Origin of the sequence: Paeniglutamicibacter sulfureus, assembly GCF_039535115.1 — a bacterium.
GTDB lineage: Bacteria > Actinomycetota > Actinomycetes > Actinomycetales > Micrococcaceae > Paeniglutamicibacter > Paeniglutamicibacter sulfureus.
The window spans coordinates 4,343,846-4,401,238 of sequence record NZ_BAAAWO010000001.1 but is presented as its reverse complement, the minus strand read 5'-3'; the positions used below and the strand labels follow the sequence as shown (position 1 = coordinate 4,401,238).

The following is a 57,393-nucleotide window of genomic DNA, read 5'->3' as shown; positions in this document are numbered from 1 at the left end:
GGCATCGGAGGCATTGCAATGGCCCGAACCCCCGGCACGGCCAAGAACTACTTGCTGTGGGGCGGGGTGGTTTATCTCGTGTTGTGGATCTACGGGCTGCTCATCGACCACGACACGGAGGCCAATTTCGTGCCGGTGAACGATGCAGACAACTGGCTGCACCTGGTCTTGGGTCTGGGCATGGTTGCCCTCGCCCTGTTGCTGACCCGCACCGCGGATGCGGGCACCCGCAGGCCCGGACACGGAGATCCCCACAAGAACCTGTGAATGGAGGTGCCGCAATGAGCAGACACGAAGAACTCGAGCCACTGCGCATCGACGGACTCGAGGCAATCCCAACCGGGCGTTTCCAGTATTCCGTCCGCGTTGTCCGCAGCGGAAGGGAGCTGGGTGCAGTCCGCCTCTGCGACGACCACCGCTTCGAGGCCACGACCCGGACAGGAAGCTTCGCCGGGGTGCACAGGACATTGGTCGAGGCCATGGAGGCCTTGGCCTCGGGGGCGATGGACGACACCGCCCAGGTGCCCGAAGCACGCCCTGCCCCGGATCCTGCCTCGGTTCATCGGAATCCGACACCCTTGGGGCGCATCCGTCCGGTCCGCCGCGGCGTCTACATTGGTCTCATGGCCAGCCGCAGCGCTGCCCCGTGATCAGGCGCACTGCTCTCCCCGAACGCCGAGACCCGGATGGCACACCGGGTCTCGGCGCGGTGCCGGGTGGTCACCGGATGGACGTTCAGAGGTTTCCGGATCCCTCGATGAAGGCCTTGGCGTGGTCGACTGCCTTCTTGAAGGCGTCGTTGCGCAAGCTAATGCTTCGCAGGTTCTCCGATTCGATGTAATCAGGGATACCCGGGCGCAGCAGCCAAATGTCGCCGGCCGGTGGCAGGTAAAACATGGCGAACGACCTGCGATGCTCGTCGTCTGTCCATACGGGGACGACCGCCAGCGCGGCACCCGTGTCAATGTTGATCCACTGGGCCCGCGGCATGGGCTGTTCATGGACTTCCGGGTCCAAAAAAGGGGCGGTGCCCTCGCCCCAACGTTTCTCGAACCGTTCATGGAAGGCAGGCAGTAACGGCGAATCGTAGCGACGCCATGCGCTCATCTAAAAACACCTCCTGGCGGTGGTCCGACAACGGGACCGATGACCCTCGACTGGCCTTGCGCCCGCGCGAGCCAGGCGGCCCGCGGAACGGAAGAGACATCGTGTTCGACGGGAACGCTTCGGTTCCCCTCGAAGATGTCCTCCCCTTTGGGCTGTGTTTGAATGTGAGTTGGTCCCCGGCCGTGGACCGGGGACCAAGGAGCGGAAGGCAATTCCAACGGACAACCGTGGCCCTTGCTGCGCCGTGACGTGTCCTATGGCAACCGCCTATGCCCAGGCACGGCAGGCCGTCGGCGTGCCTTCCAACTGCGGAACGTGGAACCTTGGGTATCGCGGCCTAGCTTCTAATGGCCTGGCGCTCCCCGTCCTTGCTGGTGATGGCAATCTTGCGCGGCTTGGCCTGCTCGGCCACCGGGATGCGCAAGCTCAGCACGCCGGAGTCGTAACTGGCTTGGATGTTCTCCGTATCCAGGTTTTCTCCCAGGACCAGCTGGCGGCTGAACACGCCCCGAGGCCGCTCGGCGGCAAGCATCTCCACGTTCTCGTCCACATCCGGGCGTTCGGCCCTGATGGTCACCACATTGCGTTCCACGTCCAGGTTGATCGAGTCCGGGCTGACCCCGGGCAAGTCAAACTGAACCTCGAAGGTATCGCCGTCACGCCAAGCGTCCATGGTCATGGTGGTCGGTCGGGCTGAGGTCCCCAAAACCTGCTGGGCGAGCCGGTCGATTTCACGGAAAGGATCTGTTCGCATCAACATGGCTTTCTCTCCTTTGTGGTGTCATTTGATGCCGTTTTGGGTGGTGGATCCCCACCAAAACCTATATCGGTGGAGATAGATTTTTTATAGCATGCGTGACAGTCTGGTGCAAGAGGTTTTTTTGGAATTGAGTCTGGAAAGGGGATCGACCATGGTCATCGGGGATCCAGGGGCGCGCGGGGTCTATGCCATCTCGGTCGCGGCCGAGCTGGTGGGGATGGGGCAGCAAAACCTGCGACTGTACGAACGGGCGGGACTGTTGGAGCCGGGACGCACCGAAGGAGGAACCCGCCGCTATAGCGACAACGACATAGTGATCCTGCGAAGGATTGCCGAACTCCTTGCCCTCGGCCTCAACCTTTCCGGCATCCGTGTGGCCCTGGCCCTCGAGGCGGAAAACACGGCCTTGCGTCAGGAACTCTCACGGTACAGCGACGGTGCCGACGACGCGGAACCTGCAGCACAACCCTAGGGCCAGCCTCACCCACCACCACTCATCCAAAAGGCCAACGGCCGTTAACCAGGCATCGATGCCATGTGACACGGGCTGACCCCTCCCCCCAACATCGCGGCCCAACCCCAGCACAGAGCATGGACTACAGGAGCAGGCACGGCTACTGTTTTCCCGAAGAGGACCGGTCATGGGCAAGAAACGAGGGGCTGGCATGTCCACAATTGCTGCAACGAACGGCGGCAACCGGGAAACTGCGTCCAAGACATTCATCAAGACATTCATTGGGCCCGACATCGTTCCCGGTGTCCTCTTGGGTGTGGGTCTTGGCTTGGTCGTCGGCGGAATCTTGTTGCACCGACGGACGGACTCGGCGGTGCCCCGAGGGACTGGCCGCGGCCGTGGTCCGAGGTTCCATGTGGCGGGACGGCCCGGCACCCAGGTGCACGTGCATAGCGAGGGAACCGGCCCGGACACTTATGTCCTGATTCACGGCATCGGCGTCTCGTCGCGCTATTTTCGCCCGCTCGCCAAGGAATTGGCACGCACCGCCACGGTCCACAACATCGAATTGCCTGGCCACGGAAGCACGCCGAAACCACGTCGAACCTTGAGCGTGCCGGATTACGCACGCGCCGTGTGGGACGCCCTTGACGAATTGGGGGCAGATCGGCCCATCCTGGTCGGGCACTCCATGGGGTGCCAGATAGCAGTGGAGATGGTGAACATGCGCGCGACTGCGGCTCCCCGCCTCGTGCTGCTGGGGCCCACCAATTACCCACCCGAGCGCGGATTCTGGCTCCAGGCCCTCCGGCTGGGGCAGGACACCCTCCGCGAGCCATGGCGGATCAACGCCGTCGTACTGAGCGACTACATTTTCCGTTGCCGCCCGCCCTGGTACTTCAGGACAGTTCCAGCGATGCTTTCGAATCACATCGAAAACGGAATGGCCAATGTGCAGGTGCCCGTGGTGGTTGTCCGCGGGATAAAGGATCCAATCGTCCCGGCAGCATGGACCTCCGCCCTCGCGCACCTAGCGCCGCAGGGCTCGATGGCGCAGATCGACGACGAGAGCCACGTCATGATGTACCGTTCCGCAGCCGAGGTTGCAGCGCTGTGTCGCGCGCCGGCTTCGCACGGTAGCTCCCGACCCGGCGATGCACGGCGGAAATCGGGTGCCGCAATTTGAGTTTCCAGCTGTTTCCAGTGCTGCCCAAGGTCTCGTGCGCCTGAACGTCCAGAACCGTCCCATGAGTGTCGCCATTGCCCGATGTCTGGCGGCCCCACAGGCGCCCTACCCCTCCCCCGGACGAAGGGACAGAGACGACCAACTCGCGGATTGGCTTGTCAGGGGTAGTTCACCAATAGGGCATCAACTGAGGGTTGCAAAGGTACTGGTCTGTGCGTGTCGGGTTTTCGGCGGACAGCGAAAATTCAAAACCCGTAAGGTCTGGTCACGGTAAAAATATGGATAAGCGCTCCGGCGCCACACTTGCAGATGACTGTCCTGTTCATTTACAACGCCTTACCTGGACCAAGGCGATGAAACGTTCGTCTTGGGGCCTGGGATGGCAATGGAGGTGTAGTGGTGTGTTTGTGATCCAGAACAATACCGAGGCTCAGAGGTACGAATTTTTTGAGGCCGGAAGTCGTATTGGATTTGTGCAGTACGAAATGCACGAGAAGCAGATGTGGGTGCTCTACACCGAAATGCGGCGCAAGTTCAAGAGCGCTGCTCGGGCGAATAGGGCGATGGGTTTCATCTTGGAGGATGCCAGGCGCAGCCGAATCGAGGTGGTTCCGTTCTGTCCCGCCTTTCGGGTGTTCATGTGCCAGAACCCGGTCAATCCCGCGTTGGTGCCGGAGGAGTGGCACGAACGGGTCGACGGTGCGATCAATGGCGAGCAGGACGAGCCCGATCGGGCGGTATTGAAGTACATCCGCTTCACCGGGAGCCCTTGGCGAAAATCATCAGCTGCGCAAGCTGCAGCCCTCGCCTCCTAAACAGCGGATCGCATTTCCCTCCCCCTCGGTGTGTGCCGTTTCTGTCTGCGCAGGCGAAGCACGCCCGATACCTGCACGAGAAAGCGGCACAACGTCGAGGGGTGTGGGTTCGATCCCAACATGTATCCCGTCGAAGGCCAAGCCCGAGGATCCACATCGGTCCGCGCCGACGCGCTGCGCAATGCCCGCCGCGGCGCGCAGCGAGCCGCCGTGGATTTACGGGACAAAGACCTCCATCCTGGTGCCAGGTCGCGTACGTTTTGCTTCTCCCGTAGGTGCTGAGTTGGTAGTCTTCCAGCAATCGCAAAGACCGCAGAATGAGGGGGTGGTTTCCTTGAATGAAGGTGGGCTGACGGACGCTGTGCAGGAAGCGGGAGCGGTGGAGTTGCTCTTGATCCGGCACGGAGAGAGCGAAGGCAACGTTGCTGCCACCGCCGCGCGCCTGGCCGGCGCGGAGGTCATCGAGGTCCCCGCGCGGGATGCCGACGTGTATTTGTCCGGCACCGGGCAGGAACAGGCCACGGCGTTGGGAGCCGCACTGGCCCGGGTCGATGACGATGTCCGGCCCGATACGGTGGTGTCCTCGCCCTACACACGAGCCAAGCAAACAGCGGAAATCGCTGTGCAGACAGCCAATTGGCCGCTGACGGTGCGCACCGATGAACGGCTGCGGGACCGCGAGCTGGGCATCCTGGACCGGCTGACGAGGCTGGGTGTGGACAGGCGTTTCCCGGAGGAAGCCGAGCGGCGGCTCTGGTTGGGCAAGCTGTACTACCGGCCTCCAGGCGGGGAGTCGTGGGCCGATGTGGCGCTCCGGCTGAGATCCGTCCTGGAGGAGCTGAACAGGCTCGGAAGCGGACGAAGGGTGATGCTGGTATGCCATGACGCGGTGATCATGCTATTCCGATACATCCTGGAGGGCATGTCGGAGGAAGAGCTTCTGGACCTTGCCGCAAGTACGTCCATCCTCAATGCCTCGATCACACGTTACGTGCGTCCCTCGGGCTCCGGGCCGTGGACATTGGAGAGCTTCAACGTTACCGACCATCTCATCGAGCAGGGCGTGACGGTTACCGAGCACGCAGGAGACACCAATGTCCACCCGCATTGATCGCAAAGGCGGGGATCCCACGCCCGTGACACCGTCGCTGCTGCGCGACTGGCCGCTGCCGGCACCCGGGGAAGACAAGTACTCCCGCGGCACGGTCCTGGTCATCGGCGGCGGACGTACGACGCCCGGGGCCGCGGTGCTTGCCGGAACCGCGGCACTTCGTGCAGGTGCCGGAAAGCTCACGCTGGCAGTCGCCGAGTCCGTGGCAGTGCAGGTGGGAGTGGCGCTGCCGGAATGCGGGGCCATGGGCTTGCCGGAAAACGCCAACGGGTCCGTTACTGGAGAAGGGCTGGACCGGATTTCCTCGGCCCTGGATCGGGCCGACACCATCCTGGTCGGTCCCGGTTTGGACGATCTGGACCTGGCCGAGGAGTTGTTGCGCAGGCTGCTCGAGCGTGAGCATTCGGCCGATATGTCGGAAGTCGCGAGTCGGCCCGCCATCGTCGTCGACGCCTACGCGTTGGCCGGGCTGCCCAAACTCGAAGAGAGACTGGAGCCGTTGCGGGGCCGGCTCATCCTGACCCCCAATATGCATGAGGCGGAAATCCTGTTGGGCCGGGGACTGAAGGACCTGGAATCCGATGTGATGTCCATAGCCCGCCGTTTCGACGCGGTGGTGAGCTGTCAAGGCGTGATCGCAGGGTCCCCCGGAGACGGGTCCGGGAACGCCGAACTGTGGAGGATCACGACGGGATACGGGGGGCTGGGGACATCAGGAAGCGGAGACGTTTTGGCAGGTGCCATCGCCGGGGTCCGGGCACGCGGAACCAGCGGCCCCCAAGCCGCCTGCTGGGGAAGCCACCTTCACGCGGCCGCAGCCGACCGCTTGGCCAGCAAACTCGGGCCTCTTGGATTCCTGGCGCGTGAACTTGCCGATGAACTCCCCGCGCTGATGCTGGAACTAAACACCTGACACCGCCCCCGATGCGGACGAGACCCCCGGCTCACCTCGTGCTGCCGCACCCGGTTCCAGAAGATGCCAGGCATTCAGCCCGTTCGCCACCGGGCCCACCGGTCAGGAAAGGAACTTGTCCGGGGTCAGCGGCAACTCGCGAACCCGGATTCCGGTGGCATTGTAGGTGGCGTTGGCTATGGCCGCCGCCGCACCCACGATGCCTATTTCACCAATCCCCCGCGCCCCGAGGGGACCGGCGCGGTGGTCGGTTTCCTCGAGCCAGATGGCATCCACGTCCTCAATGTCCGCGTTGGCGGGTATGTGGTATTCGGCCAGGTCGTGGTTCATCACTTTCCCGAACCGGGCATCCATGACGCCGTCCTCGTGCAGCGCCATGCCGATTCCCATGGTCATGCCGCCGATGAACTGGGAGCGCGCCGTGCGGGGGTTGATGATCCGTCCGGCGGAGAACACCCCGAGCATCCTCGAGACCCGCACCTCCCCGGTGTCCGCGTGCACGCGGGCTTCGGCGAATTGCGCGCCAAAGGAATGCATCGCGTAGCGCTCGGTGTCCGGGTCCTTCATCCCCTGGGCCTGCGCCTGCGCCCCGGCCTCCGGCTTGTCGCCATGCTGGTTGCGGAAGGCCGCGGCTGCGGCGATGATCGCACCTCCCCAGCTCGCGGTGCCCGAGGACCCGCCGGCCACCGAGGCAACGGGCAGGGAGGTGTCGCCGATTTCAAGCCGTATTCGCTCTATCGGGCAATCCAGCGCGTCAGCCGCGATCTGGGTCAACGTGGTCCAGGTACCGGTGCCCAGATCCGCCGCACCGATTTGCACCGCATAGTTGCCGTCGACATTGAAGCGAATCCGCGCGGTGTTCTCGGGAACGCGGGAGAACGGGTAGGTCGAACTGGCCACGCCCAACCCCACGAGCCAACCGTCTTCTTCCCGGCTGCCCGGCCGGGCATTGCGCCGGTCCCAACCGAAGCGCTCGGCCCCCTTGGCCAGGCACTCCAGCAAATGGCGGCTGGAGAACGGCTTCCCGGAATCCGGATCGATCTGCGGTTCGTTGCGGACCCGCAGCTCGATGGGGTCCAGCCCGCAGGCCTCGGCCAATTCATCCATGGCAACTTCCGGACCGAACATGCCAGGACATTCCCCTGGCCCGCGCATCCACGACGGGACGGGGATATCCAACTTGGCCAGGCGGTGGGTGGTCTTGCGGTTCGGCGACGCGTACATCATCCGTGCCGGCACGCCCGTTTGCTCGGCGAACTCCTTGATCCGGGACGTCGGCTCCACCACGTCCTGGCAGATCGCGGTGAGACGGCCGTCCTCGGTGGCGCCCAGGCGCACATGCTGGATGGTGGGGGTCCGGTAGCCCGCGAGAGAAAACATCTGCTGGCGGGTCAGGGCGAACTTCACCGGCCGGCCATTGCTGCATTGGGCGGCCAGGGCTGCCAGAATCACGTGTGCGTGCGGCAGTCCCTTGGATCCGAAGCCGCCGCCCACATGGGGTGCAATGACACGGACGTTTTCGGGTTCCAATCCGAAGATCGGCGCAATGGTCTTCCGCACCGGATGCACACCCTGGGTCGAGTCGTACAGGGTCAGCGCACCGCCCTCCCACACCGCCACGGTGGCGTGCGGCTCCATGGGGTTGTTGTGCTCGGCCGGGGTCGTGTAGACGTGGTCAATGACCACTGCGGCCTCGGCGAGCGCTGCCTCGACGTCGCCTTCGGCGGTATCGGTGTCAAACCCTCCGTTGACCTCTTCGGGTGCATAGAGGCCCGGATGGTCGGATCTCAGCAGGGCGTCGTGCTCGTCCGCCTCGTATTCCACGGCCACCAATCCGGCCGCGTGACGCGCGGTTTCGAAGCTATCGGCAATCACCGCGCCCACGAACTGGCCGCGGAAACCCACCTCGGGGCCCTGCAGCACGGTGTATTCGGCATCGTCGGTCTGGGCCAGCTTCGGAGCGTTGAGATGGGTGATGACGGCGATCACGCCCTCAAGGGCCTCGGCATCACCCGTGTCGATCCGGCTGACCTTGCCCCGCGCGATGGTCGCCTGCACCGGGTAGAGGTAGGCAGGGTTCTCCACCTCTTGGTCAAAGGCGTAGGGCGCGGTGCCGCGCACCTTGGCAAGGCCGTCAAGGCGACGCAGGTCGGTGCTGATGGCCTTGGATTCGATCAATTCAGACATTGCTTATCCCTCCGGTGACCTCGCGCAGCACGGCCACCATGGTGTTGCGGGCCATGGGTATCTTGAAGGCGTTGTCCCCGAGCGCCGAGGCCGATTCAAGTTCCGCCTCGGCTGCCCGGCGAAAATTCTCCTCCGAGGCCTGCGCCCCGCGCAGGATCGCCTCGGCGCGTTCTGCCCGCCAGGGCTTGTGTGCCACTCCCCCCAGCGCCATGCGGACCTCGCGGATGGTTCCGTCCCCGTTCATGGAAACCACTGCAGCCACGGACACCAGGGCGAAGGCGTATGAGGCGCGGTCCCGCACCTTCCGGTATGCCGAGTGGCTCTGCGTGGCCGGCGGCAGCAGCACCGCGGTGACCAGCTCCCCATGTTCCAGGACGGTGTCGCGTTCCGGTTTGTCGCCGGGAAGCCGGTGGAACCCCGCCAGCGGAATGTTGCGTTCCCCGCTTGGTCCCCGGACCACGACCTCGGCATCCAGTGCCGCCATCGCGACCGCCATGTCCGAGGGGTGGACGGCCACGCAGGCTTCCGAGGCACCGAGGATGGCGTGGTTGCGGGTGTAACCCCCGATGGCCGAGCAGCCGGTACCGGGCTCGCGCTTGTTGCACGGGGTGGTCACGTCCTGGAAGTAGAGGCACCGGGTGCGCTGGAGCAGGTTCCCTCCGGTGGTGGCCATGTTGCGCAATTGGCCGGAGGCCCCGGCCAGCAGTGCCTGGGAAAGCACCCGGTAGCGTTCCCGGATGAGTGGATGGGCGGCAAGGTCGCTGTTGCGCACCGTCGCGCCGATCCGCACGCGGCCATCGGGCAGCTCTTCCACGCCATTCAGGGGGAGCCGGCTGATATCGACCAGCAGGTCCGGGTTGGCAATGCCGAGCTTCAGGTGGTCCACGAGGTTGGTGCCCCCTGCCAGGAACATGGCGTCGGGTTCTCCGGCCACCGCGGCCACCGCATCGGCCGGGTCCTCGGCACGCCGGTACTCGAAGGGCTTCATGATCCTGCACTTCCCTTCGGTGCCGGGGCTGCGACGCCGGTTGTGGACGCCGCTTCCTTCGCCGTCACGTCCCTGATGGCGGCAACGATGTTCACGTAGGCGCCGCAGCGGCAAAGGTTCCCGCTCATGCGTTCACGGATCTCTTCATCGGTGAGTTCCACCGGGGCGCCGGCATCTGCGGTGACGTGGCTTGGGTGGCCCTGGGCTGCTTCCCTCAGCATTCCCACGGCGGAACAAACCTGCCCGGGGGTGCAGAACCCGCACTGGAAACCATCCCTGTCCAGGAAGGCCTCTTGCATGGGATGCAGCTGCTCTCCCTCGCCCAGCCCCTGGGCCGTGGTCACGTCCGCGCCGTCCTGGGCCACGGCGAGCACCAGGCAGGAGGTCACGCGCCGTCCCTCGAGCAGCACCGTGCAGGAGCCGCACTGGCCGTGGTCGCAGCCCTTCTTGGGAGACGTGACCGCCAATCTGTCCCGCAGGGCGTCCAAGAGGGTCGTGCGGGTGTCAACGGTCAATGACCGCTCGGCACCGTCTACTATCAGGGTGATCTGAACGTCCATGGATGAGCAACTCCGTTGGTCCGAGCGGATTTTTCAGCCATTCGGACTCGCGCCGAATGCCAAACGTGCTTGTCCCGAACCTATCCCAGCGCTCCGGGGCGGACAACCCCTTTGTGCATGGACCCGGTTGGCCCCGACCGGGCGCCGGCAGTGCGGAGTGCGACGCGGAAAGCTCCTTGTTTCCCGGGTTCCAGGGTCGCTGCGCTCGCCGGTGGGTGTTCATGGGCAACGCGACAAAACCTGCCCACCGATCCTCCATGGGGGGGTCCGGTCGAAACCGAAGGGACGATCCTTAGTACATCCCGGCAGCCACCTTCACGTCCACGGGATTGGTGCGTGGACAGTGTGTCCACTGTCGATGACGCACCCCGCCCTTGTGTGACGGGCCCCGGTACGTATACTCCGAAAGGACAGCAGCGAAAAAGGGATGGTTCCGAGGGCCGTTCCGCGATTCGCCGGAGGGAACCTTGTCAGATCCCCGCCACCCGGGCGGGAAGTAGATGATGCATTGCTCTTTCAGTCCAGGAAGTGCGTGACCAAGCAAGGAGCCGCCGGTGTTCGAACCTCCCAGCATTGTCTTCGCCGCGGCGGGGGTCGCCGTCTTCGCCGCCGCTGTGCTGCCGCGGATACTGAGAAAAGTCCCGGTATCCATGCCGATGGTCTTCCTTGGTGCCGGGCTACTGGCCTTTACCGCGATCGGAACCCTGCCGGACCCCGATCCGGTCAAGTACGGGGAATTCACCACGCACTTGACCGAAATCTGCGTCATTGTCTCGCTGATGGGTGCTGGCCTGGCCCTTGACCGTCCCGTGGGCTGGCGGCGGTGGTCCACCACTTGGCGGATGCTGGGTGTGGCGATGCCGTTGTGCATCGCGGGCTTGGCATTGCTGGGGTTGTGGGTACTGGGGCTCGGGCTGGCGGCTGCCGTGCTGGTCGCCGCCGCTCTTGCGCCCACGGACCCGGTATTGGCGTCAGAAGTCCAGGTCGGGGAACCAGCGGATGACGATTCAGAAGCCGATCAGGAGGACGAAGTCCGTTTCGGGCTCACGTCCGAAGCCGGAATGAATGACGGACTGGCCTTCCCTTTCGTGTATTTGGCCATTGCACTCAGCATGGCCGGGGCTGCTTCCCCGGCGGAATGGATTCCGCAGTGGTTCGCCGTGGATGTGCTGTGGCGGATCGGCATCGGAATCCTGGCGGGCCTTGGAACCGGAAAGCTGCTGGGGCGGATCTTCTTCACGGCAAGGCATGGCAGTATCCGTCTGGCTGAGCATTCGGAGGGGTTCGTGGCCTTGGCGGCAACGTTCCTGGCCTATGGCGTGACCGAGATGGTCGAAGGTTATGGCTTCGTCGCCGTCTTCATCTGCGCGGTCACCATCCGGGCCGCCGAGCACACCCACGGCTACCACCGGGTGTTGCATAGCTACGTCGAGCAGTTGGAACGACTGATGACAGTCATCATCCTGGTCCTGCTCGGTGGTGCCATCGCGCGGGGGCTGTTGCACGGCATCGGGTGGGCGGAAGTGCTGGTGGCCCTCGCTTTTCTTCTTCTTATCCGGCCGGTGGCGGGCTGGATTGGTCTTGCCGGAGGCAGGACCGGTCCGCGGGACCGCATCGCGCTTTCGTTTTTCGGCGTTCGTGGCATCGGTTCGTTGTACTACCTGGGCTACGCGCTGGGGGAAGGGAACTTCGAGGGCCAGGCCGAGAGGCTGTGGGCGATCGTCGGTTTGGTTGTGACACTGTCCATTGTCCTGCACGGGGTTTCCGCCGGACCGGTCATGACCTCGCTGGACCGACTCCGCGAACGGCGTGCCCAGCAGCAGTTCGGGGACCAAGGACAGGCCCCGACCGTCTAGCGGCAGTCAATCGTCGGGGTGAATCAGCCTCTGGCTCATCCATCCACGGCGCAAAATGATGCGGCAGCCCATGCTTCTGGGCAAAATTGGTGTCATGGACACCAGCGACGAAGTTAACACCCAAGGATCAACGGTCGAGGACTGGACGCGGGCCTTGGCGCAATCCACCGGCTCCCCCGGCGGGGGCGCCGGGACGGGACTGATGCTCGCCATCGCCGCTTCGCTGACTTCCATGGTGGCCGGCTACACCGAAGCCGAAGACCACGAGCGCGGGGAGCTCGACAGCATTCGGGCACGGGCCCGGTCCCTCCGGAATGACGCTCTCGAATTGGCCGATCAGGATGCGTCTGCGTCCCGCGCCTTTGGAGCCGCATTTCGCTTGGAACCCGGACCGGAACGGGAAGCGGCCATATCCCGGGCATCCGTCGATGCTGCGAAGGCATCCGCCGTGCTCGGCAAACGAGCCATGGACGCCATCAACGATTTGGCGTGGCTCGCCGCCAACGGCAACCCGGCACTAGTTGCCGACGTCGTCGTCGCATTCGGCGCCCTCAGGGCAACGGTGGCCGGCGCGCGCACCAACGTCAGTTTCGACCTCGCTTCGCTCACCTCCGGCGGCAGCACCATGGAGCAGATCCGCGAGGAACATCCCGTCCTCTGGGCGATGGTCGGCGATCTCAACGACGCCATCGAACGGATCGACGCACTCACGGCCGAAATCGATCACCATGCCGCCCCAACTGACGCCGTCTAATCCGGGCCGCGTCTGCCGTATCCGGATATCCGTGGCCACCCTTGGATCCGTCCTGAACGCTTAACTGCTGTGTCGGATCGGAGTTGTCCCGACCACCGGCCGACAACCCCTGCGACCACCGCCCCAAACATCCCGGTAGGCTGGGAGGGCAGACCAACGATGGAAAGGCGGTACACATGGGCACCGGCAGAGCACCGCGCCGCCATCCCATTGCGGCTTTCCTCCCTTTACCTGCCCTTCTGGGAGTGGTCCTGCTCATCCTCGGTCTCATGGGGATGCACACCATCTCCGGCAGCCACGCCGAAACGTCCAAACCCACCTCTTCGGTGTCGGCTTCCACGGTTGGCGAGGGCCATCACCATTCCGGCCCCGCGGACCACACCCACGTTCCGTCGGCGACTTCCCCCGCGTCAGCAGGGGCGGACTTGCCTTGCCTCAGCTGCTGCGGCGACATGTCGCAGGCTTCGGCGTGCGATCTGGTGCCGGTGGCCAGTGGCCTGTCGTGGCTTTTCCTCCCGGTACTCATGGTCATGCCCGGCGGCCTGGGATTGCGCGGCCCGCCACTGGTCACCGGAGCCACAAATCATGTCCCACCTCCTCCTTCACTGATCGAACTGTCCATCAGCCGTACGTAAGACACCGGCCCCCCGCCACAGCGGACGGGCCAGCTTGCGCATGCCCGCACCGCCGCGGGCCGATAGACAGAATCCAATCGATTTTTGAAGGAAAACTCTCCCATGAAACGCCTTACCCTTATCTCAGCGACGGCCGTTGCAGCCACCTTGGCACTTGCCGGGTGTGCCTCGGAGACCGGATCGGAATCCACCATGCCGGGCATGGACCACGGCACCGCTTCCGCATCCCCGTCCGCCGAATCATCCGCAGCCGCAGAACACAACAGCGCCGATGCGATGTTCGCCCAAATGATGATCCCGCACCACGAGCAGGCCGTGGAAATGAGCGACATGGTGTTGGCCAAGGACGGCATCGACCCGTCGGTCACCGAGCTGGCCGAAGATATCAAGTCAGCCCAAGGCCCGGAAATCAAGACCATGACCGGCTGGCTCAACGCCTGGGGTGAACCGGTCACCATGTCCGGGGACCACCGGATGGAGGGCATGATGACCGAGGACGACATGGCCGCCCTTGAAGCAGCCCAGGGAACCGAGGCAGCCAGGCTCTTCCTGACGCAGATGGTCAAGCACCACGAGGGCGCCGTCAAGATGGCCCAGGAAGAAACCGCCAACGGGTCCAACCCGGACGCCGTCGCCCAGGCGGAAAAGATGGCCAAGGACCAGAGCGGGGAAATCGACAAGATGAAGGAACTGCTGGCCGGCCTCTAAGGCAGCATGCCGTTTGGTTGCGGGGCGCGATGCGCCCCGCAACACCCTCGTCATTTCTTTTTTCTGTTCTGGAGACTCCATTCATGATCCGCCCTGCCCTTTCCCCTGCCCGCACTAGGGGCCGTGCGGCTGCTGCCGCCGCCGCCCTTCTCCTCCTGCTGACCTCCTGCACCCCGGCGTCCCCCCAAGGCCCGCAACCCGAAGCGCCTGCCCAACCCTACGCCCACATCCATGGCATGGCTGTCGATTCCGAGACCGGAAAAGTCATGCTGGCCACTCATGACGGGCTCTTCGGCCTCGGCTCCGGATCCCCGGAAAAGATTGGCCCCGCCATCGACCTGATGGGCTTCGCACCCGCCGGCAATGACCACTACTACGCCTCCGGACACCCGGCACCGGACACCGGTCTGCCCGAACCGGCAGGACTGCTCCGCTCCCAGGATGGCGGGGAAACCTGGCAACAGGTCTCCTTGGGCGGCGTCTCCGATTTCCACGCCCTGGCGGTCACCCGCAGCGGAATCATCGGTTTTGACGGAACCCTGAAGACCACCGCGGACCTGGAAACCTGGACCACCCGCGAGGTCGGGTTCGACCCCTATCACCTGTCTGGGACACCGACCGGCGATGTCGTCCTGGCCACCACGGCTGCCGGCGTGCACCGTTCCACCGACGGCGGTAAAACCTGGGCGGCACCCTCGACCGGGCCGGTCCTGCTGCTGACAGCCTTTGCCACCGCTTCAACGGTCATCGGCGTGGCACCGGACGGGGCAGTGCATGTCAGCTCGGACGCTGGCCGGACCTGGCGGGCAACCGGGACCGCCACCGGCCAGCCCTCGGCACTGACCGCCGCTGGCCCGGATGAGCGCCCGCAGATATGGGTTGCCACGCCCACCGGCATCGAGCATTCCGTCGACGGCGGAGAAACCTTCAGCACGGAGATCAAGTGACCCCGTTCGGTAACCGCCCCAAAAGCCGGAGGAACACCAAGCCAATGCCCCTTCCTGCAGGCGTCACGATTCGCCGCGCCTCATCCTCCGATCTTTCCCTGACGGGCCACTGGCAATGCCGATACCTCCGCGACGGGCTGTTTCCCCGGCTGGGTCCCAGGTTCGTCCGGCACTGGCATGCGACCTTCCTCGACGCACCGCGCGGGTTCGCATTCATCGCCGAAGCCCAGGGCCCGGACGGCCGGGTACCGTTGGGCTTCCTCTTCGGCTCCAGCGACCAGCTCCGCCACGTCGATGACGTGCTCCGAGTGCACCGGACGCGGCTGGCCGTCCAGGGCGGCCTCGCCCTGGTGATTCGGCCCAAGCTGTTCCTGGGATTCTTGCGCACCCGCGGCAGGTCCTACCTCAGACGACTGCTCAAGCGACCGGTCACCGTGGTGGCTCCTGCGGCCGCCCGTGTGCCTGTGTCCGTGCCTCGTGTCGCTGTCATCACCGCTCTTGTGGTGCATCCGGAATCCCGGGGCCACGGCGTAGGCGAACAGCTGGTGAATCATTTCCTCTCCCAGGCTTCGGACGCTGGGGCGCCGTTGGCCGAACTAGTGACCAAGGCAGGTCCGGGCGGAGCCGGGCGCTTCTACGAACGGCTCGGATGGGCACCCGTGCATGCACATACAACTAAGGACGGAGAAACAGCGAAGACCTATCGTGTCGATTTGTCCCAGGGGAAGCCCGAGGGGAATCGCCCTTCAGCGCAGGAGTTGCCGCCGGAGTAGTCACCGAGCAGTCATTGGCCGAACCTTGGTTTGTGCCCGGACCCCGTCCTTCGTGATCTCCGTGCGAGCGCCCATCGTCCACTGGTATCCCCTCGCCCAAGAACACCATCGTGTCCAACAGCCGGGTAGGGTTTGGCGAGCATCTGCTACATGAGGCACCGATCGAATGTGCGAGTGCTCTCGAAGAGTTCCGGCGAAGTCTTCATAAATGGCCATGAGGCTCACATACTGATTTGACGGGACCGTCCCCGTTGCGGGGCGGCCGAAATGCTGGACGCGTCAGAGCAGGAGTCCCTCATGAATTCCAAAGACAGATCGCAGTCAATCATGCGGCGGAAGCCCATCGACGAGATCGAGGAAGAGAATAAACACAGCGGACTGCACAAGTCCCTCGGGCTGTGGCAGTTGACCGCGATCGGTGTCGGTGGCATCATCGGCGTCGGCATCTTCTCCCTGGCGGGCCTGGTGGCCCACGGCAGCGATACCGAGCCCGGCGTCGGCCCCGCCGTGCTGATCTCCTTCCTGATCGCCGGCCTGGCATCCGCGGCTGCGGCCCTGTCCTATGCGGAGTTCGCCGGCATGATCCCCCGCGCCGGCTCGGCCTACACCTACGGGTACGTGGCCCTCGGGGAAATCATCGGCTGGTTCATCGGCTGGGACCTGCTGCTCGAATACATCGCCATCGTGGCGGTGGTGGCCATCGGCATCTCCGGCTATTTCGATGCCTTCCTCGCCGGCATCGGCATCGACCTGCCCGACTGGGCGGCCTCCACCGCCGACGAAGGCCGCGGCGGCATCGTGAACATCCCCGCCATCGTCGTCTGCGTCCTGGTGACCTGGATCCTCTCCCGCGGCACCCGGACCTTCGGGCGCTTCGAACTGGTCGCCGTCGCCATCAAGGTCGTGTTGATCCTGTTCATCATCGGCCTGGGCATCTTCTACATCAACACCCAGAACTACGACCCGTTCATGCCCAGCGGATTCGGACCAGTCGTGGCGGGAGCAGCTACCGTGTTCTTCGCAGTCTTCGGCTACGACGCCATGAGCACCGCCGCCGAGGAATCCACCGACGGCAAGAAACACATGCCCAAGGCCATCATCTTCTCCCTCATCATCGCCATGCTCCTCTACGTCGCCGCAACGCTGGTGCTCACCGGCATGCAGAACTACCGGGACATCGACCCGACCGCCGGATTCGCCTCCGCCTTCAACGGCGTGGGGCTCCCGGTCATCGCCACGATCATCTCAGTCTTTGCTGTCCTGTCCATCCTCACCGTGATGCTGACCTTCCTGCTGGGCGTCACCCGCGTCTGGTTCTCCATGAGCCGCGACGGTCTTCTGCCCGGCTGGTTCTCCAAGACCGACCGCCACGGCACACCGCAACGCGTCACCTGGATCGCCGGCATCGCCTCCGCGTTCCTGGCAGGGGTCTTCCCCATCAAGGCAGTCGCGGACCTGACCAACATCGGCATCCTTGCCGCCTTCGTGGTGGTCTGCCTCGCCGTCATCATCTTCCGCTACAAGAAGCCCGACGCCCACCGGACGTTCCGGCTCCCGTTCATGCCGGTGGTCCCTGCATTCGGCGTGCTGGCCTCCGGGTTCCTGATGCTGCAGCTGCACTGGGAAACGTGGCTCCGCTTTACTGTCTGGCTGGTGGTCGGCCTGGCCATCTACTTCTTCTACGGCCGCAAGCACTCCCTCATGAACCCGGACAGCCCGCGGCACGACGAACGCGTGGAGGTGCCGCACGGGGATACCTAGGCCACGGAGCAGCATTTCGCCGACCTATCCCCCACCGAACTACCGGGGCATCGCGTATCCGACATTTGAATATGTGCCGTATTCAAAGTTCGCGGCGGCGCAGATCCCACGGGCGGCCCTGCATTCGGCTAGCCATGTTGTCGGGCACTCGCCTAGGGTGGGAAGTGGACGAAAGGAGCACTTCATGAAGAAAATCCTCATGGTACTTACCAGCGTTTCCGAGATCGGCAATACAGGAGAGAAGACCGGCTACAACGTGGCCGAGGCTGCACATCCCTGGAAGGTCTTCAAGGACTCCGGGCATTTCGTCGACTTCGCGTCCATCCAGGGCGGACAGCCTCCGCGCGACACGGTGGACTCCGAAGATCCCATCCAGGTTGCCTTCACGGAAGACGAGACCACCCGCGCCGGCCTCTACAACACGGCCCGGGTCGACGTCGTCGATCCCGACCAGTACGACGCGGTGTACCTCGTGGGAGGCCACGGCACCATGTGGGACTTCCCGGACAGCGAGGGCCTGCAGAACCTGGTGGCCAGCGTCTACAACACGGGCGGAGTGGTCGGCGCGGTCTGCCACGGACCAGCAGGCTTGGTGAACGTGGAACTGCAGAACGGGCTTCGCCTCGTCGAAGGCCGAAGGGTGGCTGCCTTTACCAACGACGAAGAGGTTGCCGCAGAGAAGGACAAGGTCATCCCATTCTTCCTGGCAGACCGGCTGGAGGAACAGGGTGCCACCCACGTATCCGCGGGCGTCTGGGCGGAAAACGTAGTGGTGGACGAACGCCTGGTGACCGGCCAGAACCCGGCCTCCGCTGCCGGCGTGGCCAAGGAAATGGAGAAGCTTCTGGCCGAGGTCATCCATCAGGAGAAGGCCGCCGAGCATGACGAGGCCGATGCGCTGCGTGCTGAGAAGGACGCAGAAAAGGCAGCCAAGAAAGCAGCCGACGCACACACGGAGCACTGACGCCAACAGCGCACTGAGACTGGCGGCCGCCCCGGACAACGGGGCGGCCGCCAGTTGTCGTTTGCTGCTAGCTGAAGCCGTCCCTGAAATCAGGCCGATGTTTTGTGAGAGACCAGGTCTGCCGGGTGCTTCCAGCAGGGTGGGAAAATGGCACCGAAACCATGCCTCAGCAATCCATTCCGTCTCCCAGTGCCGCGGCGGCACGCTGCTGCAGCGCCGTCGCCCACCAGAATGATCTCATGGCGAGTGGTGCCGAGCGGCTGTCCGGCACCGGTGTTTCTGGGGGGGTCGAGGGTGCCGCTTGACCTCGGGCAGGAACCCCTATTGGTACCCCAGACTAGGGGGCCCTCGCCGATGTAAGACCCGTCTACAGCAAGATAATGAAGACTCGCGTGGATGGGCTACGTACATTCAAATTGCTAGTTTGCCCCAACGGTTTTCCGGCAAAGGGACACATACCGCTTGGCAATCTCACGGGGCGTTAGTTCACCAGTGCCTCGGTACCACTGGGAAACGCCGACACAAATGTTGGTGATGGCCCGGGCAGCTTCACGAGGAAATTCATTCACAAATATTCCTGTGTCGCACCCTTCGAGCACCAAATCGGTCAACAGTTTCTGCTGCCTACTGCGAGCTGAAAGATGTTCTAACCGAGCGGCACCCTCGAGGCTGCGGATTTCACTGAACGAGATGAAGGCGACTTCGCGCCTGTACGCATGGAAAAGAACCAGGCATTCAATTAAGCGGTCAAATCTTGAAAGCACGTCACGTGGACCGTCATCCAGGGCGGCCTGGGAACGGACCCATAGTTCATGCATTGCGGTTCGGTCCAGCTCGTCAAGGATTGAATGCTTAGAGCTGAAGTGGTGGTAAACCCCGGGAACGGAAAGGCCGGACGAATCCGCGATCTTCCTGATGGTCGTACCGTGGTAGCCATTTTCCATAAAGCAGCCCAGTGCTCCGGACAAAATGGGACCTAATTCCGCCTCTCCAAAGTCACGCCAGTTGGCAATCTCCATGTCCTGCACTGGGGGGTGCTGCGCTACGCTCACTGCATTCCTCTCAATTTCCCGGGGTTTCGCATGAAAAAACCTTTGTCAGGCAATCACTTGACGCGGTACGTGATCCACATTACATTGAAGCTTACCGAGCGAGCGCTCGGTTGTCATCTTGGAAATGACGGAGGAATGATTCGATGCGAGAAACCACGGAATCCCCTTGGACTCAGCTCTACCCGGAGTGGGTTGACGCCGACGTCCACACTGTTCTCGGGACCATTTGTGCCGAGTGGGACCGTCGCGTGGAACGATCACCGGACGCCGTTGCCGTCTCCTACTTCGAGGGAGCGTTCTCTGTTTCCCAGTTCGATGCTGTTGCAAATTCCCTGGCATGTGCCTTCCAGGCCCGAGGGGTCGGCCCCGGGGATGTTGTGGGTATCTATCTGCAGAATATTCCGCAGTTTGCAATCAGTATGCTTGCGATCTGGAAGTCGGGCGCTACGGTGCTGGTGCTCAACCCGATGTACAAGGGACGGGAACTGCAGAAACTGGTCAACGACTCTCAGACGGTGGGAATCATCGCCCTTGAAGAGGACCGGGAACGCGTGCTGGACGACGTGGTGGAGAACCCGGACGTCTGGGTAATCGGGACCAATGACCTCGAACTCCGGATTCCCGCCGAAATCAAGGCACTGCTCCACGGTAGCCCCAGCCCCACCGAGGTCAGCGAGTATTCCTCGCTCATCAACGAATTCGCGGGTCGTGTGCCTGCCTTTATCGCCGTGGAACCTTCCACACCGGCTCTGCTGACCTACACCTCAGGCACCACCGGCCCCGCGAAGGGTTCGGTGGGCACGCATCGAAACGCACTGGCCGTTGCAGCATCCTATGCCAACTGGCAAGGGCTGGGCCCTGACGACGTGGTCCTTGCCGTGGCACCGCTCTTCCATATCACCGGTGCGGTCGCCTGTGCCATCACCACTCTGCTCTACGGTGGGGAACTGGTCTTCATTAACCGCCCATCCGCCCGCGCAGTTGTCGATGTCATTCGACACCGCGGCGTCACCCAGGTCATCGGCTCCATCACGGTGTTCAACGGGATCCTCGAACTGGCGCAGGCAGAGTCGGCAGATCTGCGCACGATTCGCTACCTATACTCTGGCGGCGCCCCGATCCCGCCGGCAACGGTGGCCCGCTTCCACGAGCGATTCGGGCTCTACATCCACAATGTGTACGGGATGACCGAAACATCATCGGCGATCATCGCTGTTCCGGCCGGGCTGCAGGCACCAGTCGACCCGGCATTCGGCACCCTTTCGATCGGCATCCCGCTGCCGGGCGTGACGGCACGGGTCATCGACCACAACGGAAACGAGGTTGCCACGGGAATATCCGGGGAACTGGAGATCACCGGTCCATCGGTGACACCGGGATACCTGAACAGACCGGCGGAAACGGAGCAGGCCATCCCCAACGGCAGACTCCGCACCGGAGACGTTGCGGTCATGGACGAATCCGGCTGGGTCTATCTCGTGGACCGTATGAAAGACCTAATCAACACCTCCGGCTACAAGGTCTGGCCTCGTGAGGTCGAGGATGCCATTTACGAACACGACGCGGTCATGGAAGCGGCCGTGGTCGGCGCGCCCGACGCATATCGCGGCGAAACCGTAGTCGCCTTCGTTTCGTTGAAAGCAGGCCGGATCACAAGCGAGGCTGAGCTGATCGCCCATTGCAGGGAACGCCTAGCCGCCTACAAATATCCACGATCCATCCGCTTCTTAGAGGATCTCCCTAAGACTCAATCCGGCAAAATCCAACGCCGCCAACTACGAACCACTCTTTCACTCCCCGAGAAGCAAGAAGTTGATAATGCCTGAGACCTCGCTCCCCTTGGAGGGGAAATTCGCTATTGTCACCGGTGCCAGCCGCGGTATCGGGCTCGCCATCGCCACGCGCCTGGCCCAGGACGGGGCCGGCGTCATCATCACCGCCCGCGGACAGGAATCCCTCGACGAGGCCGCCGCCCAAATTCCCGGTGGCAAGGCAATCGCCGTCGCCGGAAAATCCCATGATCCCGCCCACCAGCGTGAAGTCCTCGAAACCGCCCACCGCGAATTCGGTGCCATCGACATCCTCGTCAACAATGCGGGCATCAACCCCGTTTACGGACCGCTCATGGACATCGATCTCGAAGCGGCTTCAAAAATCCTCAACGTCAACGTGCTCGGCACCCTCGCGTGGACACAGGCATTGGTCGGCGACGAGCGCCTGGGATTCCGTGCCCGCGGGGGCTCGGTCGTGAATATCTCCTCGGTCACCGGAGCAGTCCCGTCCGAAGGGATCGGTTTCTATGGAATCAGCAAAGCCGCGGTCGGACATCTGACCCGCACCCTCGCTGTGGAGCTCGGCCCGGAGATCCGCGTCAATTCGATCTCACCCGGCGTGGTGAAAACCCAATTCGCCCGCGCCCTCTACGAGGGGAAGGAAGACGACGTGGTCGCCGCTTACCCGTTGAAACGGCTCGGTGTACCCGAAGACGTTGCCTCGGCCGCAGCATTCCTCGCGGGCCCGGACTCCTCATGGATCACCGGACAAGACCTCACAGTGGACGGCGGCCTGACCATGGCCGGCGGTTCCGCCTAAGACCTCCCGACCAAGACAAGGGAATGAACCATGACATTTGAACTGCCCCAGGATGTGGAACAACTCCGCACACAGACACGGGATTTCATTCGCAACCGCGTGACCCCCCACGAACCGGCTCCCGGTGAGCGCCTCGAGGAAACTTTGCGGATTTCCCTCGGTGAAGAAGCCAAGGAACTCGGGATCTTTGCACCCCACGTCCCGAAGGAATTCGGCGGCCGCGGCCTTGCGTTGCGCCATTGGTCCCCCATTTTCCAGGAAGCAGGATATTCGCCAATAGGCCCTGCTGTGCTGAACATCATGGCACCGGACGAGGGCAACATGCACATGCTCAACCTCATCGGCACGCCCGAACAAAAGGAAGAGTTCTTGGCACCGTTGGCGGCCGGAACCACGCGCTCCTGCTTCGGCATGACAGAACCGCACCCCGGAGCAGGATCCGATCCACATGCGCTCAACGCGGAAGCAGTCAAGGACGGCGACGGGTGGATTCTCAACGGCGAGAAGCGTTTCAGCAGTGGGGCCGAAATCGCCGGATTCGTCATCTACATGGCACGCACCGCCAACATCGGCGCGCACCCGGACGGCGCCACCATGTTCCTGGTGCCCATGGACACCCCGGGTGTTTCGGTCGGCAAGCCAATCCACACCATCGATCGGGCCATCGTCGGCGGGCACCCGCACCTGCACTTCGAGGACGTCAGGGTCCCCGACTCAGCGGTCTTGGGAGAGGTCGGGCTTGGTTTCAAGTACGCACAGGTCCGCCTAGGCCCGGCCCGCCTGACCCACTGCATGCGCTGGCTCGGATTGGCCAGGCGCGCGCAAGACATCGTGCTGGACCGCACCAACACCCGCGAGATTTTCGGTTCCACCATCGGCGAGCTGGGCATCGCACAGAACATGCTGGCCGAATCCGCCATCGACATCGAAACGACCGACGCCATCATCACCAAGACCGCCAACTTGTTGGAAACCGACCCGAAGGCAGGATCTGCCCTGTCCTCGATTGCCAAGGTCCATTCCTCCGAAGCCGTGTTCAGGATTATCGACAGGGCCATCCAGCTGTGCGGTGGCGACGGGGTCTCCGACGGCCTGCCATTGGCCCAGTACCTCAGCGAGGTACGTCCGTTCAGGATCTACGACGGGTCAAATGAGACGCACAAATGGGCCATTGCCCGGCGTGCCAGTTCCCGGCGCCGGCGCGAGGTTGCCAATGGCGAGGAATTCCGTGGAAACGCCGTCAGCCGACAGCGGGTGTTCGTATGAGCGCCGGGGACGGGCACAAGGACGTCGTGGAAACCTTCGACGGCCGGGAGGGCCAGCAGCCGTTGCTGATCTTGGACCGACTCGAAGCGTTCCTCGATGCAGAAGGCATAGGAACCGGGCCGCTGGGCTGGTCCCGGATTGGGGAAGGCCAGTCGAACGTGACCTACCGAATCACCCGGGGAAAAGAGGATCTGGTCCTGCGCCGCGGCCCCCGCCCTCCCCTGCCGCGTTCGACCCACGACATGGTGCGTGAGGCGCGCATCCAACGACTGCTCATGAACGAAGGGTTTCCGGTGCCGAACATAGTCGCCAGTTCCACCGACGACTCTATCCTGGGGGTCCCGTTCTATGTGATGGATTTCCTGGAAGGTGAAGTCATTACCGGAAACTCGCCCCGACAACTGGTTTCCGCCGAGTCCAAGCGACTGACCAGTGAACAGACTGTGGATACCTTGGTGCAGTTGCACTCACTCGATGTTTCGGCCGGCCCTCTGTCGACCTTGGGCCGCCCGGATGGATACTTGAAGCGGCAAGTCGACCGTTTCTCCTCCCTCTGGGAGGTCAATACGCTGCGTTCACTCCCCCAAGTTGCCGCGCTGGGGTCTTGGCTTGAAAGCAACCTTCCGGACACCCAGCGTCATTCGCTAATTCACGGTGATTACCGGATGGGAAACCTGATGTTCACGGATTCCCCCACCCCATCGGTGCTTGCGGTCTTGGACTGGGAAATGGCCACGCTCGGTGATCCCTTGGCCGACTTGGGTTACCTATTGGCGACATACGCAGAGCGGGGCGAAGGACCCACGGTCATGGAGCTCACCTCCGTCACCCGGGAACCCGGCTATTTCGCCAGGACGGACATCATCAAGCGTTACCAGGAACGTATCTCGCTGGATCTCTCCGCCCTGCCTTGGTACCAAGCCCTTGCGTTGTGGAAGTCCTCAATCTTCTGCGAAGCGATTTATACCCGGTGGTTGAAGGGCGAGCGGCCCGAGGACAAGACCTTTGCCGCAACCCTTGAAAAGGGCGTCCCGGAGCTGCTGGCCAAGGCGCAGTCATTCGCCACCCAGTTGGTCTAGACCGGCAATGACGCGATATCACACCTCCGCAGAACCGAAAGGCAATAGCATGCAGCCCGAAAAAATCGCCATCATTGCCGGCGCAAGAACGGCAACCGGCCGCTTTGCCGGCTCTTTCTCCGCCAAAGCAACCCACGAGTTGGGTGCAGCATCGGTCAAAGCCGCCATTAAGCGCAGCGGCGTTTCGGCCAGCGAAATCGATGAAGTCATTATGGGATGCATCGGGCAGGTTGGCCCGCAAGCCTACAATGCACGGCAAGTAGCCATAGGCGCGGGACTCGGCGAGGAAACCCCGGCATTCAACGTGAACAGGCTCTGCGGAAGCGGGTTGCAGGCGGTCTGGTCAGGGGCACAACAACTGTCATGGGGTGGTAGCGAATTCATTGTGGCCGGCGGCAATGAATCCATGACGAACATGCCTTTTCTGGACTTCGATTCCCGCTCCGGCCGCACGTTGGGGCACCGCAAGTTACTCGACGGAACGCTCGCCATGCTCACCGATCCGTTCAGCGGAAAGCACATGGGATTCACCGCGGAAAACGTCGCACGGAAATTCAATGTCTCCCGGCAAGAGCAGGACGGGTTCGCCCTGGAAAGCCAACGCCGTGCCGCTGCCGCTGTCAGCCAAGCGGTCTTTGCCCAAGAAATCCTCGACCACAGCATCATCGGCGGCGAATGCCCCGATACTGACGAACATCCCCGTAGCTCCACCAGCATTGAGTCGCTGGCTCGGCTTGAACCGGTCTTCGACCCGAACGGCTCCGTTACCGCGGGAAATTCGTCGGGCATCAACGACGGAGCGGCCGCCCTGGTCCTGGGTAGGGCCTCCACGGTGCGCGATCGCGGGTTATCGGCCTTGGCAACCATTGAACACGTCAGCACGGCTGCCATGTCACCGGAACTCATGGGTTACGCACCGACACTGGCGCTCAAAAAACTCTTTGCCGAAACCGGATTGAGCCCGAAGGATATCGGGATTACGGAGCTCAATGAGGCCTTCGCCTCCCAGGCGATCGCCGTCATCCGGGACACCGGCTTGGATCCCGAAACCACCAATCCTTATGGAGGTGCCATCGCCATGGGCCACCCGGTGGGTGCCACCGGAGCCATCCTGACACTGCGTGTGTCCATGGATCTGCAACGACGCGACCTGGAGTACGGCATCGTCGCCATGTGCATCGGCGGTGGCCAGGCATTGGCTGCTCTACTTCGCAGGTACCCCTCATGACCTCGACCCCGAAGAAGCCCAGACTTGTAGTGGTCGGTTCCGGTGCCATGGGAACGGGAATCGCACAGGTTTCCTATGACGCGGGTTTCCACGTCACCCTCGTTGATCCCTCGCCGCGGGCGCTGGACGCAGCGCAGTCACGCATCATCAACGCATCAGCCAGAGCTATCGCGAACGAGCCGGGATCGCGACAATCCGGGGAGCTGCACACCTCGGGCTCATACGACGGACTCGAACTTGCGGACTTGGTCATCGAGGCAGTTCCGGAAATCCCGGAAGTGAAGTTGGCGGTGCTCAAGGAAATTTCTTCCCTTGCCTCCGCATCGGTGGTCATTGCCTCCAACACATCAACGATTCCCATTACGCAGCTGGGCCAAGTGGTCGACGTCGCGGAACGTTTCATCGGGATGCACTTTTTCAACCCCGTTCCGAAGATGAAGCTGGTGGAGATCATCCGTGGGCAACACACCAGCGAACCGACAACCTCCTTGGCCACCCGATTCGTGGAGCAGTGGCTGGGAAAGACGGCACTGGTGGTCTCGGATCGCCCGGGATTCGTGGTCAACCGATTGCTGATCCCCTACCTGATTTCGGCAGCCCGGATGCTGGACGCCGGATACTGTTCCGCGGAAACGATTGACAACGGCATGCAGCTGGGGTGCAGCATGCCGATCGGGCCGATTCGCCTGGCCGACTACATCGGCCTAGACGTGTTGTGCCAGGCCGCTGACTCAATCCATGCCGAAACCCAGGATCCCTCCTGCATCGTCCCAGACAACATCCGTGCGCTCGTCCAGGCAGGCAAGCTCGGACGTAAGAGTGGACAGGGATTCTTCTCCTACACACCGATCTACTCGTAGCTTGGCCCGTCGAAAGGAAATATCATGGCAACGCCTATCAACGTTGTGCAGTCCGTTCGTCCCATAGGTCCCCGGCAGTCAAAACGCCGTTCAATGATTGCCAGCACCGTCGGAAATGTTCTCGAGTGGTATGAGTGGAGCGCTTACGCAGTCTTTGCCCCGTTCATTGCCAAGGCGATGTTCAATCCCACCGATGCGGTGTCCGCACTTCTGGCAACGCTTGCGGTCTTCGCTGTTGGCTTCCTCATGCGACCACTGGGTGGAATTGTCTTCGGCCGCATTGCCGACCGTAAGGGCCGCAAGTACGTACTGATCTTCACCATGCTCATGATGGCAGGTGGCTCCTTATTGATCGGTCTCATGCCTACCTACGGACAGATCGGGATCGGCGCCTCCATCCTCTTGCTGCTGGCCCGGATTGCCCAGGGCTTCGCCCACGGCGGCGAATCGGCAACGGCCAATTCCTACATTGCCGAGATCTCCCCTCCCCAGAAACGCGGTCTCTGGGGTTCGATCGTCTTCGTGGCCATTTTTGGCGGCTCAGTCTTGGCCTTCACGATCGGCGGTCTTGTCACCAATTCACTCGATGACTCAGCCGTGGCCGCATGGGGCTGGCGCATTCCGTTCCTCTTGGGCGCGCTCCTGGCCTTGGCAGCGCTTTACCTGCGCCGCGGCATGGAAGAGAGTGAGGTTTTCCACGAGCAGAAGACCGCAGTGGAAACCAACATCGCGCCTACGGTGGACCGCGGAAAAATCGCCAAGGCCATCCTGATGATGATCGGCATGACTGCCGGAATAACCTCGGCCCACTACACCTGGACCGCATATGCTTCCACCTACGCCATCACCCAAAAGGGCATGGACTCCGAGGGAGCATACTGGGTCAGTGTCTTTGCACAGCTCGTTGCCCTCGCATCGCTGCCCTTCTGGGGAATGCTCTCAGACCGTATTGGACGCCGCCCTGTGCTAATCGGGTTTGCGACCGCCATGATGGTCGCCCAAATCCCGCTGATGCTCATGATCAGCTCGGCCCCGTGGACCCTGTTCGTGGCATCGGCCAGCGCGCTGCTGATCGTTGCTGCCTCCGGGGCAATCCTCTCGGCAGTCCTCTCCGAAGCGTTCCCGACATCGGTCCGCACGCAGGGCATCGGCTTCGCCTATTCCCTGTCTGTGGCGGTGTTTGGTGGCTCCGCACCATACCTCAACGCCTTCTTCAACAGTCGGGGACTAAACCTGATGCCGAGCATCTACATCATCGGCCTCTGCGCAGTCACGGCAGTCGTGGTGTTCAAGATGCGCGAAACGAAGGGAATCGACCTCAACGAGGCCTAAACGAGCGGTGAGGGTAGCGCCGATTTGAAGCGGCGAGAAAACACCGCCCACCTCAATTGGAGTGTGTGCACGTTCCCCAGGAAAAGACAGTTCGGGAACGTGCACACACTGCAATTAACAGATGATCACTTGGTTCCCGGAAGAGACGAAGTCCTCAGCGTGCAGTGCGATCTTTAGTGTCGGGATTTTTCCCGCCGGTCCTTTCGGCGTCGAGGTCAACTTCTTGGCGAAGTGCGGTGAATCCCGGTGGGTGGCAGGTCTAGGAGAGCGGACGGACCGGAACCTGGCGCCGATGGAGCTACTTCTGCCGCACGGTGGCGGCCGACTGTGGCAGGTTCACCGACCAAGTGCGACATTCATGTCAGGTTGGGGTAAACCCCACCCTGACATGAGACGCCGAATTCGCACTATGTCAGCGTAATGGCGACGGGCATGATCAACCATTCTGAAGACCGTTTCCCGCGCACGTCGGGGAGAATATTCCTTTGATAAGCAGGAACTGCGAGGGGTATCAGGGCGGTGGCTACGCCCAGAATGCGTCACCCTGCGCTGTGTCGTCAAAGAATTCCCGGACCTCGGTAATCTTGCCGTCACGAATCTGGAACGCGAGTGCGCCATCCGCGTCCATGTTCTTCCCGTTGTTCTCGGCTTCGGTGTGCTGCAGGGCGACCGTGCGGTTTTCCCCACCGATGATCTCTTGGACCGTCACCTTCAAACTGCCGCCCGAGCGCGTCCCCATCTCACCGAAATAGCCCAAGATGGCATCGCGTCCCTGCTTCTTTCCCGCCAGGACGCTGCGCCCGGCAACATGCCAGACTGCGTCCGCCGCGAACACTTCGCCGAGCGTTGCCATATCACCTGCGCTGAAGGCCTCGTATCCTCGCCGTACCAGCTCAGCATTCTCCTTGGTTCCCATGTTGGGCACCTTCTCCGTCACCATCGTCGGGTCGAACTCGAATGGCTCAAGGCTATGCCGGGCCACTGTCAAAGTCGATGGATGCCGGGCACCCATGCGCTGCGCGGATCGTTTGCCGAAGCATTCGAACGGTTCGGGCCAGCCAGCACGATCCGCCTGCGCTGGCCTTGAGCGTTTGCGGCCGTGACAATTGCCAGCGGATTGGACGTCGGGCTCGGTGCATCGACCACGCCCTCCGAGCACCGCACGCGAGTTTGCGGCGCACAATGTGCGCAACCCGTCGAGTCTCTGCTGTTGTTCGGAGGAAGACGCCTACAAGCCAGCTGTCCACGCAGCAGTCCCGCTGGTGCCGTTCACGGTGCAGGAAGCGTTCATCTGGTGGACTCGGAACCCAGGTTGAGCAAGAAGCCGTCCGGATCTCGCACACGCGCAACCCTCTCGCCCCATGGCATGTCGGCCGGCGCACTCTCGCTCGAAGCACCGGCGTCGAGTGCCCTCCGGTATGCATCGTCCACCCGTCGACGAAGAACCAGGACTACCGATCGCACCGAAACCTTGCCCGCGGCTAAGTCGATGAATGAGGCAACCACCCTTTCAAGCCGCGGCTTGAAATGTACCCACGGAAGTAGAGATCTTGGGCCGTTGAGATAGCTACGGCAGAGCTGGAACTGTTGGTCAACAACGAGAGCCGCCAGCATTAATCGACTCGACATAGAGAACAATTCCTATGCTTGGCAATGAAACCTAGGCCGTTACGCTATCGATGGCAAAAAGTGACAAGAATTCAAAATTCAACTGTAGATATTAAGATCCTGCGGACCTAGACTGAGCCATGGAAACTACAACCACTCGCCCGGGCATTACCTTTGCTGTACTTCTCGCCGTTGAATCGGCATTTGCTTTGCTTGCTGTGCTGGCCCACCACGCCTTCACGGCGGAATACGGGAACGTCACCGACACCGCCCTCATGGGGTTGGTTTGGGGATTGACGGCGGGCCTCTCCGGAGTGGCCCTCATTCCGGTCGTGGTGGTTGGAGTGATCGCCTTGATAGTTGCCCGATTGCGATGGATGCGATTGATGGCCATAGCCGTCCCCTTCCTCATGTTGCTCGGAATGCTCGCTGTCACTCCATTGGCCCTGCGGCAGAAGATTGAGGTCCAATTGGATTCGACCCCGCAATACGTGAGCATCGACTCAAGCGATCCAGAAGCGGCTGAGGCTGCAGCCGCGGAGATCGAGTCCCAGCGGATTTTTGATTCCATCGAGCACATCGGATACTTCAGTGGTGGAGGGGAAAGTGGTGTGGGTGGATGTGACCGCTTGTTTGTCATCTCAGAAGACATTGATGTGTTGCAGCACTATCGTTCAGTGCTGCCATCGACAGGTTGGGACGTCATTGAGGACGATGGACGCCGTCTCCGGGCCCAGCGAGATGGCTTGGCGTTCGAGGTGATGCTCTGCTCCGGCGGCGGTGTCGTCTGGGCTGGGAAAACTGCTGACAGCTTCGGTAGGCAGTGCAATTTTTAGTGACCGACTCATACGAGCCGCGAACTGAGAAAATGTGCAGTTGGAGTAACTCCAGCCGCGAGGCAGCAATCCCACGACTGCCAACGGCACCAGCGGGCGGAGCGATCAGCTGCCCGCGTGAGCTGGTGGGCAGGTTTCTCAGAACTTCAGGACCGCTGAACACCCGAGCCAGTTAGCTGGAGGTGCGCCTGGCACCGGTGTGTGAAGGCACGTTTCTCAGGCTGCGGTGACGGCCGCAGTGCGGGTGGCCTGCACCGCGCCGGTGACCCAGTGCAGGAAATCGACAGTGATGGTGTACTTCCCCGCGGCTGGCGGATGCAGTAGAAAGTCGAATTTCTCGGCCGCCCCGGAGAGGATGGTGCTCGTTAGCAGGGGTTGTCCAGCCGTGCTCGGGTGCACGGCCGGCCCGTTGGCCGCCGGTGTATTCCAGAATGGCCGCCCGTCGTGTCCGAGCAATTCGACGATGGGCACAAGCCGGCCGGCCGCGTCCATTACTCTTGTGCGTGTGGGAAAGTAGTCGACATTGATCATCCGGACCAAGGTGGGCCTCTTCGTCCCTCTCGCGACATTGGCCCGCATTGACTTGATGGACCAGACCCTGTCGCCCCTTGGACGGGACGCGACCGCTCCGCCAAGCAGGTAGAAGTGCTTGGGAAGGTATCGGTTGAGGCCCGCGTCCTCACCGGAGAGCCCTGCGGCATGGTTCATTTCATGCCAGCGCGGATCGAGGGAGTAGGGGGCGAGCAGCGTCTCGGTTGCGATGTCGTAGTACGGTCCCTCGGCCGAGTAGCGGCGCGTCCCCGCCGGTGCCGGCGACGCTGGATCGAGGCGTGGGTCAACGATGATGGGCCCGAACATGCCCATCTGGACGTGCAGCGGCGTGTTGACGTGGCAGTGGTAGAAGTAGGTTCCGGAGGACCCACGGTTGGGATTTCCCCGCTCTGCGACATCCGGCCGCCACTGGTAGGTGTAGTCGCCAGTGACCTCGTAGGAGGTATGGCCGACCCCATCGTTGCGCGGGTCCGGTTCGATGCCGTGCCAATGGATGGTGTGCACCTTCTTGCTGGGCTTGATCGTCCCGTGGAACAGTTGGCCCTCAGTGAGCCGCACCAGCGGGCCGGGTAGCGCGCGGCCGGACTTCCCGTTCTCGAAGCTCCAGACGTCGTGCTCGGACCCATCGGGGAAATCGAGTTCACGGCTGAAGAAATCGAATTCCATCTTCACGTCGGGCCGGAGCTTGAATTCCGTTTCCGGGCTGCCTTCGTGGGGCTGGTCCGAGGAGAAATCCACCTGGCTGCGGAACTCATGGTGGGCATCGTCTTCGACGGTTCCCGGCAGGCCGGACTCCGGCGTGGTCTGCCCGCCGAGCGTCCAGTCGCTCATCAATCCGCCTGGGTAGAGGCCTCCCGCCGCCGTTTGTGAAGGTTCCGCGTGACAGTGCATGGGGTATTTCCAATCCCCGCTCCTCGCGTTCCACACTTGATCCACCGAGTCGGGCGGACGGCGTACCGGGAGCATCGACTCGGTACGTTCCAACGGACTCAGATGGATGGTGTCCTCCCAGTGCTGCAGGACCACCCGCCCTCCGGGCGTGACGCGCCCGCTGCTGCGAGGAAAGTCCTCGCCATTGGAACGGACGGTCCAGACGTGGTTCCCGTGGTAGTGCAGCTGGTGGTCCACGATCCCCGCGTTGACCATTCTCATCAGGTGGCCGGTGCGGACGGCGCCGGCGGACGGGGAGGCGCTGAAGTTGCGCACGTCGGTTTCACGTGGCAGCCCCGAGGGCAGGGACTCTTCCTCCCGGCGTTTGTTGAATTCCTCGTCAATCGTGATCCCAAGCCCCTGGAATCCCGAGTAGCCGTTGAGGGTGAAATACCGCGGTTGCGCCGGCACCCGGGCTGGATCCACGATCTGCCCCTGCGACGCGATCCGTGCCCAGTTGGCATCCACGTCGTGGCAGATCCAGAGCCACTGACGCTCGAACTCGGGACCGCGCGCACTGAGCCGCCAGGCGTTCCGTGGGTCGATGACCACCAGTACGCCGTAGAGACCCAGGGTCCGCTCCACCGAGGCATTCCCCGGGTCTGAATAGAGGTACGTCCCCGGCGCGGGAGCTGGGAATTGCAGGAGTCTTGAGGCTCCGGGCGCGATTGGACCGGTCCCGACGTGCGGCCTTGCGGTCCCTGGCGCACCGGCGGCACCGGCATTGTGGAAGCGGAGCTCGTGCGCCTGCGGAAGATTGTTGCGGACCCGCACCGAAATCGTGCTTCCGGTCTCCGCTATCAGGGTCCTGTCCGGGAAGAAGCTCGCCCAGTGGGCCCGCCTCACCAGGTACTGCCGCGGGTTCTCGGGATCGAGGCGCAGCGGGGCGGGCCTGCCGCGCGGTGGCTTGGCCGCGCCCACGGGGTAGCTTCTGCTCGCGACGAGGGTGCCTTGGGCCGTGAAGACACGGGGGCTGATGGCCAGCGCGGGCCGTGCATCCCCCCGAGCACTCCGCCGGTCGCCGAAGCCCCTGTGGTAGACCAGTGATCCATCCACCATCGGCAGAAAGCCCTCGTTGATGTGGACATCCAGGGTACTCATGTTGCACCTCCGATCATCATGACCGGCAGATCCAGCGCCAAGCGCTCGTCACGTTGCACGTCGTTGAATTCGAGTTGCAGGCCGGCACCCGTGCGCGGAGCGAGGTAGCTGACATATATGCTCTCGGAGGCACCAACCGCGACTGTTCCCGTCGTGTGGTCGGAATCCTGCGGCGTGATCGTGGTTTCAGTTCCGGCCAATCTCAGGCGCAGCTGCCCGGGGCTGAACAACACGGGTTCCTGCCCGTCGTTTCGGATGTTTACTTCCAGCACGACCACATCCGGCCACGTCAGGTTCATCGGTTCGGTCGATCCCGGTAGTGAGGGAACCGGTGCTTCCCCGCCGTGGCCGTGGCCACCCCCGGCGGCCTGGGCCATCTTCACCGGCAGCACGCCGCCGCCGTGTTCGATGATGGAAACGGCGGCTGCCAGTCCGCTGAATGCCGGTTTTCCCAGTCCGTCCAAACGGGCCAGTCGTCCCGAGCGCACCACGGCTATTGAACCGAAGGTCGTGGAGACTCGTGTTGCCAGGCTCGCGGAGCTCTTTGCCACGATGCCGTAAACGCCCGGTGCGGCCACCAGGACGGCACCCCAACCGAGTAACAGGCCAAACTGGCGCCGGCTCAATCCCCGTTCCGCCGCTCCATCACCATCTTGATACATAGACTCCCCCAAAAAGCTATGTCACGTGCTTCAGCTTCACCGTTGGACCTTGGAAAAAGGTTGTAAAGGCATCCGGGACAGGTCGTTTGCCGGCGCGAAGTCACCGCGTGCCGAGGCGCGGTCATCGCCCCGGCGCATGTCCGGAACCTCTCAGCGCCTCAGGAATAAAGGGATTCGTGACGCGGCAGTGCCCATCACGTCCAAATCGTCGCGGCCACTAGGTACGCTTTGTGTGTCAGGCATGTCGTCCGCGGCATGTCACTCGCACTTTCCAGGGGGAACCAGCATGTTCAAGTCATTACTGAGCCGTGGCACCGGCCTCGGCTTCGCCGTCGCGTTGGCCGTCGGCCTGCTCGCTACGGCGACACCGGCCCAGGCCAGCGAACGGCCCATCGATATCACCGGCTACAAGGTCTCGGACATCACCGTTTCGGATTCAAACTGCCGGAACCTCACCGTCGTTGCTTCCACCAAGGTGAAGTCGGACTTTGTCGATTCCTTCGGGTCAATTGACGTCACTCGAAACGGTGGATTGGTCAGCATGCTCGGGTTTGAAGGACGCAAGATCACCGATCGCGCCATGATTTGTCCGTCCTTCAGCGGACTGGGCACATACAAAGTTGGTCCTGCCGAAATCTTCGCGGAGTTCGACTACTACGACTCGTACTTCGGGGAATACTGGAGCGATTACAGCGACTATACGGACAACACCAGCAAGTCCTTCTACGTCCGCGGAAAGACCAAGAGCACGCTGACCGCAAAGCGTTCGGGTTCCAAGGTCACCCTGACGGCCAAGGCCCACGTATACTCGCCGGAGAAGTACCGCTACGCGCAGTACAACGCCAAGGGTGCCAAGCTTCAGGTGAAGTCCGGCAAGACGTGGAAGACCATCAAGACGGTCAACCTGTCCAAGGGCAAGGCCACCGTCACCGTCACCGTCAAGCAGTCGAAGAAGAAGACCTACCGTTTGCACGTCCCGACCGCCACCTGGGCAGCGTCGACGACCACGAAGAGCGTCTCGAAGTAGTTTGTTTCTTCGCGGGCCCTGGAATCTCGATTCCCGGGCCCGCGGCATCTGCCCGCAGGGTTCCGACCTTGTAGACCGACTCTGCACAAGTAGGGTCCCCGGCTCCCAACGAATTGGGAACCGGGGATCGGTACCCCCGACCATGCGCGGGTCCGAGAACTGCCATTGGCCAATCCACTAATGCCGATTCATGGCCCCACCCTGCATGCGGTTCTTAGTCTTGCGTGACGTTCAGCGAGAATTCGATGAAGCCGGTGTCCTCCACGGCAACGAACCCCAGGTTCGGTGCTTCGACACCGAATTCCTCCCAGGTCGTGGGGATCTGGCCAACCAACTGTGCTTCACCCTCGCTGAATGCACCCTGCACGTTGGCCTTGACGGACACTGTCTGGCCGTTGAGCGTCAAGTCACCCTTGATGGGGAAGGTCTGGTTACCACCCTCGAGTGTCGCGGACACGTCAACGGGCTCCGTGAGCGTGAAGCTCGCCTCGGGGAATTGCGACGTATCAACGGCCGAGGTGCGGAAGTACTGGTCGCGTCGGTTCGAGTCGGTGGTGATGGTGTCCACCTGAAGCGTGAGATCCGCGGCCGTGAGCTGGTCGTCGGCGACCGTCAAGGAGCCATTGACATCCTCGGTGCGGCCGGTGACTGTCACGTCTGCACCATTGAGGACCTCGTCGAGTCGGTATCCTGCGTAGGACCCGGAACCAACGGTCCAGGTTCCGTCGTGGTCAGCGGAAGCCGTTGCCTCGCCGGCCTCCGGCGAACCACTTGTCGCCGCAGCGCTCGGCGCCTCCGTCAGCGTTGGCACAGCTTCAGCCTGTGCCGAGACGTTGGAGGCATAAATGCGGCTGCCAATGAAGGCACCGGCGATGACCACCACCACCGCAATGGCGATGATCCATAAGAGTCGTTTGTTCTTGGGGCGGGATGGCGCTTGCTGGTCGGGCAAGAAATCTCCTGATCGATCACGCCGTCCGGCGGCGAACTTTACTTGACTCTAAAAGTATTCCATCGCTAGCAGGACCTCTTCGCGAGTTCCGCGATTCCCCGCCATCTTCACTCAAAACGCACAGACCACACACAGGGAAGATGCAGAAGCACGGCTGCAATGATTTCCGGCGTGTGGCGAGCGGTCGTCCCACCGGCCTATGGGGCGTGAAGAATGCCTCGGTCATCGATCTCTCTGTGTATCCGATCTCGTAGCGTGAGCAGTGCTCACAGCGGAACACCAGCTGTCTTGAGCGATGCCGCGAGAGTCACTACCCGTTGCGCGCCAAGAACCAGAGTCCCTTGGAGTTCTGATTTCGGGCAAAAAAATTCCCCGGTTCCCTTTGACGGGAACCGGGGAATTTCAATCAAACCTAGCGACGCAGGCCGAGGCGCTCGATCAGCGCACGGTAACGCTCGATGTCGGCACCCTTGAGGTACGCGAGCATACGACGACGACGACCAACCAGGGCCATCAGGCCGCGGCGGGTGTGGTGGTCATGCTTGTGCATCTTCAGGTGCTCCGTCAGATCCAGGATGCGGCGCGACATCACGGCGATCTGGACCTCGGGGGAACCGGTGTCGCCTTCGCTGGTGGCGTAGGCCTTCATGATTTCCTGCTTGATAGCGGCGTCTAATGCCACAATAACTCCTAGAGTTGTACCGCGTTTCAAAACACCGTCACCGGCAGGTGCACTCGCAACCGCGGACTGCAGCGGGCACCGCAGATAAGTCTAGCAAACGGATGCCTGCCCTCGGCACCCTTGCGACCCAAGCCACATGAATCCGGGTGTCCGTCTTCGTGCTTGACACTTAGGCGCGCAGGCGGGCCCGCCATGCATGGGTCAAGTACGGCAGGCCAAAGGGGACGCCGGGGACATGCCCGAGGTGGTCGAAGAGATACCACGTCAGGTTGTGTTCCACGCGGGCCCTCGTCGCCGCCCCGGCGCGCAGGTAGTAGCTGCGGGACTTGGCCAACGCAATGACCTGCTCAGGGGTCAACGCCTGTTCCCAGGTCCAGGTCCCGGATTCGGGCGCGTGGAACTCCGGACCCAGAGGAGGTACGAAGTCGGGGCGGTGCACATCCCCGGCATGCATGATCCGTGCCAATCGATGGACCCAGGGCACCGAGACATCGAGTTGGTTCCAGACCAAGGCAAGCTGGCCGTTGGGGCGCAACAACCGGGAGGCCTCGGCGCTGGCGGCCTTCGGATCCACCCAGTGCCACGCCTGGGCATAGGTGATGACATCCGCACTCGAGGCATCCAGCCCCGTCTCTTCCCCGGTGCCGGGAACGGCGTCAACCTCGGGCAGCCGATCGCGCAGCACGGCAAGCATGTCCTCGGAGGGTTCCACGGCGCCGACCTTCAGGCCGCGGCCCAGCAGCTGCGCGGTGAAGATCCCGGTGCCGGCCCCCACGTCCACGGCATCGCGCGCGGTCGGGGGCACCATGAAGTCCAGGGCGGCATCCGGGTAGGACGGGCGCACGGCGTCGTAGTGCGCTCCCCCGGCCTTGAACGCCCTGGCCAGTTCCCGGCGGCGCTTGGCATCCATGGTGAAGGCGCGGGCGGGCAACCCGGGGACCGGCCGCGGGGTTGCCCCGGTTGGCCCGGGGCCCGAATCAGGCATCAAGAAGGACGGTACGGGTGCGTGCCACGTCCTCACGCATCTGTTCGATCAGTGCCTCGATACCGCGGTAGGCCACCATCGGTCGCAGGTGCTCGACGAACTCCACCGCGACCTGCTGCCCGTACAGGTCGAAGTCCTCCACGCCCTCGGCCGGGCGGTCGATCACGTGGGCCTCCACCTGGCGGCTGACCCCCTCGAAGGTCGGGTTCGATCCCACGGAGATAGCGGCGGGCCAGCGCACCTGGGCCTCATCGACCAGCCACCCGGCGTACACGCCGTCGGCGGGGATGATGCCCGAGGCCGAAGGGTCAAGATTTGCGGTGGGGAATCCGAGTTCGCGGCCGCGCGCGGCCCCGTGCACTACCTCGCCGCGCATCCGGTGCGGGCGGCCGAGGATCTGGGCGGCGGTGGCAACTTCCCCGCGGTTCAGCGCCTCGCGCACCCAGGTGGAGGACCAGCGGCGGTGCTCTCCCACGTCTTCGACGCCAATGACGTCAAACGCGTACTGCTTGCCCAATTCGACCATCGCGTCGAAGTCCCCGGTGTTGTTGCGCCCAAAGCGCACGTCGTGGCCAACCACCACGGTGCAGGCGTTCAGCGCGCCGACAATGACCTTGGCGACGAATTCCTCGGCGGTGGCCCGGGCAAAGTCCAGGGTGTAGCGGATCATGAGCAGTCCGTCCAGGCCCTCCTCGGCGAGGGTCTCGATGCGGTCTTCGAGTCCCATGATGAGTTCGGGGGCGTCGTCGGGGCGGTGCACCTGGGAGGGGTGCGGGTCAAAACTGATGGCAACGGCCTTGGCCTTGCGTTCCCGGGCGGTGGCCACCACGGCGGCGAGTACCTCGCGGTGCCCGCGGTGGACGCCGTCGAAGTTGCCGATGGTCACTACCGAGGGACCGATGCCGGGCGGTACGGCTTCGAGGCCTTTCCAATAGTGCACGTTGCTCCTTCGTTGGTCATCCGGGCGGCCGCGTTGAGAGCGGCCATAACCATTATGAACGACAAATACGCCAAGTGCCGATTCCTGTGTCCACCTTGCGCCCATTGACGTGGCGTGGGACATAGGATGGGCGCGTGGCCGCAAATCCGACCGGCCCGTTTGGCAAAGGAGCCCTGATGGCCGACTTGAATGAACTGCTTGACATGATCCCCCTTGACCAGCTCGGCGCGAAGCTGGGCGTCGATCGCGACACCGCCCGCGCCACGGCAGCCACGGCACTTCCCTCGCTGCTGGCCGGGCTGCAAAACAATGCCGCCTCCCCCGAGGGCGAGGACGCCTTGGCTTCGGCCATCAAGCAGCACGACGCGACATTCCTGGACGGCGGAGTCGACATCGACGCCGTTGACACCGCGGACGGCGAAAAGATCGTGCACCACGCCATGGGAGAGAACCAGCCGGCGCTTGCCTCACAGCTCAACGGCGCAGCACCGGGCGGAGTCGACCTGGGATCGCTGGTGCAAAAGGCGTTGCCGATCCTGGCCCCGATCGTCATGTCCTATCTGGCCAAGAAGCTGTCCTCCTCGCAGGGCGGGCTGGGCGGCATGCTCGGCGGGCTACTGGGCGGCCAGGGCGGGGCCGCAGGACAACAGCCCGGCGGCCTTGACCTCGGCGGGATCCTGGGCGGACTGATCGGCGGCGGAAACACCCAGCAACAGCAGCCCCAGCAGGGCCAGGCTGCCGGAGGCCTGGACCTCGGTGGAATCCTCGGCGGGCTTTTCGGCAAAAAGTAGCCCCCTCTCCACAAACACGGGAGCCGGAGTTCCCGCGCGCTGCCCCCATGGGCGGGGCGCGGGAACTCCGGCTCCTCGCGTCAGTGTGGAACTAGACCGCGGGCTGCGCCTGTCCGCCGTTCATGCGGTGGCGCGCCAGCCACCACAGGCCGATCAGCGGCAGCACCAGCGGCACGTAGCCGTAGCCGGAACCGAAGTGTGACCATACGGCGGGGTGGGCAAAGAGGCTCGGCAGGACGAAGCTCAGCGTCCCGACCACCAGCACGCCGATGAGCTCAAACAGCACCGCGTACCACGACAGCCTCCAGCTGCCCGGCTTCTTCGAGGCCATTGCGAGGGTCGCCACGATGTAGACCAGCCCGGCCAGGGCGCTGAGCAGGTAGGCCAGAGGAGCAGCGGAGAAGTCCTGCATGATCTGGTAAACGGCCCGGACCGTGGCCGAAAGCGCCAGCACCCCGTACACGGCAATGATGATCCGGCCCAGTCCCGAGCTGCGCCCGCCGTTGGACCGGCCGGCCTTTTTTCCGCCGCGTGTTGCGGCGTCGGCGATGCGCGAACGCTTCACCGTGTTCTTTCCCTGCTCGCTCATGCCGGCAGTGCTCCGTCCCAAATTTGTTCCATCCTGTACAGCATGACAAAGACGATCGCCCCGGAGACTGCCAACACCGTGTTGGAGTACCGGGACTTGTCGGTCACCGCCCAGATGAACGCGAGCGCCGGTATCAGCAGCGCCGTAAGCAGGTAGCCCCAGAACTCCCACGGTTCCCCGCTGATCGGCTGTCCCCCGGCCTGCCGGATGGCCGCGGCGATCCCGTAGACCACCAGGAACACCTCCAGCAGCGCCACCGACACCAGGGCAAAGTCGTCCGGGTAGGTGCGGATGATGGTTGCGACCACGCCCAGCAGCACGGCCACGGCACACAGGATGGCCCCGGCAATAAAGAATCCGTCAACGATCACGGCGGAAGTTGCTCCTTAGAAGATATTCGTTCATCCAATACCCCGGCCACCGGTGCCTTCCGGTGCGTGGGCACCTAGGATGCGGTGGCAAACACCAGTTCGGGCTTGGCGTTCTCGCCCTTGTTCTTCAGCAGCGCCACCAGGGTCCCGTCCGGGGCAAACGCCGCGGTCACGTCCTCGGTCTCGTTCAGCCCGATCCTCCGGCCGAAGGAGAGCTCGGTGCGCTCGTGCTCGGTGAGGTCGCGCCGGGTGAAGAGCGCATCGGCGGCCTTTTCCAGGGGCAGGTACTCGAAGTCCTTGGCCAGCTGCTCCAGCGTGCGCGCCCGTTCCAGCGTGTAGGGCCCGACTTCGGTGCGTCGCAGCGCGGTCAGGTGTCCGCCCACCGCCAGGTCCTCGCCCAGATCGCGGGCCAGCGCCCGGATGTAGGTGCCCGAAGAGCATTCGACGGTCACGTCGATGTCCAGTACCTTGCCGCCGCGTTCGCGGCGGATGTCGTGCACCTCGAAGCGGTGGATGGTGACCGGGCGGGAGGCCAGCTTCACATCTTCCCCGGCACGCACGCGGGCATAGGCCCGCTCGCCATTGACCTTGATGGCACTGACCGAGGAGGGCACCTGCTCAATGGGGCCGGTGAGCTTGGCAATGGAGTCGCGGATCGCGTCCTCGGTGACGGCAGCGGCGATCCGCACCTGCACGATCTCGCCCTCGGCGTCGTCGGTGACTGTCGACTCACCCAGGCGGATGGTGGCGGTGTAGGTCTTGTTGGCGCCCACGATGTAGGTCAGCAGGCGGGTGGCCTTGTTGATGCCCAGCACCAACACGCCGGTGGCCATCGGGTCCAGCGTGCCCGCGTGACCGACCTTGCGGGTGCCGGCCAGGCGGCGCGTACGGCCCACCACATCGTGGCTCGTCCAACCCTGCGGTTTGTCGACAATGACCAGGCCTGAGCCAATGGGTTCCGTGGGGTTCTGCGCGGCTGTTTTCACGCCCTCCAGTATAGGCCGGTTCCCTGGGCGCTTTTGCCTTGCCTAGTTCCACGCCACGGCCAATCGCCGGTGTCGCGCCCGGACTCAGTCCTGCTGCACGACGCTGCTGGTGACAGCCGCACCCAGTTCGACGGTGCGTGAGACGGTGCAGTACTTGTCGTGGGATAGCTTCACGATCCGCTCGACCATGCCGGCGGCCTTGCGGCCTTCCTCCGAATCCGGGAATGCCAAATCGAAGGACATGCGGATATCGTCCATCCGGCCGGCGCCGTCCTCGACAATCTTGTCCCCCTGGGCAGTCACCACGAAGCGCTCCGGTTCGGTGCGGCGCGTCGTGGCAGCGTCAACGTCGATCGAGGAACAGCCGGCAATGGCCGCCAACAGCAGCTCCACCGGGGTCATCAGCCCCTCGCCCTGCCCGAACTCGACGGTGGCTCCCTCGGGGTTCGTCGCGCGGTAGTGCATGGAGGAGAGTCGTTCGAGGCTGATCTGTCGAAGTTCTTTGCTGTTTTCGCTCATGAAACCATCCTCGCATGAAGGCCCGCCCGCAATGTCGCACTGCCCGGCCCCGTAGTCGATCCAGGGGGGGCATTGACTTGCCTTGGGCCCGGCCCCTACCGTCGGGGCAAGGGATGCCGGGGAATCACAAGGGGGATGGAGATCATGAGTGGGCACGAGCGCACCGTGCTGTGGGTCGCCGTCCTTGCATCCTTTGTCGCCTTCCTGGACGGCTCAATCGTCAATGTGGCCCTGCCGGCCATGGCCAGGGAGCTGGGAGGAGGCATCACCACCCAGCAATGGGTACTTGACGGATACCTGCTCACTCTCGGTTCGCTGATCATGGTCGCCGGAAGCCTGTCAGACATTTTCGGGCGGGTGCGGATTCTGCGGATTGGGCTGATCTTTTTCGGAATCGCTTCGCTCCTGTGTGCCGCGGCGCCGACCGGGGCCGTGTTGATTGCAGCGCGCCTGCTGCAGGGTGCCGCCGCAGCGTTGCTGGTCCCCAGCTCGCTGGCCTTGATCACCTCCACCTTTCAGGAGGGACCCCGGGCGCGGGCCATCGGGAACTGGACCGGGTGGACGGGCACCGCGTTTGTTGCCGGTCCGCTCCTTGGCGGGCTGCTGGTGGACACCGTCTCCTGGCGCCTGGTGTTCGCCATCAACGTCCTGCCGATCACCCTCACCATGCTCCTGTTGGCCAGGCTTCACGACCCCGCCGGGGATGGCACCCGGAGGTCAATCGACATCCCCGGCGCCCTGTTGGCGGCCTTCGGGCTTGGCGGAACCGTGTTTGCCTTGATCTTCCAGCACGAGCGGGGCTGGGGAGATCCGATCGTCTATGTGCCGTTCGTTGCGGGCCTGGCGTGCCTTGCCGCTTTCATCCGGCGCGAGGCCAGGATCCCGCATCCGATGATGCCGTTGCATCTGTTCCGGGAGCGGAACTTCGGCATCGGGAACCTGGCCACCGCGACGTTTTATGCCGGCATCACGCTCGGGACGTTCATCATTCCGGTCTTCCTGCAGGAGGCTGCGGGCTTCACCGCGTTTGCCGCGGGGATGGCAACCATCCCGCTGACACTCATGTCGCTGGCCCTCTCCGCATTCTTTGGGACGTTGTCTGGCAAGTACGGGCCAAGGCTGTTCATGTCCGTGGGACCGGTGATCGGTGGAATCGGCTTCCTGCTGATGCTCGCCGCCGAGGACCCGGTGGACTACTGGCGGCAGATCCTGCCCGGTGTCGTGGTGTTCGGGCTTGGCCTCGCGGTGACCGTTGCCCCGCTGACCGCCGCCATCCTCGGTGCGGTCGATCCGGCGCAGAGCGGCATCGGTTCGGCCATCAACAATGCGGTGTCCCGGGTGGCGGGGCTGCTGGCCATTGCCGCCGTGGGCCTGATCGCGGGCCCGGTGCTGGACTACACGGCCTTCCACCGTGTCGTATGGGTGGCCGCGTTGCTCATGATCGGTTCCGGCATTGTCTCGGCCCTGGGCATCAGCAATGCCAGGCCCGCCGGCGCCCCACCCGTTCCGCCCGAGGCCACTGCCGCCTGTCATGACCGTGTGGTGCCGGACGGTCCCCTTCCGGGACTCCACCACACCTGAGATCGCACGTCGAGGCACTGATGCCCTCCGGAAAGCTGGTGATCGCCCGGATCAAGTAGCCACAACGAGGAAACCCCGCAGCGGGAACCCTGTCGAAACAGGGCACCACAACGGGGTTTCCTCGTGCCCGGGACTCCGGGCGGAAGAGACGGAAGACCTAGGCGTCTTCGTCTTCCTCATCGTGCTTGTACGGATCTGCGTCGCCGGCGAAGTTCTTGCCTGCGGCCAGTGCTGCAACCTCTGCGTCCTTGGCCTTGGCCACCCGCAGCAGCGCCTCGAGGTTCGAGGCGTTGACAGGGATCTCATCGGCAACGAATTCCAGGGTGGGGGTCAGGCGAACGGTCACGTTCTTGCCGACCTCCTTGCGCAGGACGCCCTTGGACTTCTCCAGGGCGGCTGCCGCATCGGCCTTCGCCTCGTCGTCGCCGAAGACCGTGTAGTAGATGGTTGCGTGCTGCAGGTCGTTGGTCACGCGCGCATCGGTGACCGTGATGGCCTCCACGCGTGGATCCTTGACGGCCTTGCCCAGGGCCTGGGCTACGACCACCTTGATGCGTTGGGCCAGTTTTGCGGCGCGAGCTGAGTCAGCCACGTTCACTCCTTTTCCCGGCACCCGCCAAGGGTGCCGCTTAATGCGCTTCGACGGCGGGGAGCCGCAACCCCTGTGAGGTTGCGGCCCCCACCGTCGATGAGCAGCGCTTGATAATGACTAAGCGCGCGGCTTTTCGCGCATCTCGTAGGTCTCGATCGTGTCGCCGTCCTTGACGTCGTTGAACGAGCCCAGGCCGATACCACATTCGAAGCCCTCGCGGACCTCGGTGGCGTCGTCCTTGAACCGCTTCAGCGAATCCACGGTCAGGCCCTCGCCGATGACCTTGCCATCGCGCAGGACGCGTGCCTTGGTGTTTCGGCGGATGGTGCCCGAGCGGACGATGGAGCCGGCAATATTGCCGAACTTCGAGGAACGGAAGACCTCGCGGACCTCCGCGGTGCCCAGCTGGGCCTCCTCGTATTCCGGCTTGAGCATGCCCTTGAGAGCCAGCTCGATGTCATCGATGGCGCCGTAGATGACCGAGTAGAAGCGCATGTCGACGCCTTCCTTGTCGGCCATGTCTGCAACGCGCTCGGCAGGCTTGACGTTGAAGCCAATGATGATGGCATTGTCAACGGTCGCCAGGTTGACGTCGTTCTGGGTGATCGCACCCACGCCGCGGTGGATGACGCGCAGCTGCACGCCTTCTCCCACGTCGATCTTGAGCAGCGAGTCTTCCAGGGCTTCCACGGCACCGGAAACGTCACCCTTGAGGATGAGGTTGAGGGTGTCGATCTTGCCGTCGGCAACAGCCTGGTCGAAGTCTTCCAGGGTGATGCGCTTGCGACGCTTGGCCAGGGCCGCGTTGCGGTCCGCTGCTTCGCGCTTCTCGGCGATCTGGCGAGCGGTGCGCTCGTCGTCGGTCACCAAGAAGGTGTCGCCTGCACGCGGCACCGAGGACAGGCCGAGGACCTGGACCGGGCGCGAGGGCAGTGCGACGTCGAGGTTCTCGCCGTTCTCGTCGAACATGGCACGCACACGGCCGTGTGCGGTGCCGGCGACGATGGTGTCGCCGACGGCCAGGGTACCGGACTGGACCAGCACGGTCGCAACCGCACCGCGGCCCTTGTCCAGGTTCGCCTCGATGGCGATGCCGCGGGCATCCTTGTCCGGGTTGGCACGCATGTCCAACGCGGCGTCGGCGGTCAGCAGCACGGCGTCGAGCAGTTCGTCGATGCCCATCTTCTGCAGGGCGGAGACGTGGATGAACATGGTGTCGCCACCGTATTCCTCCGGAACCAGGCCGTATTCGGCCAGCTGGCCCTTGACCTTGTCCGGGTTCGCCGCGTCCTTGTCGACCTTGTTCACTGCGACGACGATCGGAACACCGGCGGCCTTGGCGTGGTTCAACGCCTCAACCGTCTGCGGCATGACGCCGTCATCCGCTGCAACCACGAGCACGGCGATGTCGGTGACCTTGGCACCACGGGCACGCATGGCGGTGAACGCCTCGTGGCCCGGGGTGTCAATGAAGGTGATCGCGCGATCGATGTCTTCGTGGATGTGGTGGATCTGGTACGCACCGATGTGCTGGGTGATGCCGCCGGCCTCGCCCTCGATGACGTTGGACTTGCGGATCGCATCGAGCAGGCGGGTCTTACCATGGTCGACGTGACCCATGATGGTGACCACCGGCGGACGTGCCTCAAGCATGTCTTCGGTTTCGGCATCAAGCTCGGCGTCAAAGTCGATCGAGAACGAGGCGAGCAATTCGCGCTCTTCGTCCTCGGGGGACACGACGGTGACAACGTAGCCGAGCTCGGCACCCAAGACGTCAAAGGTCGCCTCATCCAGGGACTGGGTGGCGGTAGCCATTTCGCCCAAGTGGAAGAGCACGGTGACCAATGCTGCCGGGTTGGCGTTGATCTTGTCGGCGAAGTCGGTGATCGAGGCACCACGACGCAGACGGATCTCGGTGGTTCCGTTGCCGCGGGGCACGCTCACGCCGCCCAGGCTCGGAGCACTCATCTGCTCCAATTCCTGGCGCTTTGCGCGCTTGGACTTGCGCTGCTTGCCGCGGCCTGCGCCGCCCTTGCCGAAGGCACCCTGGGTTCCACCGCGACCGCGGTTGGGACCGCCGCCGCCCTTGTAACCGCCGCCGCCACCGGCTGCACCGGGAGCTGCGCCCGGGGCGCCGCCCGGACGTGCCGGACCGCCGCGGCCGCCCGCTGCCGGACGTCCTCCGGCCGGAGCCGGACGTTCGGTGCGGTTGGGCATCATGCCGGGAGTAGCGCGAGCGCCTCCCGGGGTGCGCGGGCCTGCACCGGGGGCACCGGCCGGACGCGGTGCGCCCGGACGTGGTCCACCGGCACCTGCCGGGCGGGGACCGCCGGCACCTGCTGCGGGACGGGGTCCACCGGCACCTCCCGCGGGACGCGGGCCACCGGGACGGGGACCGCCCGGACGGGGGCCTCCGGCGCCGGGACCTGCAGCGCGCATGCCCTGCTGGGATGCGAACGGGTTGTTGCCCGGACGCGGTCCGCCGGGCTTGGCACCCGGACGCGGGGCTGCTGAACGATCGGAACGCTCGGGGCGGTCCGTACGCTCGGTGCGCTCGGGACGTGCGTTCTCACCGGCCGGGCGCATGCCCTGCTGGGAGGAGAACGGGTTGTTGCCCGGACGCGGTGCGCCGGGCTTGGCACCCGGACGCGGTGCGGCCGGAGCCGAGGCTGCCGGAGCGGCCGGGGCCGCCGGGGCCGAAGCAGCAGGTGCCTCGGGAGCGGCAGGGGCCGGGCTCGGCGTGGTGCCGGCCGGCTTGGGTGCGGAAACGGCAGGGGCTGCAGGCGCTGCGGCCGGAGCCTTCGCTGCCGGTGCTGCCTTTGGAGCTGCCGGGGCAGCGTCGGGGAACGCGGAGCGCAACTTGCGCACTACCGGTGCCTCGATGGTTGAGGATGCGGAACGGACGAATTCGCCCATTTCCTGCAGTTTGGCAACTGCATCCTTTGAAGTGATTCCGAGCTCTTTGGCGAGCTCGTGTACGCGGACCTTAGCCACATTTCTCCTGTCTGAAGGTCCGCACCACTTCTAAAAAGTTTCTGGCACGAACCAACGTTTGCTGTCTAGCCCAGCATCCAAAACGGATGCCACAGGCGCTGCGACGCATAACCGATTCATCATCGTTAGGCGCTCATCGCTTGGAACTCATCGGGTTTCCATCAGATTTCTGACCCGCTTTCAGGTTGGACGTTTATACAGGCAGGTTTCCCAGGTTGGGCCCTTGCCTTGGCCCGCTGCTCCGCCACAAGTGCGGAAACATCCACGTTGGTCCGAAAGGACCGTGCGAATGCCCCGCGTTGCACGGCGCGTTGGGCACATTCCGGATGGGGGTGCAGCCAAGCACCCCGACCGGGGAAGCTCCGGGTGGGATCGGGAACCGGAACGAATTTTCCGTCCCTTGCCCTCAACACCCAGCGCTCCAGCTGGTTCTGGTCCGCCACCACGCGGCAACCAATGCACGTGCGCTGCGGCTGTTGCTGCAATGACACGTTGGTTCTTCTTCCGACATTGATTTACCACGATGCATAGTGGACCACAGACAAGTCTAGCGCGTTTCGTCAATCCGTGGAGCGTGCCGTGGAACACTATGGACCGGCTCCCGGGTCGGGCCTGCCGGGCCGGGAACCAGGAAGCAAAAGGCCGTCGGCCCGTGGACTTTTGGCACCCAGGCGGTGCCGAAAGTCCACGGGGCGCGACGGCCCTGTTGCGGGGGGGGTGCGGCTACTTGGCGTCGACCGCGTCCGAGATGATGTCGATGCGCCAGCCGGTGAGCTTGGCAGCCAGTCGGGCGTTCTGCCCTTCCTTGCCGATGGCCAGCGAAAGCTGGTAGTCGGGAACCACGACGCGCGCCGAACGGGTTGCCTCGTCGGTGATGGTCACCGAGACGACCTTCGACGGGGAGAGTGCCGAGGCGATGAACTTCGCCGGATCCTCGTTGAAGTCGACGATGTCGATCTTCTCCTCGCCCAACTCGTTCATGACTGCCCGCACGCGCGAACCCATCTCGCCGATGCAGGCACCCTTGGCGTTGACGCCCGGGATGTTGCCCTGCACGGCGATCTTGGTGCGGTGTCCGGCCTCGCGGGCCAGGGCGATGATTTCCACGGCGCCGTCGGCGATCTCCGGGACCTCAAGCTCGAAGAGGCGGCGCACCAGGTTCGGGTGCGAACGCGACAGCGTGACGGCCGGGCCCTTGGGGCCGCGGTTGACGTCCACCACGTAGCAGCGGATGCGGTTGCCGTGGGTGTACTTCTCCCCCGGTACCTGCTCCGGCGGCGGCAGCAGGGCCTCGACGGTGCCCAGGTTCACCTGGATCATGATCGGGTTGTTGCCCTGCTGGATCTGTCCGGAGACGATCTCGCCGATCTTGTTCTTGAACTCGCCCACGACGTTGTCGTCTTCGGCATCGCGCAGGCGCTGCAGGATGATCTGGCGTGCGGTCGAGGCCGCGATGCGGCCGAACCCGGTGGGGGTGTCGTCGAACTCGCCAATGACCGTGCCGTCTTCCTCGGTCTCGGTGGCGAAGATCGTCACGTGGCCGTTGCGGCGGTCGACCTCGGCGCGTGCCTGAGGCATCGCGCCCGGGGACTTCTGGTAGGCAATGAGCAGTGCCTGCTCAATGGTGGGGATCAGCACCTCGAGCGGGATTTCGCGTTCTTTTTCGAGCATGCGCAGCGCGCTCATATCAATGTCCAACTCAGGCCTCCACGTTTTCGTCGTCTTCGTCGTCAAGTTCTAATTCAGTCAGGTCCGCGCTCTCGGCACGGGCAAACTCCACCTCGACGTTGCCGCGGCGGATCGATCCAAATTCAATGGTGCGTGGTTCGCCGACCTTGGGCTTCATGCCCTTCTTCACGGTGATCTCCGGGACGATGGTGATTCCCGTTTCGGTGACCTCCATGAGGCGTCCGAGCAGGTTGTCCTCGCCAATCACGTTGACCTTCACCATGCGCCCGACATTGCGGCGCCAGTGGCGCGGCAGGGTCAGCGGGCGGGACGTGCCCGGAGAGGAAACCTCGAGCTCGTAGGGGTCGGCGGTGTCGTGCGGGTCCTTGTCCAGGGCCTCGGAAATGGAGCGGGAGACCTCGGCCACCTGGTCGAGCAGGATGCCCTCGGTGCCTTCGGTAACGTCGACCACCACGTGCACGATGCGCTGGTCCCCGGCACGGCGGACCTCGACTTCTTCAAGCACCAATTGGTGGGAGGCAACGGTGGGCTCCAGTAGTTCGGTGAGGCGGGCCGCCTCGAGCTGGATGTCTGCCGGCTTGCCGGTCATGAAAGTCCTCCCACATTATTCGATGTTGTGAATCCTAGGGTAGCGACTTTTGGGGTCATCCGTCTGCCCGATTCATCACGGGCATGCCCACGGCCGGGTCCATGGGATGATCAAGGTGATGGATCAGCACCCAATTGACCCCAGTGATCGCGTTTCCCGCCGACCCCGCCGCGGTGCCGCCCGGCGGCTCCTGGTGGCCTTGGCGGCGATGCTTGCCGTGGCCGCCGGAACGCTCGGCACGGCGGTCTACCTGAACCGTGATTCCCCTACATGGCAGGCGATCCTGGGCACCGAGCCGGTCATCGAGGCGGCCCCCGATCCGGCCGCGGACCTGCCCGTCCTGCTTGATGCGCTGGAGAACATGGCGGCCACCCCGGAGGTCTCCGGAACCGCCAGGTTGGCCACCGCGCTGCAGGGCACACGCACCATGCTGGCGGAGCATGTCGAATTACTCACACCAGGGATCCCGGCGGCCTCGCAGGCAGCCGCCGAGGGTGACGGAACCGAGGCCTCGGCCAACGATCCGGCTGCGGTCCCGCTGGATGCCGCCGATTTTTCCCGGCGCCTGGCGCAGACCGGCAACGCCCTGCTGACCCAGTCGCTGGGGGCCCCCGAACAGGAAGCCCGCAGGCTTTCCGGGGCCGGGATTGAGCTGCTGGTCCAGGCCCGCACCGTGCTCTCCGCCTCCGGGGCAACGCAGGCGGCCCTCGATGCCCTCCCCGCTCCCGGCATCGCCGAAGAGTCCGCAGCGGTTGCGACGGCAACGAAGGATTCTTCCACCGAATCCGCGCCGGCCGCCGACGGCGCCACCACCCACCGCGCCGCCTTGGCAACGATGCCCGAATTCGCCGCCTCCGCCTGCCCCTCCCCCGCACCGTCGAATCCCGAGGCACCTGACTCCGGCCAGCTGCTGGGCAAGGTAGCCGACGCCGCCTATCGGATGGGCTACGCCTACGACGTTGCCGGGGCGCGGACCAGCGCCGGTCTGCGCACCGCCGCCTGGGACAGGTCCGGGTTGCTGGTGGACTTCGCGCAGGCGGTGGAAGGCCAGTTCGCCGAAGAGCTCGACTGCGAACCCCTGCGGCAGCCCGCCTACCAGCTGCCGGCCGACGCAGCGCAGAACCCCATGGATGCGGCACGCAGCGGCGAGGCGCAATTGGCCTTGCTGTTGCGGGACGCCGCGGCAACCCAGACCGGGGATTCCCGGGCATACCTGTTGAAGGCCGCCTGGGCCCAAGCGCTACACGCCCGCCAGGTCACCGGCGTCGCGCCGGACTTCACCCAGGTCGACGGCACTACGTCCCCATCCCCCGCACCTTCGGCCGGGTAGCGTCCAGGGGCACACCGTTTTACCCCCGAGGGGGGTCCGCACCGGACTCCGGCTGCCTCGTGTGGATCTGTATCTCATCGGGCCTGAAACGGCGATGCCGGAAGCGACTCGGGGCTGCCCAATGACGTTCGTGGCCATCCGTGGCACCGGCAGGACGGGGCGGAAGAGTCCGCCACAGCATCGAAGAAGTGCTTTGTCACTACAGATCCCAAATCGTCTGTGCCTCTGGCTACGATCTGCGTAGGGGCTGCCGGGGGAAGTTTGGGAGTTCCGATTCGCAATCGTCACTAGGGGGAATCATGTCTGTCCGTTTCAATACACCACCGCTTTGGCTGCAACACCTTCCTGCCGGTTTCCAACCCACACCGTCGTGGGTGCCGGAAACCTCGTGGGGCGCCCCGCCAGCCGGCTGGCCCATGTGGGTTCACTCGGAGAATGGCCACCCGGCCTTGCCTCCGGAAGAGTTCTCCGCCAACCCGTATCTGTACATGTCAGTGATGCCCGGTGATCCCGCATTCATCGCAGCTGGAGCGCATGCCTCACCTTCCATCGGATCCGCAGGCGGCCGTCCACCAGTCGCAGGATTTTCGGTCCCCGGAAACCAAGAACCGAAGAAGCCAATGAGCCGGGGCAAGAAAATTGGGATCGGCGTCTCCGGTCTTGTCGTGCTCTCGATAATCATTGGCTCCTGTGGTGGCAGCGACGAGCAACCGTCCTCCGCTCCGACAGCCACGGAGTCGGCAGTCTCGTCTCCCAGCGAGACAGCCGCAGCGGCACCCGTAGTGTCCTCCGCTGACGCCTCAGCCAGCGCCAAGGCAGAAGCAGACGCTGAGGCGGAAGCCAGTGCCAAGGCCGAAGCGAAGGCAGAAGCCGAAGCCGGAACGCTCAGTCAGCAGAACGCGCTTCGGTCCGCGGAGAACTACCTCGGATTCTCGGCATTCTCGCGCACCGGACTGATTTCGCAATTGGAGTTCGAGGATTACTCAACCAAAGATGCAACGTGGGCGGTCGACCGTGTGACGGTTGACTGGAATGAACAGGCTGCCAAGTCCGCCGAACAATACCTTGAATTCACCGCCTTCTCGCGCAAGGGATTGATTGAACAGCTCGTTTACGAGGGTTACACGAAGAAGCAGGCAGAGTACGGCGTGGGCAAGACAGGTCTCTAGCTCTCTGACCGACAGTAGGTTCCTACGCCAAATGTCGCAGTCCGCTGTCTCGGGACTCCTCATGGTTGCGCCGTCCCAATCGGCAATTGCCTGAAGCCTGTCATGCCGGAACCAGCATGACAGGCTTCGCCTAGCCGCCCGGTGCGGAGCGTCGATCGCGATCGGCGTTGGATAGACGGCCGGGAACTGCAATTCCTGGCGTTGGCCGATGAGCAGCGTGGCGACACATGGAATCGCCCCAAGCCAGCGAGACTTTTGGCGCCTTTCGGATTCCACTGCCCATGCCACGCCCAGGAGCGCCCTCCCCAAACCAGACCCCCATGTGAGGCGTGTCACGGCAGGTCTGACGGCTGCCGCGCCCATACGTTGGCAGTGTCCCACTCGCACAGCCATCAAGGAGAAACCCTGTGTCACGCAGATTTATTCATGCCTCGGCCTGCGCCGCGGCACTCACGCTGGTCGCCGGAGCGATCACTGCCGCCCCCGCCGTCGCGGAACCGCGGCAAACCGAAAAACAGGCCACTGCCACCGGCACCGGAGGGGCGGTGAGCACCGTCGATGCCGAGGCTTCGGCGGCCGCCATCGCCGTGCTGCGCAAGGGCGGCAACGCGGTGGACGCCGCCGTCGCCGCGGCGGCCACCCTGGGCGTCACCGAACCCTACAGCGCCGGCATTGGCGGAGGCGGGTATTTCCTCTACTACGACGCCGCATCGGGAAAAGTCAGCACCATTGACGGACGCGAAACCGCTCCGGCGACCATGCCGACGGACGCGTTCATCGATCCCGAGACCGGCGAACCCTACCCGTTTACCCCCGAACTGGTGACCAGCGGCGTATCCGTGGGTGTTCCCGGCACGGCAGCGACCTGGCAGCGGGCCCTGGAAAAGTGGGGGTCGCTCAGCCTTGGGCAGGCCTTGCAGCCTGCCATCAAGGCAGCCACCCGCGGCTTCGTCGTGGATGAGACATTCCGCGAACAAACGCTGGACAACAAGGAGCGCTTCGCCGCGTTTGATTCCACCAGCGAGCTCTACCTGCCCGGAGGCGATGCCCCTGAGGTCGGCAGCACCATCAAGAACCCGGACTTGGCCCGCACCTACACGCTGTTGGCCCGCGACGGTATCGAGGCCTTCTACAACGGGGCGCTGGCGGAGGACATCGCCGAGGCCGTCCAGGCGCCGCCGATTTCCGATGACACCGAGCTTCCCGTGCCCTTTGGCCACCTGAGCACACAGGATCTTGCCGACTACGCCGTGATCGACCAGGCTCCCACCAAGGTGGACTACCGCGGGCTGGAGGTCTTCGGCATGGCTCCCTCCAGCAGCGGCGGAACCACCATCGGGGAAGCCCTGAACATCCTGGAAAACTACGACCTCTCCGCCATGGAAGGCCCGGCCGCCATCCACCACTACCTTGAGGCCAGCGCGCTGGCCTATGCGGACCGCGGAAAGTACCTCGGGGACCCGGCGTTCGTGGACGTTCCCACCAGCACCTTGACCGATGCGCTCTTCGGCGCCGAGCGCGCCTGCGCGCTGGACCCGGAGCAGGCTGCCACCAAGCCCGTGGCCCCCGGCGATGTCACCGACTATGACGGTCTCTGCCCGGCTGCCACCGCCGCACCGGCGGTGGAAACCGACACCGAGAACATCTCCACGACCCACCTGTCCGTGGCCGATGCCCAGGGCAATGTGGTGTCCTACACGCTGACCATCGAGCAGACCGGCGGATCGGGCATCGTCGTTCCGGACCGCGGCTTCCTCCTGAACAACGAGTTGACCGATTTCTCCACGGTCTACGACCCGGCCGACCCCAATAGGATCGAACCGGGCAAGCGTCCGCGCTCGTCGATGGCCCCGACCATCGTCCTCTCCGACGGCAAGCCCCTGTTGGCCTTGGGCTCGCCGGGCGGTTCGACCATCATCACCACGGTGTTGCAGACCTTGGTCAACCGCGTGGACCTTGGCATGAGCCTGCCCGAGGCGATTGCCGCACCGCGTGCCTCGCAGCGCAATTCGGCCAAGGTCACTGCCGAACCGGAGTTTATCGAATCCCAGGGGGCCGGCTTGGAAGCCTTCGGCCATGAGTTCGTCGCCTCGGGCGATTCGTTTACACCGCAGGCGGAGATCGGCGCGCTCGAGGCAATCGAGTTCGGCCCTGATGGATCGATGACGGCGGCGGCAGAACCGACGCGTCGCGGTGGCGGCTCGGCCATGGTGCTCAAGCCGGCGCGTTAGCCACGCGGGCAGGGCCCAACCGCACGGTGCGCTGCTCCCTCGAAAACCGACACTGGATTTCCAGGTTCGGTTTTCGGCGGAGCAGCGCCATTCCCGGCGAAGGACGGGGGGCAACGGCGAGGCCCATGACGCAGGGAACAGCACGGCACCCCCTGGCCGCGTTCAGCCGGAGGCCACGTTCCGCAGGCCACGGGTCGACAATTCCTGTGCCGGGTTGCCGCCGAATAGGCTGTCCTCGGGTACGTCGGAACCTTTCATCAGGAACGAATCGGCTTTGAGCTCCGCCCCGTCCTGCATGGTCACGCCGTAGTGCACAAACGCGCCGACACCTATCGTGACCCTGGAGCCGATCGAGATGGGCTCGAGCTTGAAGGCCCCGTCTTCCATCGAGTGGCATTGGAAGATGCTCCCCGAATTCAGGGTCACATCATCGCCTATGGAGACGATTGTCTTCTCCGGGATTGCGCATCCGTCATCGAAAAGCCTCTTGCCCACGCGCACACCCAACAGTCGCAAAATGATCGATTTGAAGGGCGTGCCGCTGAACAGGCCAAGTGCTGCACCACCGATGAACTTCCAAAAACGCTCGTGCTCCCAAAAGTAGACCTCATAGATGGAACAGAAGGTCGGGACAAGCTTGTGGCGGATCTGGGTGATGCGTTCGATCGCAATGGTGAGTCCTTCCAACGCCACACCCAGGGCCAGTGTGCCGATCATGACGGCCAGTGCGCCGACTTCTTCAAAATGGGTCAGGACGACCGATGCGAACCACAGGGAGACAAAGACCTCGAACCAACGGAGCAAAAGGAACAGCGCAATGGTGAGGCCGTTGTGGCGGTTCTTTGCTGGAAGCCGCAATTTGAGTTGCTCTGCCGTCTTCATCTCGTCGAAGGCGCTGTCCCGCTGGACCGAGCGCGGGATCTCGAAAGGCGGGGACCCCAGGAGTCCGACTCCTTCACGGACGGGACCGTCAATCGGGACCATGGTCATGGTTCCGAACAAACAGTTCTCGCCGGTCTTCCCCGCAGGTGGATAGGTGATGGCGTTGCCCAAAAAGTTCTTGGCACCGATGGTGCTGGGTGCGATGCGGAATGAGGTGTTCGATACCTCTGCGGTAATCATCGACAGACCATCCGACACCATCGTTCCGGAGCCGACGGTAACCGCATAGGGTGTGTCGTGTTTGACTGCGGGTCCGAAGTTGGACCCCGTTTGCACCGGGTTCGGCTGGTGATACCCGAGATAGCTCAGGTAATAGAGAATCAGCGAGCTGTCGCCTGTGAGGTTTGCGAAGAACGGGATATTCGTGAGCCGCGTGACCGTCCGGTGAAGGGCATAGTGGAATCCGTAAAGGGGATAGACCTTGCCGGGGGTCAGGAAAAGATATAGCAGCCGCGGTACGACGCCCACTGCCACCAGGCCGGTAACAATACCGCCGATTGTCAGGCCGAAGGAAATGATAATCAAGTCGGCATAGAACCCACCGGTCTCGTTCCAGAGCAAACCTGACGAGAGGTAGTCCGGCAGGAACAACGCAATCAGGAAGGTAACGAGGGACCCGAACCCGGCAATGCTGAGGCACACGACCCAGAAACTGTAGGTGACCTTTCTTCTCATAGTGACGCGCGCAGGGTCGACAGACTTGTAATTGGAATCGCAGCGCCGCCCGGGCGAGCCATGCCATGTTTCATTGGGCGGTACCGTCTGCCCACGATGCAGCGACGATGAATGACCAAGCTGGGAGTTGTCTCCCATCTCCGTATAGATGTCGATGACCGTTTGCTCACCCACCCAGACGTTTTTGCCCAGGGTCACCGGCCCTACTTGAATGATTCCCCGTTGGGCGCGATAGCCCTTGAACACGCAGTCCTTTCGGATCACGGTGCCGTCACCAATGGTGAGCAAATCGCTGCACAGCGGCACTGAAGTGGAGAAGATCGCAACGTCGTGCCCGATCTTGGCCCCCAGCGCCCGCAAATAGACGTTAAACAACGGTGTCCCGGCAAACATTCGAAGTGGATTGCTGCTGATGAGCACCCGCACGAACCAGAAGCGGACATATGCCAATGACCAGACAGGAATTTCCATTTCCTTCCACCGCCCGACAATTACCCATTTCAGGACAATGGGTATCACTGACAACGCGACAAACATCGCGACGGTGAAAATGAGGGATCGTTCCCAAACTTTTATGGCGTCCGTTGCCGCAGCTGCCCAGTGATATCCGGCGACCGCCAGGACCGTCAACCCGTAGGTGTACGCCAAGAAGATCAGGGCTTGCAGAACGCCTGTCGTCACGAACTGGCGGGTGCTGGCCAGTCTGACTTCCATTGTCTCGGGATACGCGGTCGGCGGCGTGGCGGCGCTGCTGTTTTCGAGCACCCCGGCCAGCTTTTCAATGGTCGGGTTTTGGTAGGCATCCCTCATGGCCAGCGGGGGCAGGTCGGTGTTCTTTCTGGTCAGGGAACAGAAATGTGCAAGTAAAAGGGAATTGGCCCCGAGATCCGTAAAAAAATTCGCTCGCGTCGATACCTTCTCAACGTGGAGCACCTGCGCCAAGGCCAGCGACAGCTGTTCCTCGGTCTCATTTGCCGGGGCCACATATTCCTGGCCGCCCGCATTGGGGCTGGGTGTGGAAGGCGGGGGCAGGTTTTTTCGATCGGCCTTGTCGCTGGGTAGCATCGGAATGGCTTTCAGGCACTCAAAGTACGCCGGCACCATATAGCTGGGAAGCTGGGATTGCAGCCGTTTCCTGAGATCCACGGCATCGATTTCAGGGGTGTCTTTCCTCAGGCTGTAGTACGCCACCAGCTCGGTAAAACCGGGTTCCCGTTCGTAGGTGTCAACGACCGCTTGGGCAACTCCGGGCACCTGCAACAGCACCGATTCGATCTCTGTGAGTTCGATCCGGTAACCGCGGATTTTCACTTGGGTGTCGATACGGCCAAAATATTCGATCTCACCCATATCATTGATCCGCCCCAGGTCGCCGGTGCGGTAGATCCTGCCCGAAGGGTTGTTGTCTATCCCCAGAAAGTCCGGGATAAAGGCCTTCCCTGTGAGGTCGTCACGCTTGACGTAGCCCTTGGCCAACCCAATGCCTGCCAGGCCGATCTCGCCCTGGGTGCCGGCCGGCAGCGCCTTGGGTTCGTCGGGATCGAGGATGACCACGGCATAGCTGGGCAATGGCACTCCCAGGGTGACAGGACGTGTGGGATCGGCAATCGCGTAGGTTGCCGTGACAGTGGCCTCGGTGGGTCCGTACACATTCAAGAAGCGACGACCCGGCCGATGCCACCGCACCATCAGGTCACGTGGACACGCTTCCCCGGAGACCAAAAGAAAGCGGAGGGATGGAATATCCTCATCGAGTGTCGCCAACAACGTTGGAACACAACAAATGGCCGTGACCTTGTGGGCAACCAGAAACTCTGCCAGCTCCAGTCCAAGCAGCGCGGTGCCGCTGGGTTTGGGAACCAGGGTGGCCCCGGACATCCACGGAACCCAAATCTCTTCAACCGAGAAGTCAAAGGCTATGGTCATGCCCTGATAAACCCTGTCCTGCTGCTCGTACCCATAGGAGAGCGCAGCCACTCTCACGAAATTGCAGATGCTGGCATGCTCAATTGCCACACCCTTGGGCCGACCGGTCGTTCCGGACGTGTAAATGATGTAGGCCAACTGGTCGCTGGGGGATCCCTTTTCCTCCGCTGCAAGTCGCGCGGAATCCATCGACTCGATCCTTGGGTCCTCCTCATCGAGGCAGCGGACCGAAGCCATGACATCCACGAGACGATCC

52 protein-coding genes (2 of these 52 only partly in view) are annotated in these 57,393 nt (G+C 63.5%); 28 read left to right on the top strand and 24 right to left on the bottom strand.

Annotated features, from left to right (window positions below):
- Both ABD687_RS19905 and ABD687_RS19900 read left to right on the top strand, forming a co-directional pair.
- On the top strand, positions 1–267 hold the 3' portion of the coding sequence (locus tag ABD687_RS19905) for a DUF4383 domain-containing protein (RefSeq protein ID WP_264268587.1). It extends 219 nt beyond the left edge of the window; only the last 267 of its 486 coding nucleotides appear in the window; its start codon lies off the left edge, out of view; the stop codon is at positions 265–267.
- Positions 268–281: 14 nt separating this feature from the next.
- Positions 282–650 (top strand): hypothetical protein, encoded by a 369-nt coding sequence (locus tag ABD687_RS19900; RefSeq protein WP_310288601.1) that lies wholly within the window; start codon positions 282–284, stop codon positions 648–650.
- 85 nt (positions 651–735) lie between these two features.
- On the opposite strand, the gene ABD687_RS19895 is transcribed toward ABD687_RS19900, so the two are convergent.
- Both ABD687_RS19895 and ABD687_RS19890 read right to left on the bottom strand, forming a co-directional pair.
- Positions 736–1,107 carry a hypothetical protein gene (locus ABD687_RS19895; RefSeq protein ID WP_264268024.1) on the bottom strand — a complete coding sequence of 124 codons (372 nt, stop codon included), beginning with the start codon at positions 1,105–1,107 and terminating at the stop codon, positions 736–738.
- 337 nt (positions 1,108–1,444) lie between these two features.
- Entirely contained in the window at positions 1,445–1,867 is a 423-nt protein-coding gene (locus tag ABD687_RS19890; protein ID WP_264268025.1) for an Hsp20/alpha crystallin family protein, read from the bottom strand.
- A 127-nt stretch (positions 1,868–1,994) separates the two neighbouring features.
- On the opposite strand from ABD687_RS19890, the gene ABD687_RS19885 reads away from it, so the two are divergent.
- The 5 genes from ABD687_RS19885 (at position 1,995) to ABD687_RS19865 (ending at position 6,346) form a co-directional block, all read left to right on the top strand.
- Entirely contained in the window at positions 1,995–2,339 is a 345-nt protein-coding gene (locus ABD687_RS19885) for a MerR family transcriptional regulator (RefSeq protein ID WP_310288606.1), read from the top strand.
- Between the two features lie 193 nt (positions 2,340–2,532).
- Entirely contained in the window at positions 2,533–3,507 is a 975-nt protein-coding gene (locus ABD687_RS19880) for an alpha/beta fold hydrolase (protein ID WP_310288608.1), read from the top strand.
- Positions 3,508–3,908: 401 nt separating this feature from the next.
- Entirely contained in the window at positions 3,909–4,322 is a 414-nt protein-coding gene (locus ABD687_RS19875; protein ID WP_310288611.1) for a GNAT family N-acetyltransferase, read from the top strand.
- Positions 4,323–4,656: 334 nt separating this feature from the next.
- Positions 4,657–5,433, top strand: a complete 777-nt coding sequence (locus tag ABD687_RS19870; protein ID WP_377700275.1) for a histidine phosphatase family protein — start codon at positions 4,657–4,659, stop codon at positions 5,431–5,433.
- On the top strand, positions 5,417–6,346 hold the full coding sequence (locus ABD687_RS19865; RefSeq protein ID WP_310288617.1) for an NAD(P)H-hydrate dehydratase: 930 nt from the start codon (positions 5,417–5,419) through the stop codon (positions 6,344–6,346). Before ABD687_RS19870 ends, ABD687_RS19865 begins: the two co-directional genes overlap by 17 nt.
- Positions 6,347–6,448: 102 nt before the next feature.
- Here ABD687_RS19865 and ABD687_RS19860 read toward each other — a convergent pair whose 3' ends face one another.
- The 3 genes from ABD687_RS19860 to ABD687_RS19850 are packed head-to-tail and all read right to left on the bottom strand — an operon-like array spanning position 6,449 to position 10,081.
- Positions 6,449–8,533: a xanthine dehydrogenase family protein molybdopterin-binding subunit gene (locus ABD687_RS19860; protein WP_310288619.1), complete on the bottom strand. Its 2,085-nt coding sequence runs from the start codon at positions 8,531–8,533 to the stop codon at positions 6,449–6,451.
- The gene (locus tag ABD687_RS19855; RefSeq protein WP_310288621.1) at positions 8,526–9,521 is read right to left on the bottom strand and encodes an FAD binding domain-containing protein; all 996 of its coding nucleotides are present in this window, start codon (positions 9,519–9,521) and stop codon (positions 8,526–8,528) included. The genes ABD687_RS19860 and ABD687_RS19855 overlap by 8 nt, the downstream gene beginning before the upstream one ends.
- A complete protein-coding gene (locus ABD687_RS19850) occupies positions 9,518–10,081 on the bottom strand; it encodes a 2Fe-2S iron-sulfur cluster-binding protein (RefSeq protein WP_310288623.1) in 564 nt (187 codons plus the stop codon). Before ABD687_RS19850 ends, ABD687_RS19855 begins: the two co-directional genes overlap by 4 nt.
- Before the next feature lie 554 nt (positions 10,082–10,635).
- Between ABD687_RS19850 and ABD687_RS19845 the strand changes: the two genes are divergently transcribed.
- From ABD687_RS19845 to ABD687_RS19815, 7 genes are all read left to right on the top strand, one after another.
- A complete protein-coding gene (locus ABD687_RS19845; protein ID WP_310288625.1) occupies positions 10,636–11,937 on the top strand; it encodes a cation:proton antiporter in 1,302 nt (433 codons plus the stop codon).
- Between the two features lie 70 nt (positions 11,938–12,007).
- Positions 12,008–12,691, top strand: a complete 684-nt coding sequence (locus tag ABD687_RS19840) for a cyclodeaminase/cyclohydrolase family protein (RefSeq protein WP_377700270.1) — start codon at positions 12,008–12,010, stop codon at positions 12,689–12,691.
- 737 nt (positions 12,692–13,428) lie between these two features.
- A complete protein-coding gene (locus tag ABD687_RS19835; RefSeq protein ID WP_310288626.1) occupies positions 13,429–14,034 on the top strand; it encodes a DUF305 domain-containing protein in 606 nt (201 codons plus the stop codon).
- Positions 14,035–14,117: 83 nt separating this feature from the next.
- Positions 14,118–14,981 (top strand): F510_1955 family glycosylhydrolase, encoded by an 864-nt coding sequence (locus tag ABD687_RS19830; protein WP_310288629.1) that lies wholly within the window; start codon positions 14,118–14,120, stop codon positions 14,979–14,981.
- A 44-nt stretch (positions 14,982–15,025) separates the two neighbouring features.
- Positions 15,026–15,754 carry a GNAT family N-acetyltransferase gene (locus tag ABD687_RS19825; protein WP_310288631.1) on the top strand — a complete coding sequence of 243 codons (729 nt, stop codon included), beginning with the start codon at positions 15,026–15,028 and terminating at the stop codon, positions 15,752–15,754.
- 297 nt (positions 15,755–16,051) lie between these two features.
- Positions 16,052–17,515, top strand: coding sequence for an amino acid permease (locus ABD687_RS19820; protein WP_310288633.1), 1,464 nt, complete (start codon positions 16,052–16,054; stop codon positions 17,513–17,515).
- A 184-nt stretch (positions 17,516–17,699) separates the two neighbouring features.
- Positions 17,700–18,479, top strand: coding sequence for a type 1 glutamine amidotransferase domain-containing protein (locus ABD687_RS19815; protein WP_310288635.1), 780 nt, complete (start codon positions 17,700–17,702; stop codon positions 18,477–18,479).
- A gap of 419 nt (positions 18,480–18,898) precedes the next feature.
- Here ABD687_RS19815 and ABD687_RS19810 read toward each other — a convergent pair whose 3' ends face one another.
- Positions 18,899–19,531: a TetR/AcrR family transcriptional regulator gene (locus ABD687_RS19810; protein ID WP_310288638.1), complete on the bottom strand. Its 633-nt coding sequence runs from the start codon at positions 19,529–19,531 to the stop codon at positions 18,899–18,901.
- Between the two features lie 143 nt (positions 19,532–19,674).
- On the opposite strand from ABD687_RS19810, the gene ABD687_RS19805 reads away from it, so the two are divergent.
- The 7 genes from ABD687_RS19805 (at position 19,675) to ABD687_RS19775 (ending at position 27,888) form a co-directional block, all read left to right on the top strand.
- Positions 19,675–21,357: a class I adenylate-forming enzyme family protein gene (locus ABD687_RS19805; RefSeq protein ID WP_310288639.1), complete on the top strand. Its 1,683-nt coding sequence runs from the start codon at positions 19,675–19,677 to the stop codon at positions 21,355–21,357.
- Positions 21,350–22,123: an SDR family oxidoreductase gene (locus ABD687_RS19800; protein ID WP_310288641.1), complete on the top strand. Its 774-nt coding sequence runs from the start codon at positions 21,350–21,352 to the stop codon at positions 22,121–22,123. The genes ABD687_RS19805 and ABD687_RS19800 overlap by 8 nt, the downstream gene beginning before the upstream one ends.
- A 30-nt stretch (positions 22,124–22,153) precedes the next feature.
- Entirely contained in the window at positions 22,154–23,389 is a 1,236-nt protein-coding gene (locus ABD687_RS19795) for an acyl-CoA dehydrogenase family protein (RefSeq protein ID WP_310288644.1), read from the top strand.
- Positions 23,386–24,468, top strand: a complete 1,083-nt coding sequence (locus ABD687_RS19790; RefSeq protein ID WP_310288647.1) for a phosphotransferase family protein — start codon at positions 23,386–23,388, stop codon at positions 24,466–24,468. Before ABD687_RS19795 ends, ABD687_RS19790 begins: the two co-directional genes overlap by 4 nt.
- A gap of 49 nt (positions 24,469–24,517) precedes the next feature.
- Positions 24,518–25,696 carry a thiolase family protein gene (locus ABD687_RS19785; RefSeq protein ID WP_310288649.1) on the top strand — a complete coding sequence of 393 codons (1,179 nt, stop codon included), beginning with the start codon at positions 24,518–24,520 and terminating at the stop codon, positions 25,694–25,696.
- Entirely contained in the window at positions 25,693–26,556 is an 864-nt protein-coding gene (locus ABD687_RS19780) for a 3-hydroxyacyl-CoA dehydrogenase family protein (protein ID WP_310288652.1), read from the top strand. The genes ABD687_RS19785 and ABD687_RS19780 overlap by 4 nt, the downstream gene beginning before the upstream one ends.
- 93 nt (positions 26,557–26,649) lie before the next feature.
- The gene (locus tag ABD687_RS19775) at positions 26,650–27,888 is read left to right on the top strand and encodes an MFS transporter (protein WP_310288654.1); all 1,239 of its coding nucleotides are present in this window, start codon (positions 26,650–26,652) and stop codon (positions 27,886–27,888) included.
- 523 nt (positions 27,889–28,411) lie between these two features.
- Here the strand turns inward: ABD687_RS19775 and ABD687_RS19770 are convergent.
- Both ABD687_RS19770 and ABD687_RS19765 read right to left on the bottom strand, forming a co-directional pair.
- The gene (locus ABD687_RS19770; RefSeq protein WP_310288655.1) at positions 28,412–28,804 is read right to left on the bottom strand and encodes a nuclear transport factor 2 family protein; all 393 of its coding nucleotides are present in this window, start codon (positions 28,802–28,804) and stop codon (positions 28,412–28,414) included.
- A gap of 371 nt (positions 28,805–29,175) precedes the next feature.
- Positions 29,176–29,502, bottom strand: coding sequence for a VOC family protein (locus tag ABD687_RS19765; protein ID WP_344761026.1), 327 nt, complete (start codon positions 29,500–29,502; stop codon positions 29,176–29,178).
- A gap of 134 nt (positions 29,503–29,636) precedes the next feature.
- On the opposite strand from ABD687_RS19765, the gene ABD687_RS19760 reads away from it, so the two are divergent.
- The gene (locus tag ABD687_RS19760; RefSeq protein ID WP_310288661.1) at positions 29,637–30,332 is read left to right on the top strand and encodes a hypothetical protein; all 696 of its coding nucleotides are present in this window, start codon (positions 29,637–29,639) and stop codon (positions 30,330–30,332) included.
- 216 nt (positions 30,333–30,548) lie between these two features.
- On the opposite strand, the gene ABD687_RS19755 is transcribed toward ABD687_RS19760, so the two are convergent.
- Positions 30,549–32,915, bottom strand: a complete 2,367-nt coding sequence (locus ABD687_RS19755) for a multicopper oxidase domain-containing protein (protein ID WP_310288664.1) — start codon at positions 32,913–32,915, stop codon at positions 30,549–30,551.
- Entirely contained in the window at positions 32,912–33,541 is a 630-nt protein-coding gene (locus ABD687_RS19750) for a DUF4352 domain-containing protein (protein WP_310288667.1), read from the bottom strand. Before ABD687_RS19750 ends, ABD687_RS19755 begins: the two co-directional genes overlap by 4 nt.
- 322 nt (positions 33,542–33,863) lie before the next feature.
- On the opposite strand from ABD687_RS19750, the gene ABD687_RS19745 reads away from it, so the two are divergent.
- Positions 33,864–34,604: a hypothetical protein gene (locus ABD687_RS19745; protein ID WP_310288671.1), complete on the top strand. Its 741-nt coding sequence runs from the start codon at positions 33,864–33,866 to the stop codon at positions 34,602–34,604.
- A 214-nt stretch (positions 34,605–34,818) separates the two neighbouring features.
- On the opposite strand, the gene ABD687_RS19740 is transcribed toward ABD687_RS19745, so the two are convergent.
- From ABD687_RS19740 to ABD687_RS19725, 4 genes are all read right to left on the bottom strand, one after another.
- Positions 34,819–35,556 carry a YceI family protein gene (locus tag ABD687_RS19740; RefSeq protein WP_310288674.1) on the bottom strand — a complete coding sequence of 246 codons (738 nt, stop codon included), beginning with the start codon at positions 35,554–35,556 and terminating at the stop codon, positions 34,819–34,821.
- Between the two features lie 412 nt (positions 35,557–35,968).
- On the bottom strand, positions 35,969–36,238 hold the full coding sequence (rpsO, locus tag ABD687_RS19735; protein ID WP_264268046.1) for a 30S ribosomal protein S15: 270 nt from the start codon (positions 36,236–36,238) through the stop codon (positions 35,969–35,971).
- A gap of 169 nt (positions 36,239–36,407) precedes the next feature.
- Positions 36,408–37,223 (bottom strand): class I SAM-dependent methyltransferase, encoded by an 816-nt coding sequence (locus tag ABD687_RS19730; RefSeq protein WP_377700271.1) that lies wholly within the window; start codon positions 37,221–37,223, stop codon positions 36,408–36,410.
- The gene (locus ABD687_RS19725) at positions 37,216–38,163 is read right to left on the bottom strand and encodes a bifunctional riboflavin kinase/FAD synthetase (RefSeq protein WP_310288678.1); all 948 of its coding nucleotides are present in this window, start codon (positions 38,161–38,163) and stop codon (positions 37,216–37,218) included. The genes ABD687_RS19730 and ABD687_RS19725 overlap by 8 nt, the downstream gene beginning before the upstream one ends.
- 176 nt (positions 38,164–38,339) lie before the next feature.
- Between ABD687_RS19725 and ABD687_RS19720 the strand changes: the two genes are divergently transcribed.
- Positions 38,340–38,954 (top strand): DUF937 domain-containing protein, encoded by a 615-nt coding sequence (locus ABD687_RS19720; RefSeq protein WP_310288682.1) that lies wholly within the window; start codon positions 38,340–38,342, stop codon positions 38,952–38,954.
- A 91-nt stretch (positions 38,955–39,045) separates the two neighbouring features.
- On the opposite strand, the gene ABD687_RS19715 is transcribed toward ABD687_RS19720, so the two are convergent.
- The 4 genes from ABD687_RS19715 to ABD687_RS19700 form a co-directional block, all read right to left on the bottom strand.
- Positions 39,046–39,543, bottom strand: a complete 498-nt coding sequence (locus ABD687_RS19715) for a hypothetical protein (protein WP_310288685.1) — start codon at positions 39,541–39,543, stop codon at positions 39,046–39,048.
- Complete coding sequence (locus tag ABD687_RS19710; RefSeq protein ID WP_302262649.1) at positions 39,540–39,914, bottom strand: hypothetical protein; 375 nt, start codon at positions 39,912–39,914, stop codon at positions 39,540–39,542. Before ABD687_RS19710 ends, ABD687_RS19715 begins: the two co-directional genes overlap by 4 nt.
- A 74-nt stretch (positions 39,915–39,988) precedes the next feature.
- Positions 39,989–40,867, bottom strand: coding sequence for a tRNA pseudouridine(55) synthase TruB (truB, locus tag ABD687_RS19705; RefSeq protein WP_302263340.1), 879 nt, complete (start codon positions 40,865–40,867; stop codon positions 39,989–39,991).
- 117 nt (positions 40,868–40,984) lie between these two features.
- Positions 40,985–41,419: an OsmC family protein gene (locus ABD687_RS19700; RefSeq protein WP_310288688.1), complete on the bottom strand. Its 435-nt coding sequence runs from the start codon at positions 41,417–41,419 to the stop codon at positions 40,985–40,987.
- Positions 41,420–41,563: 144 nt separating this feature from the next.
- Between ABD687_RS19700 and ABD687_RS19695 the strand changes: the two genes are divergently transcribed.
- Positions 41,564–43,000, top strand: coding sequence for an MFS transporter (locus tag ABD687_RS19695; RefSeq protein WP_310288690.1), 1,437 nt, complete (start codon positions 41,564–41,566; stop codon positions 42,998–43,000).
- A 157-nt stretch (positions 43,001–43,157) separates the two neighbouring features.
- On the opposite strand, the gene rbfA is transcribed toward ABD687_RS19695, so the two are convergent.
- From rbfA to rimP, 5 genes are all read right to left on the bottom strand, one after another.
- Positions 43,158–43,592: a 30S ribosome-binding factor RbfA gene (rbfA, locus tag ABD687_RS19690; protein ID WP_310288692.1), complete on the bottom strand. Its 435-nt coding sequence runs from the start codon at positions 43,590–43,592 to the stop codon at positions 43,158–43,160.
- A 117-nt stretch (positions 43,593–43,709) separates the two neighbouring features.
- Complete coding sequence (gene infB / locus ABD687_RS19685; protein ID WP_310288694.1) at positions 43,710–46,586, bottom strand: translation initiation factor IF-2; 2,877 nt, start codon at positions 46,584–46,586, stop codon at positions 43,710–43,712.
- A 161-nt stretch (positions 46,587–46,747) separates the two neighbouring features.
- Entirely contained in the window at positions 46,748–47,077 is a 330-nt protein-coding gene (locus ABD687_RS19680; protein WP_264268056.1) for a YlxR family protein, read from the bottom strand.
- 232 nt (positions 47,078–47,309) lie between these two features.
- Positions 47,310–48,284 carry a transcription termination factor NusA gene (nusA, locus tag ABD687_RS19675; protein ID WP_264268057.1) on the bottom strand — a complete coding sequence of 325 codons (975 nt, stop codon included), beginning with the start codon at positions 48,282–48,284 and terminating at the stop codon, positions 47,310–47,312.
- A 1-nt stretch (position 48,285) separates the two neighbouring features.
- The gene (gene rimP / locus ABD687_RS19670; protein ID WP_264268058.1) at positions 48,286–48,864 is read right to left on the bottom strand and encodes a ribosome maturation factor RimP; all 579 of its coding nucleotides are present in this window, start codon (positions 48,862–48,864) and stop codon (positions 48,286–48,288) included.
- A 118-nt stretch (positions 48,865–48,982) separates the two neighbouring features.
- On the opposite strand from rimP, the gene ABD687_RS19665 reads away from it, so the two are divergent.
- From ABD687_RS19665 to ggt, 3 genes are all read left to right on the top strand, one after another.
- Positions 48,983–50,194 carry a hypothetical protein gene (locus ABD687_RS19665; protein ID WP_310288699.1) on the top strand — a complete coding sequence of 404 codons (1,212 nt, stop codon included), beginning with the start codon at positions 48,983–48,985 and terminating at the stop codon, positions 50,192–50,194.
- A gap of 299 nt (positions 50,195–50,493) precedes the next feature.
- Entirely contained in the window at positions 50,494–51,363 is an 870-nt protein-coding gene (locus tag ABD687_RS19660; RefSeq protein WP_310288702.1) for an Ltp family lipoprotein, read from the top strand.
- 407 nt (positions 51,364–51,770) lie between these two features.
- Positions 51,771–53,594, top strand: coding sequence for a gamma-glutamyltransferase (gene ggt, locus ABD687_RS19655; protein ID WP_310288706.1), 1,824 nt, complete (start codon positions 51,771–51,773; stop codon positions 53,592–53,594).
- Between the two features lie 162 nt (positions 53,595–53,756).
- On the opposite strand, the gene ABD687_RS19650 is transcribed toward ggt, so the two are convergent.
- Positions 53,757–57,393, bottom strand: the 3' portion of a protein-coding gene (locus ABD687_RS19650) for a Pls/PosA family non-ribosomal peptide synthetase (RefSeq protein ID WP_310288707.1). Its footprint extends 485 nt past the window's final position; the window shows 3,637 of its 4,122 coding nt (coding positions 486–4,122); its start codon lies off the right edge, out of view; its stop codon occupies positions 53,757–53,759.

Excerpts from the sequence above, each read along its gene's own strand:
- ABD687_RS19900 (WP_310288601.1), top strand. The coding sequence starts at position 282 with ATGAGCAGACACGAAGAACTCGAGCCACTGCGCATCGACGGACTCGAG.
- ABD687_RS19895 (WP_264268024.1), bottom strand. The coding sequence starts at position 1,107 with ATGAGCGCATGGCGTCGCTACGATTCGCCGTTACTGCCTGCCTTCCAT.
- ABD687_RS19890 (WP_264268025.1), bottom strand. The coding sequence starts at position 1,867 with ATGTTGATGCGAACAGATCCTTTCCGTGAAATCGACCGGCTCGCCCAG.
- ABD687_RS19880 (WP_310288608.1), top strand. The coding sequence starts at position 2,533 with ATGTCCACAATTGCTGCAACGAACGGCGGCAACCGGGAAACTGCGTCC.
- ABD687_RS19865 (WP_310288617.1), top strand. The coding sequence starts at position 5,417 with ATGTCCACCCGCATTGATCGCAAAGGCGGGGATCCCACGCCCGTGACA.
- ABD687_RS19860 (WP_310288619.1), bottom strand. The coding sequence starts at position 8,533 with ATGTCTGAATTGATCGAATCCAAGGCCATCAGCACCGACCTGCGTCGC.
- ABD687_RS19855 (WP_310288621.1), bottom strand. The coding sequence starts at position 9,521 with ATGAAGCCCTTCGAGTACCGGCGTGCCGAGGACCCGGCCGATGCGGTG.
- ABD687_RS19850 (WP_310288623.1), bottom strand. The coding sequence starts at position 10,081 with ATGGACGTTCAGATCACCCTGATAGTAGACGGTGCCGAGCGGTCATTG.
- ABD687_RS19840 (WP_377700270.1), top strand. The coding sequence starts at position 12,008 with ATGCTTCTGGGCAAAATTGGTGTCATGGACACCAGCGACGAAGTTAAC.
- ABD687_RS19835 (WP_310288626.1), top strand. The coding sequence starts at position 13,429 with ATGAAACGCCTTACCCTTATCTCAGCGACGGCCGTTGCAGCCACCTTG.
- ABD687_RS19830 (WP_310288629.1), top strand. The coding sequence starts at position 14,118 with ATGATCCGCCCTGCCCTTTCCCCTGCCCGCACTAGGGGCCGTGCGGCT.
- ABD687_RS19825 (WP_310288631.1), top strand. The coding sequence starts at position 15,026 with ATGCCCCTTCCTGCAGGCGTCACGATTCGCCGCGCCTCATCCTCCGAT.
- ABD687_RS19820 (WP_310288633.1), top strand. The coding sequence starts at position 16,052 with ATGAATTCCAAAGACAGATCGCAGTCAATCATGCGGCGGAAGCCCATC.
- ABD687_RS19815 (WP_310288635.1), top strand. The coding sequence starts at position 17,700 with ATGAAGAAAATCCTCATGGTACTTACCAGCGTTTCCGAGATCGGCAAT.
- ABD687_RS19805 (WP_310288639.1), top strand. The coding sequence starts at position 19,675 with ATGCGAGAAACCACGGAATCCCCTTGGACTCAGCTCTACCCGGAGTGG.
- ABD687_RS19800 (WP_310288641.1), top strand. The coding sequence starts at position 21,350 with ATGCCTGAGACCTCGCTCCCCTTGGAGGGGAAATTCGCTATTGTCACC.
- ABD687_RS19795 (WP_310288644.1), top strand. The coding sequence starts at position 22,154 with ATGACATTTGAACTGCCCCAGGATGTGGAACAACTCCGCACACAGACA.
- ABD687_RS19790 (WP_310288647.1), top strand. The coding sequence starts at position 23,386 with ATGAGCGCCGGGGACGGGCACAAGGACGTCGTGGAAACCTTCGACGGC.
- ABD687_RS19785 (WP_310288649.1), top strand. The coding sequence starts at position 24,518 with ATGCAGCCCGAAAAAATCGCCATCATTGCCGGCGCAAGAACGGCAACC.
- ABD687_RS19780 (WP_310288652.1), top strand. The coding sequence starts at position 25,693 with ATGACCTCGACCCCGAAGAAGCCCAGACTTGTAGTGGTCGGTTCCGGT.
- ABD687_RS19775 (WP_310288654.1), top strand. The coding sequence starts at position 26,650 with ATGATTGCCAGCACCGTCGGAAATGTTCTCGAGTGGTATGAGTGGAGC.
- ABD687_RS19770 (WP_310288655.1), bottom strand. The coding sequence starts at position 28,804 with ATGGGAACCAAGGAGAATGCTGAGCTGGTACGGCGAGGATACGAGGCC.
- ABD687_RS19765 (WP_344761026.1), bottom strand. The coding sequence starts at position 29,502 with ATGCTGGCGGCTCTCGTTGTTGACCAACAGTTCCAGCTCTGCCGTAGC.
- ABD687_RS19760 (WP_310288661.1), top strand. The coding sequence starts at position 29,637 with ATGGAAACTACAACCACTCGCCCGGGCATTACCTTTGCTGTACTTCTC.
- ABD687_RS19755 (WP_310288664.1), bottom strand. The coding sequence starts at position 32,915 with ATGAGTACCCTGGATGTCCACATCAACGAGGGCTTTCTGCCGATGGTG.
- ABD687_RS19745 (WP_310288671.1), top strand. The coding sequence starts at position 33,864 with ATGTTCAAGTCATTACTGAGCCGTGGCACCGGCCTCGGCTTCGCCGTC.
- ABD687_RS19730 (WP_377700271.1), bottom strand. The coding sequence starts at position 37,223 with ATGCCTGATTCGGGCCCCGGGCCAACCGGGGCAACCCCGCGGCCGGTC.
- ABD687_RS19720 (WP_310288682.1), top strand. The coding sequence starts at position 38,340 with ATGGCCGACTTGAATGAACTGCTTGACATGATCCCCCTTGACCAGCTC.
- ABD687_RS19715 (WP_310288685.1), bottom strand. The coding sequence starts at position 39,543 with ATGAGCGAGCAGGGAAAGAACACGGTGAAGCGTTCGCGCATCGCCGAC.
- ABD687_RS19700 (WP_310288688.1), bottom strand. The coding sequence starts at position 41,419 with ATGAGCGAAAACAGCAAAGAACTTCGACAGATCAGCCTCGAACGACTC.
- ABD687_RS19695 (WP_310288690.1), top strand. The coding sequence starts at position 41,564 with ATGAGTGGGCACGAGCGCACCGTGCTGTGGGTCGCCGTCCTTGCATCC.
- rimP (WP_264268058.1), bottom strand. The coding sequence starts at position 48,864 with ATGACCGGCAAGCCGGCAGACATCCAGCTCGAGGCGGCCCGCCTCACC.
- ABD687_RS19665 (WP_310288699.1), top strand. The coding sequence starts at position 48,983 with ATGGATCAGCACCCAATTGACCCCAGTGATCGCGTTTCCCGCCGACCC.
- ABD687_RS19660 (WP_310288702.1), top strand. The coding sequence starts at position 50,494 with ATGTCTGTCCGTTTCAATACACCACCGCTTTGGCTGCAACACCTTCCT.